This is a genomic window from Bradyrhizobium agreste (assembly GCF_016031625.1).
In the GTDB taxonomy this organism is placed as follows: domain Bacteria; phylum Pseudomonadota; class Alphaproteobacteria; order Rhizobiales; family Xanthobacteraceae; genus Bradyrhizobium; species Bradyrhizobium agreste.
The window spans coordinates 1-56,467 of record NZ_JACCHP010000035.1 but is presented as its reverse complement, the minus strand read 5'-3'; the positions used below and the strand labels follow the sequence as shown (position 1 = coordinate 56,467).

Genomic DNA, 56,467 nt, shown 5'->3' with positions numbered 1-56,467 from the left:
GATGAAGCGGTCATGACCATTCTGGGCGCCAGCACTCTCGGAACAGCCGGTCGCGCGAAGGCGCCGGCGGGAAGCGGTTCAGTTCACCATAGATAGGGCGAGGTTAAGACGCGATTAACCATCGGCCAGCCGGTCCGTCCAGAGCGGGAATAATGGGGCCGGATAACAGCGGGATGCGGGGCGACTGGCTGGTTTCGTCACCTCTCCCGCTTGCGGGGGAGGCATAGGCCGCCTTGCGGCCGTTCTCAAGCAACGCCGAGGCGAAGCCTCGGCTATGGCGAAGCGCCGGGTGAGGGCTCCCTCCTCTTGGGGATTCCCACCGCGGAGGTACCCTCTCCCCAGCCCTCCCCGCATGCGGGGGAGCGAGCGTACCGTCATCGCCCCGGCAACTTTTCGAACGTCTTCATGCCTGCGGGGATGGTGTGGAATTCCTGCATGTCGCAGGTGTAGATCGCCATCTGCGGCTGGAACTGCGCCGGTTCGTCGAGCGTGCCGACTTTCAGGATTGCGGCAGGCAGGCCCGGAACCTTGGTCACGAGATGCGTGCCGCATTCGGCGCAGAACTCGCGCGTGACGGCGCGCTCGAGGTCCTTGCGCGTGAACTGCTTGGGCTGACCGGTGATGTAGGTGAAGCCGGCTGCCGGCATCGCGATGAAGGTGTTGGGCGCGCCGCCTGAGATGTACTGGCACTCACGGCAATGACATTGCGCTTGCATCATCGCATCGCCCTCGGCCACGTAGCGCACCTCGCCGCAATAGCATCCGCCTTCCAAACGCATGACGACCTCCCGATTGTTATCGTTATGGTCGATATTTCTGCGCCGGCCGCGCGGAATGGCAATGCTTTTTCTTTCGAGCCCGGACCAAAAGAAAGGGGCTCCAGCTTGCGCTGGAGCCCCTCAACGGTCAGGGCATTGCCGGGTATGTGCCCGAACCGGAGTTGTGGACGCGGCCTCCTCGCGGAGACCGCGGCCGGGAGGAGAGGGTTACATGTTGTAGGCGCGCTCGGTGTGCTCGGTGATGTCGAGGCCTTCACGCTCGCTCTCGACATTGGCACGGAGGCCAACGATCACGTCGACGACCTTGTAGAGGATCGCCGAACCGATGCCCGACCATACCAGCGTGGTGCAGACGCCCCAGAGCTGGGCGATGATCTGCGTGGCGAAGTCGTAGTCGGCAACCTTCGGCGGGATCGCCGTGTAGTCGATGATGCCGGCGCCGCCGAGGGCGGGGTTCACCAGGATGCCAGTGCCGATGGCGCCGACAATGCCGCCGATGCAGTGCACGCCGAACACGTCGAGCGAGTCGTCATAGCCGAGCGCGTTCTTCACGACGGTGCAGAAGAACAGGCAGACCACGCCGACCACGAGGCCGAGGACGATCGCGCCCATGACGCCGGCATAGCCCGCGGCGGGCGTGACGGCCACCAGGCCCGCGACCGCGCCGGAGATGACGCCAAGCACGGAGGGATGGCCCTTGATGATCCACTCCGCGAACATCCACGACAGCGCGGCGGCCGCGGTGGCGACGAAGGAGTTGGTCATGGCGAGCGCAGCGCCGCCGTTGGCTTCGAGGTTGGAGCCGGCGTTGAAGCCGAACCAGCCGACCCAGAGCAACGAGGCGCCGATCATCGACATGGTCAGCGAGTGCGGAGCCATCAGCTCCTTGCCGTAGCCGACGCGCTTGCCGATCAGGAGAGCGCCGACGAGGCCTGCAATGCCGGCGTTGATGTGCACGACGGTGCCGCCCGCGAAGTCGATGGCGCCCTTCTTGAAGATCCAGCCGGCGTCGGCGTTGATCTCGTCGAGCTTGGCCTGCGCCGCGGTCTTCGCCGCCGCATCACCCGCCGCAGCGAGCGCCTTGGCCGCGTCCTGGATCGCGTCCGGGCCCGGCCAGTACCAGACCATGTGCGCAATCGGGAAGTAGATCAGCGTGACCCAGAGCGGAATGAAGAGCGCGACCGCCGAGAACTTCATGCGCTCGGCGAAGGCGCCAACGATGAGGGCGGGCGTGATCGCCGCGAAGGTCATCTGGAAGCACACATAGATGAGCTCCGAGATGTTGGCGTCGACCGAGAAGGTCGCGGCCTTCGAATCGGTGGTGACGCCCATCATGAAGGCCTTGGAGAAGCCGCCGATGAAGTCGGAGCCGCCGGTGAAGGCGAGGCTGTAACCATAGACGGCCCAGATCACGGTGACGACGCAGACGGTGTAGAACACCTGCATCAGGACCGAGAGCATGTTCTTGGAGCGGACCAGGCCGCCGTAGAACAGCGCGAGGCCGGGGATCGTCATCAACAGCACCAGCACTGTCGATGTCAGCATCCAGGCGTTGTCTCCCTTGTTGACCGTTGGCTCGGCGTAGGCTGCGGTCGCAGCGAACAGGCCGGCTGCGAGAGCCGCCAATCCCGCGCCATAGGGACGCTTGAACGTCATATTGTTTACTCCTGCTTGGATAAGGTTGAGCGCGAAATCAGAGGGCCGCGGCATCGGCCTCGCCGGTGCGGATGCGCACCGCGTGGTCGAGGTTGATGACGAAGATCTTGCCGTCGCCGATCTGTCCGGTTTTCGCCGCGGACGTGATGGCGTCGATGGTCTTGTCGACCTGGTCGGAGGCGACAGCGACCTCGATCTTGATCTTGGGCAGGAAGCTCACGGCATATTCGGCGCCGCGATAGATTTCCGTATGGCCCTTCTGGCGGCCATACCCCTTGACTTCCGTCACCGTGAGACCGTGAACGCCGATGGCGGTCAGGGCGTCACGGACTTCTTCAAGCTTGAATGGCTTGATGATCGCCATAACAATTTTCATGGGTCCTATCCCCGCTTGGGCCCGGTCCGGACGTGGCCGGGCGTTCTCGACTGGTTCGCCACGAGGGAGAAGTTTCACTACGCGGGCACAGCCGGCCCCCTAGAATCAAATGCCGTGCCAGATCAGGCGGATTGCCTAACGGATTATGAAGACGGGCGTTTTCGCCTTCGGCGAGTGTTGCAATGGAGTGCGCTATTACGTCGCGCTCAAAACGTGGTCACGACTGCTCAAAACGAGGGCAAGACAGGCTCCCGACACAATGTTGCTCACGTGTCGGGCAGCAAAACGGTATTTACGTAGCACCGGCGCCTATTGCAGGGCTTCACCATGCTGCGAAATATCCAGCCCCTCGAGCTCGTGCTCACGGGATACGCGCAAGGGCACGAACAGGCCGACCAGCTTCAGCAGGATGAAGCTGACGCCCGCCGACCAGACGAAGGTGACGGCGACCCCATAGAACTGGATCAGGAGCTGCTGCGGATGGCCCTCCAGCAGGCCGGCGGTGCCGCCGATGGCGCTGGTTGCGAACACGCCGCCGAGCAGGGTGCCGGTCAGGCCGCCGATGCCGTGGACGCCGAAGACGTCGAGCGAATCGTCGTAGTCGAAGCGGTGCTTCAGCCAGGTACAGGCCCAGTAGCAGATCGCACCGGCGATGATGCCGATGACGATGCCGTGCCATGGTGCGACGAAGCCCGAGGCCGGCGTGATGGTGCCGAGACCTGCGACCGCGCCGGAGATCATGCCGAGCACCGAAGGCTTGCGCCGCGTCGACCATTCGATCGCGCCCCAGGTCAGCGCGCCGGCGCAGGCGGCAAGATGGGTCGCGATGATCGCCATCACCGCGCGTGAGTTCGCCTCGAGCGCCGAGCCGCCGTTGAAGCCGAACCAGCCGATCCACAACAGGCCCGTGCCCATCACCGCGAGCGACAGATCGAATGGCGAGAGATTCTCGGTGCCGTAGCCGTGACGGCGGCCCATCACCTTGGCTGCAACGAGGCCGCCGGTGCCGGCCGACAGATGCACGACGAGACCGCCGGCGAAGTCGAGCACGCCCAGCCTGTTGAGGAAGCCGCCGCCCCACACCCAATGCGCCAGCGGAATGTAGACGAAGATGAACCAGGCGACCGAGAACAAGAGATAGGCCGAGAACCGCATGCGGTCAGCGACCGAGCCCGCGACCAGCGCCACCGTGATGATGGCAAACGTCATCTGGTACAGCATAAACAGCGATTCCGGGATCGTCTTCGCCGCAGGGTTGACGCTGTCCATGGTCATGCCGGCGAGAAACCAGCGATCGAGCGTGCCGATCCAGGGGCCGTCGCCGACGAAGCACAGCGAATAGCCGAATGCCACCCAGAGAATGGAGATCAGCGTCACCGCGGCGAGGCTCTGCGCCATGGTGGCGAGCACGTTCTTCTTGCGCACCATGCCCGAATAGAACAGTGCGAGCCCCGGGATCGTCATCATCAGCACCAGCGCTGTCGCGACGATCATCCAAGCCGTGTCGGCGGTGTTGATCCCGCTCTCCGCCGCTTGCGCCGGCGAAGCTACGACGGACACAAATCCGATTGGCGCAGCCATCACAGCTGCGCGGCGCAACAATCCCGCCATGTCATTCCCCCCGGCATAGAAATTACGTCGCACGCGGTCGCGGCGTTGCCCGGTGCGATCGAAACAGATTCGTTTGGTTCAGAGCGCGTCGCTGTCGGTTTCGCCGGTGCGGATGCGCAGCGCGTGGTCGATCGGCGTGACGAAGATCTTGCCGTCGCCGATCTGGCCGGTGCGGGCCGTCGCGGTGATCACGGCGACCGCCTTGTCGGCGACGTCGGAGGCGACCGCGATCTCGATGCGCAGCTTGGGAAGGAAGTTCACGACATATTCGGCACCGCGATAGATCTCGGTGTGGCCCTTCTGCCGGCCATAGCCCTTCACCTCGGTCACGGTCATGCCGTGCACGCCGATCGCCGTCAGGGCCTGGCGGACCTCATCCAGCTTGAAGGGTTTGATGATCGCGACGACGAGTTTCATGGTCAGGCCTATTCCCCGGAATTGCGCTGCGCCGCATGTCCACGGCGCTGCGTCAATCTGGCATCTTTCCGGGCAAATGGCACAAAAAAGTTGCAGGTTGAAGCGAGAAAACGTTTGGCCGAGGGCGGTCATGTGAACGGCCGCCTCTGTACAGGGCAGCTGTTCATCCTCCACAATGCATTTTTGGCATGGATGCGGTGAACCCAGGCGTGAACCAAAGCGTCCCGGCCGGTACATAAAGATGTTCGAGGGGGACGTTCCATGGCGAATTGGTTCTACGCATCCGAGGGCAAGCAGCAGGGGCCCTTTCCGGAAGGGCAGTTCCGCGATCTCGTCGCCCAGGGAATCGTGCGTCCGGACACGCTGGTGTGGACCGAGGGCATGACCGGCTGGCAGAAGGCTGCCGAAATCCCCGGCCTGATCGGCGGCGGTGCGCCGCCGATGGTCCCAGGCGGCGGGCCCCCGATGATGAATGCCGGTGGTTACGGCGGCGCAGCGCGCGGCGGATCACTCGCCGTCGATTTCGGCATCTGGGACTTCACCTGGCGCACGTTCGTGCTGGCGATCGGCTCGTGCTTCATCATCCCGGTGCCGTGGCTGTTCGTCTGGTACACGAAATGGATCGTGCCCTGCATCAAGGTCCCCGGGCGACCCAATCTCAGCTTCACCGGCAGCGCGATGACGCTGGTGCCCTGGTTTTTCGGTTTCATCGTTCTGGCGATCGCGCTCGGCTTCGTTGGCAGCCAGTTGCTCAGCAATTTGCTGTTCATCGTCCAGATCGTGCTCTATTGGCTGCTGATCAAATGGATGGTCGCGAACCTCGCCTCCAACGGGCAGCCGCTGGGCCTCAGCTTCACCGGTTCGGTCTGGGCCTATATCGGCTGGAATCTGCTGTTCGCGATTTCCATCATCACCATCATCGGCTGGGCCTGGGTGGCCGCGGCCCAGATGCGCTGGTTCTGCCGCAACATCGAAGGCACGCGGCGCGAGATCGTTTTCAAGGGCTCGGGTCTCGACATCCTCTGGCGCGGCATCGTGGCTGCGATCCTGTGCAGCCTGATCATCCCGATCCCGTGGGTGTATCGCTGGATCATGAACTGGTTCGCCTCGCAGACCGAGCTCGCGCCGCGCGGCTCGCTCGCAGCCTGATCTGAATGGCTCCAGGCGCAGTCCGCTGCGCTTGAAGCGATCAGGCCTTCCGCTCGCGCACCGAGCCTTCCTGCGCGACGGAGGCGACCAGCGTGCCGTCCGGCTTGAAGATCGAGCCGCGGGTCAGGCCGCGGCCCGATTGCGCGCTCGGCGAATCCTGCGCGTAGAGCAGCCATTCGTCGGCGCGGAACGGGCGATGGAACCACATCGCGTGGTCGAGGCTCGCCGGCATCATGCGCTTGTCGAACAGCGTGCGGCCATAGCGCGCCATGATCGCGTCGAGCAGAGAGAAGTCCGAGGCATAGGCAAGCGCGCACATGTGCAGCGCCGGGTCGTCGGGCAACTTGGCGGCGGTCTTGATCCAGACGTGGATGCGGCCGTCGTCGATCTTCTGGCCGAAGTAACGGCCGAGCTCGACCGGGCGCAGCTCGATCGGCCGATCGGATTCGTAGTACCGGCGGATGAAGTCCGGCATCTCCTTGAACATCGGCTGCTTCGCCACCTCCTCGGCTGTGAGCTTTTCCGGCGGCGGCACATCAGGCATCTTGTCCTGATGGTCGAACGCACTCTCCTCCTCGGCGTGGAACGAGACCATGATCGAGAAGATCGCGTTGCCGTGCTGGATCGCGGTGACGCGGCGGGTCGAGTAGCTCTTGCCGTCGCGCAGGCGCTCGACCTGATAGATGATCGGGATCTGCGGATCGCCCGGCAGGATGAAGTAGCAATGCAGCGAATGCGGCAGCCGGCCCTCCACGGTGCGGCAGGCCGCGACCATCGCCTGCCCGATCACCTGGCCGCCGAACACCCGCTGCCAGCTCGTCTTCGGGCTGTTGCCGCGGAACAGGTTCACCTCGAGCTGCTCGAGGTCGAGGATCGCGATGAGGTCGATCAGGCCTTTGGACATGATGGTGCTTTCGAAGATCTCGTCATTCCGGGCATCGCGCTAGCGATGAACCCGGAATCCCGAGCTGACAACCTCTGGATTCCGGGTTCGCGCTGGCGCGCGCCCGGAATGACGGAATTGGGCGGTTCCGCCCTCGTTTCACCGCACTGTTTCGCCCAGCTCAAGTCTGCTAGCAAGACCGAGAATTGTCCGGGAAGCTTGGTATGTCGGTACAGGGTAGCATTGTCATCGGTGGCGGCGCGTTCGCGGGGCTTGCGTTGGCCTTGGCGCTGCGCCAGGGGCTCGGGCCGGAGATCCCCGTCGTCGTCGCCGATCCCGCGCTCGGCACGCGGCCGAGCCGCGACCCTCGCGCCACCGCGATCGTCGCCGCCTGCCGCCGCCTGTTCGAGACGATCGGCGCCTGGGACGACATCCGGGGCGAGGCGCAGCCGATCCTCGACATGGTCGTCACCGATTCCAAGCTGGAGGACGCCACCCGTCCGGTGTTCCTGAATTTTGCCGGCGATGTCGCGCCGGGTGAGCCCTTTGCGCATATGATCGAGAACCGGCGCCTGATCGATGCGCTGGTGCTGCGAGCGGAGGCCGAAGGCATCGATCTGCGCGCCACCCCGGTCGCATCCTATGACGCGCGCACTGACGGCGTCGACGTGACGCTCGGCGACGGCAGCGTGATCGCGGCGAGCCTCTTGGTCGCCGCCGATGGCGCGCGGTCGAAATTGCGCGAGCGCGCCGGCATCGCCACCCATGGCTGGGAGTACGATCAGTCCGGCATCGTCGTCACCGTCGGCCATGAACGCGATCATGAGGGCCGCGCCGAAGAACACTTCCTGCCGGCCGGCCCGTTCGCGATCCTGCCGCTGACCGGCAAACGCTCCTCGCTGGTGTGGACCGAGCGCCGCACCGAGGCCGCACGCATCATCGCCCTCGGCGACGAGGAATTCCACGCGGAGCTCGAGCAGCGCTTCGGCCTGCATCTCGGTGAGGTCAAGGTGCTCGACAAGCCGCTGGCGTTTCCGCTGTCTTATTTCGTCGCGCGGTCCTTCATCGCCGAGCGCCTCGCGCTGGTCGGCGATGCCGCCCATGTCATTCACCCGATCGCGGGCCAGGGCCTCAATATGGGCCTGAAGGACGTCGCTGCGCTGGCGGAAGTGGTGGTCGATGCCGCGCGGCTCGGCATGGACATCGGCGGGGCGGACGTGCTCGAACGCTACCAGCGCTGGCGCCGCTTCGACACTATGGCGATGGGCGTCGCCACCAACTCGCTCAACTTCCTGTTCTCCAACCAGTCGACGCTGTTGCGTACCGTCCGCGACATCGGCCTCGGCCTGGTCGACCGCGCCCCGCCGCTGAAGAATCTCTTCATCCGCCAGGCCGCAGGCCTGACCGGCGAGGTGCCGCGGCTGTTGAAGGGCGAGGCGTTGTAAGTGCGAATGGTGAGTGGCGAATAGCGAGTGATGTCCATTCGCTATTCGCCACTCGCTACTCGCCACTCGCCACCTTCAATCGATCTTGCGCGCCTCTTCCGGCAGCATGATCGGGATGCCGTCGCGAATGGGATAGGCGAGCTTGGCGCTGCGCGAGATCAGTTCCTGCTTTGCAGAATCGAACTCAAGCGGTCCCTTGGTCAACGGGCAGACCAGGATCTCCAGCAGTTTGGGATCGACACTGGGTTCAGGGCGTTCCGTGGGCGCGTTCATGAATGGTCTCCGTCGGTCGGGCTGCCTCTAGCATAGAAAATCCCGCCCGCCCATCGCGCTCAAGCCGAGACCATGCGCAGGATCTCGTCGAGCAGGGCCTGAAGCCGCGTGGCCGGCACCGGGGGGCCTGACAGCGCGAAACCGAGAAATGTCCAGTACAGGATCTGCGCGCGGGCCTGCGCCGTTGCCGGGGCGAGCCCACGCTGTTGCAGCAGCTCCCCGATATAGTCGAGTCTGCGGCGGTCGATTGCACGCACCGCCCCTTGCGCGCTGGCATCGAACGCCGCCCAATTGCGCACGGCGCGCTCGAGGTCGAGCCGCGTGCCGAACGATCTCCGCAGCAGCAACCTGAGCGGCTCGTCGCCGGCGGCTTCGACATCGGCGATGATCTGCTCGGCCGCGATCTCGCGCCAGCGCTTCAGCACTGCGGCGTGAAACGCGGCGAGATCGGCGAAATGCCAATAGAAGCTGCCGCGCGACACGCCCATGGCCTTGGCGAGCGGCTCGGCCTTCAGCGCGGTGAAGCCGTTTCTGGCCAGCGCCTTGAGGCCCTGGGCAGTCCAGTCGTCGGCGGAGAGCTGCTGATTCATGTCGTTTCCCGGAAAGCGCACCATACACTAGTGTATTGACAGGCGCTTGGCCAGACGCTATCGAACCATACATAAGTGTATGGAGGCGTCGATGCGTGATTTGCTGCTCCAGTGTGCGGGCGTCGCGGCGATCGCCGTCGCCCTCGTTCACGGCTACCTCGGGGAGGCCAAGGTCTTCGCCCGCGCGCGCATCGAGCCGGAACGGCTCCGCATCTTGATCCGGCTGGTGTGGCAGGCCTCGACGGTGGCCTGGATCGGCGGTGGCGTGCTGCTGATCGCGGCGCCGTGGCTGCAATCGGAGCCGGCTCGCCACTGGATCGTCGCCACCATGGCTTGCGTGTTCGGCTGCTCGGCCCTCGCCAACGCATGGGCGACGCGCGGCCGGCATTTCGGCTGGATGGCGCTCAGTGCAGTCGTCGTGATGTCGGTTGCCGGGTACTAGCTGTGCATCCACCAGTGAGGCGTAAGGCCGCAGCGGCGCAAATCTAGCTCGTGTTAGAACGAGTCTAAACTTAACAATAGAACTTATCTAAAGCGGACCAAGCCCGTGACCGATTGACTTCATCCCGCTCTTTGCTTCCTTCGGTGGGCTCCGCGGCCCCGCGGTGCCCACGACAGAGGAGGAGAAGTTCGTGAACGTCATTCGTGTTGTTGCCATTGCGCTGACGATCGGGATTGGTGCGGGATCGACGGCCATGGCCGACGGTTTCAAGGATTGTACCAAGCTCGACAAGGCGTCGTGGAAGCCGGCCAGCGAAGCCGAAGCCAAGGCCAAGGCGCTGGGTTACGAGGTGCGGCGCTCCAAGATCGAAGGTTCGTGCTACGAGGTCTACGGCGTCAAGGAAGGCAAGCTCTACGAGCTGTTCTACAGCCCCGAAGATCTCAGCCTGAAGCACACGATCGCCAAGTAGGTTGCAGTAGGCCGGCTGCGCAGCGCGATCTGCGCAAAGCAGGGCTTTTAGGATGGTCTTTGCGTGATTGAAGAAGCGATGCCAGAAGCTCGCGGGGTATCCGGTAGGATCCCCGCCGAGCGAACTGCTCCGCGGACGATCGCGGTCTGGGACCTCCCGCTGCGCCTCTGGCACTGGGCTCTCGCGGCCGGCGTGCTGGCCGCGTGGTTCACGCCCACCGTCTATGACGGCCTTCACCGCGTGCTCGGCTATACGGTGCTCGGGCTCCTCGCGTTTCGCCTCATCTGGGGCGTCTGTGGAAGCCGCTATTCGCGCTTCCGCATGGTCGGCATTCGGCTGCGCGCCTCGCCTCGTTATCTCTGGAATTTGCGCCGCGGCATCACGGGCCGCTATATCGGGCTCAATCCCGCCGGCACGCTGATGCTGGTCGCGCTGCTGGTCTCGCTGGCCGTTTCGACCATCACGGGAGCGATGTCGGTCACCGTCACCTTCTTCGGCCTGTGGTGGGTCGAAGACGCCCACCATTATTCATCGGATGCCGTCATCGTCCTGGTCGTGCTCCACGTCGCTGGCGTGGTGCTGATGGGAATCCTGCAGCGCGAGAACCTGATCCGCGCGATGATCACCGGACGCAAGCGCATCCGTGGCCATCTCTAGGTTCGTCGCCGATCGTTGCGCGCCTTTCGCGTCGCTCCGGTTGGGCGCGAGCGCGCTGCGGCTTCACGCGCAAATGCGCGACAGGTCAGATTGTCCGGCCAGTGTTTACCTGCCGGTAAGCATGCAATCAGGAGTTGCACAAAATTAACGCGAAGCACGTTTAGCCCGCCCACCATCGGCACTTTCGACGATGGAGCGATACTGGATGTTCCGCGTTTTCTCCTGCCTTGCGTTCGAACACGATTGGCGGCTCGTCGTGCTCGCTGGCTTGGTCTGTTTCGTCGCCAGCATTGTCGCTGTCAGCATCTTTCATCGTGCGATCGCGACGCGCGCACGAACGCGGTGGATCTGGATCACGATTGCCGGCGCCGCCATCGGTTATGGAATCTGGGCGGCACATTTCGTTGCGATGCTCGCCTACGAGCCTGGCGTTACGACGGGCTATGGCATCGTGCTGACGGCGTCTTCTCTTGCCGCGGCAATGCTCCCGACCTCGATCGGTTTCGGCGTTGCGGTCGGGACCCCCGGCCGCTGGCGCGCGGCGGCTGGCGGCGTCATCATCGGCGGCGGCATTGCCAGCACGCACTATCTCGGGATGTGGGCCCTTGAAGTGCCGGGTCGAGTCTCCTGGTCCATCGATCTCGTGCTCCTCTCCATCGTTCTGGGCATGTGTCTCGGCTACGCTGCGCTGGCGGCCGCGCTCGCCCGTCAGGACTATCGGGGCACGCTCGCCGCGGCCATCCTGCTGACGCTCGCCATCGTGTCGCATCACTTCACGGCCATGGGTGCCGCGCAGATCACGCCGGATCCGGCGCTCGCGACCGGCACGCTTGCGCTGTCTCCGGCCTTCCTCGCGCTCGCCATCGCCGGCGTCGCATTGTCCGTGCTGGGGATGAGCCTGATCGGCGTGCTGGCCGATCGTCGTCTGGCGACCAGAACCGCCAAATTCGAGGAGATCATCAGCCAGCTCTCCATCGCCCGGCAGCAGCTCGAAGGGTCGCAGAACGAGCTCAAGGAACAGAAGCTGAGGCTGGACACGGCCATCAACCACATGGTCGAGGGCCTTTGCATGTTCGACGCCGAGAAGCGGCTTGTCGTCTGCAACGAGCGTTATGCCCGGCTCTATCAGCTGCCGCCCGAACTGCTGAGGACGGGGACATCGCACTCGGACATCATCAGGCACCGTATTGTGAAGGGAATTCTCAAGGGCGCGTCCAGCGAGGGTGCCGCCGAGCAATTCATCTCGAAACTGGCGGCCTTGCCGTTCGATGCGGTCTCGAGCAGGATCGACGAGTTTTCGGATGGCCGGCTGATCTGCGTGACACGGCAGCCAATGGCCGGTGGCGGATGGGTGGCCACGCATCTCGACGTGACCGAGCAACGCCGGTCCGCAGCCAAGATCACCCATATGGCGCAACACGATGCGCTGACCGATCTGCCAAATCGCGTGCTGCTCAGGGAACGGATGGAGCATGCGATTGCGGTGACGCGCAGCGGCGGCCTCGATCTGGCCGTGCTCATGCTCGACCTCGATCGCTTCAAGGAAGTCAATGACACGCTTGGACATCCGGCGGGCGATGCCCTGCTGCGCGCCGTCGCCGCGCGTCTGCGCGAATGCGTCGCGGAAACCGCGTTGATTGCGCGACTGGGCGGCGACGAGTTTGCGGTCATCGACTACGTGACCAGCCCGGCCGTGGAGGCGGCCGCCCTTGCCGAGACCATCAGAAAGGCGCTTTGCGAACCCTTCGATCTCGGCGATCACCGGGTCACGGTGGGCACCAGCATCGGCATTGCCATCGCGCCGCGCGACGGCAACGATTCCGACGTGATTCTGAAAAGCGCGGATCTCGCGCTCTACTCGGCCAAGAGCGGTGGGCGCGGTGCATTCCGCTTCTTCGAGCCGCAGCTCGACGAGCTCATGCATGCGCGACGCAACCTGGAGCGCGACATGCGGGCTGCACTCGCAGAGCGTCAATTCGCGCTTCACTATCAACCGTTCCTCAACGCCGCGACCGGCGAGACCTGCGGCTTCGAGGCCTTGCTCCGCTGGCATCACCCGCAGCGAGGCATGGTCCTGCCGGGCGAATTCATCCCGCTTGCGGAGGAGACCGGCTTCATCGTGCCCCTGGGCGAGTGGGTGTTGAGGACCGCCTGCGCGGAAGCCGCCAAATGGCCTGCACATGCCAAGATCGCCATCAACCTGTCTCCCGCCCAATTCAGGAGCGAGGAGCTCGTTCCGGTTATTGTCGGCGCGCTGGCGAGTTCAGGAATCGCGCCGCACAGGATCGAGCTCGAAGTGACGGAGACGGTGATCATGCATGACAGCGAAGCCGTCTTTGCGGTGCTCGCTCAGCTGCGCGAGCTCGGCGTGCGAATCGCCCTGGACGATTTCGGCACTGGCTATTCTTCGCTGAGCTTCCTGCAGAGATTCCCGTTCGATAAGGTCAAGATCGACCGCAGTTTCGTCGACGAACTCTCCAGCGCGCGGGCAGAGGCGCGCCATCTCGCGCGCGCAGTGGTTCGTTTCGCAGTCAGCCTCGGCAAGACCACGACGGCCGAAGGTGTCGAGACGAAGGAGCAGCTCGACATCCTCCGCGAAGAGGGGTGCGGCGAAGCGCAAGGCTATTATTTCAGCCGGCCTATGCCTGCATCCGATGTCGCCAGAATGCTGCGGCGAGATGAAGCCATCCGCGCTGCGTGAGCTTTAGACCCTCACTGCAGCGGCGGATCGCCGCTGGTGCGCTTCTTGGCGAGGTCCATCTCGGTGACGGCGATCAGGATCTCGGCGCGGGTCTTCAGGTCGGGCGCCTCCAGCATCGCCTGCTTCTCCGCGGGGCCATAAGGCGACATCATCGCGAGCGCATTGACGAGCGCCTCGTTGGGCGCGCTCTCGACGCCTTCCCAGTCGACCTTGAGGTTGTTGGCCTTCAGGAAGTCCGCCAGCACCGCCAGCAGCGCCTCGCGGTCGACCTCCTCCTCGCCCATGCGCGCGGTGAAGTCGTCGACGAAAGCGAAGAAGTCCACCTTGCACTGCCGATACGGGGTGAGCACCTCGAGCTCCTCGATCACCTTGAAGCGCGAAACGCCGGTGAGCTCGAGGATGTAGCGGCCGTCGCCGGATTCGGCGAGCTGGGTGATGCGGCCGACGCAGCCGACGCGGAACAGCGCCGGCTTGTCGGAATCCTTGGGCGAATGCGCGATGTCGGGCTGGATCATGCCGATCAGGCGATGGCCGTCGCGGAAGCAATCGTCAACCATCGCGAGGTAGCGCGGCTCGAAGATGTTGAGCGGCATCTGGCCGCGGGGCAGCAGCAGCGCGCCCGGCAGCGGGAAGACCGGAATGATCTCCGGGAGGTCGGCGGGCCCGCGATATTCGATGTTGATCGGCATCTGCCCGGTCCCATTGGCGTTGCTAGCGCATGATCCGGAAAAGTGTGAAGCGGTTTTCCGAACAGATCATGCTCAAAAGAGCCGTTACGAAAACAGGATCGTCGACAAACGTTTGCGTCCTTCGACGGTTGCATCATCCGTGCCGCCCCAGGCCTCGAAGAACTGCACCAGCTGCTTGCGGGCGCCGTCGTCGTTCCACTTGCGGTCGCGCTTGACGATCTCGAGCAGCTGCTCGGTCGCCGCCGCGCGGTTGCCTTGGGCGTTGAGCGCGGTGGCGAGGTCGAATCGGGCCTGATGATCGAGCGGGTTTGCGGCGACTTTCTGTTCCAGCTCGGCGACCGGTCCGAGGGATTTCGCCTGCTCGGCGAGATCGATCGCGGTCTGCACCGCCTTCACGGCCGGGTCGTTGCGTTTGGATTCCGGCACCATGGCCAGCGTCTGCTTGGCCTGCTCCATCGCGCCGGAGACGGCGTAGCACTTGGCAAGGCCCGCAAGCGCCGCGATGTTGGTCGAATCATGCTGCAGCGCCTCGGCATAGATCTGCGCGGCGGCCGCCGCGTCGCCCTCGGCGAGCACCGCCTCGGCCTCCTGCACGATCTCGGCGACGTTGACCTCGCCCGGCGCGGTGACGCCCTTGGTCAGCCGCTCGATGAAGGCATTGACCTGGCTCTCCGGCACCGCGCCCATGAAGCCGTCGGCCGGCTGGCCGTTGACGAAGGCGATCACGGCCGGGATCGACTGGATGCCCATCTGGCCCGGAATCGCCGGATGGTGGTCGATGTTCATCTTGACCAGCTTGACCTTGCCCTTGGCCGCCTTCACCGCCTTCTCCAGGACCGGGGTGAGCTGCTTGCAGGGGCCGCACCATTCCGCCCAGAAATCGATCAGCACGGGCTGGCGCTTCGATTCCTCGATGACGTCCTTCACGAAGGTCTGGGTGGTGGTGTCCTTGATCAGGTCGGCCGCAGCCGGGCCCACCGCTCCGTTACCCTGGTCGATGATCGTCACGGGATTCCCTCGTCATGTCTGGAATGGCGGCTGTTTAGCACGCCGCCGCGTCATATGCTTGTGGTCGGCTCCTAAATTGGGCCGAATGGGTCGAATTTCAATCCAGGCACCCCGATTCACCGGTTCCGGGGCGTTTCCGGTCGATTTGCCCCGCTTCGGGCTCCCTATGGAGCCCGAATTGCGAATTGAAGCCGCCGGTAGCTGTTGCATTCCCCTCCCGCTTTTGGCATACGACAGCCGTTGCCGGCGCGTCACGCGACCGACACAGGATGCGGGTGTAGCTCAGTGGTAGAGCACGACCTTGCCAAGGTCGGGGTCGAGGGTTCGAGCCCCTTCGCCCGCTCCAAATTTTCTCCAAAGCATCCAGCCAAACCGGAACGGGCCGCGGCTTTCCGCACCGCTGGCGGCTGTTCGGGTCTCACATGACAATTCTGGTCACAGGCAGCGCGGGTCACCTCGGGGAGGCCATCCTGCGGACGCTCCGCGCGCGCGGGTCGCCTGCTCGCGGGCTTGATCTGAAGCCCTCCCCCTTCACCGATGCCGTCGGCTCCATCGTCGATCCCGGCTTCGTGCGGCGCCAGATGGGCGGCGTCACCGCCGTGATCCACACCGCGACGCTGCACAAGCCGCATGTGGCGACCCATGCCAAGCAGGATTTTGTCGACACCAACGTCGCTGGCACGCTGAACCTGCTCGAGGCGGCCGCGGCGGCCGGCGTGAAGAGCTTCGTCTTCACCAGCACCACCAGCGCGTTCGGCTCGCAGCTGCGGCCCGAGTCGGGACAGGCGGCGGTGTGGGTCACGGAGGAGCTGCCGTCGGTGCCCAAAAACATCTACGGCACGACCAAGCTGATGGCCGAAAACCTCTGCGAGCTGTTCTTTCGCGAGCGCGCCCTGCCGGTCGTTACCTTGCGGACCTCGCGCTTTTTTCCGGAGGACGACGATAATCCGGCGATGCGGTCGGCCTACACGCTGGAGAACGCGCAGGCCAACGAGCTGCTCTATCGCCGGCTGGATATCGCGGACGCGGTGAGCGCGCATCTGCTCGCCCCGGAGTGCGCGCAGCTTTATGCGGCGCGCGGCTGGCGGCTCTTCCCCGCGATTGATCGGGTTTATGTCAACGAGCGCGCGCGGCGCGAGCTCGGCTGGCGACCCGAATTCGACTTCGCCCATGTGCTGCGCAGCCTGCGCGATAACCGCGACTTCCGCAGCACGCTGGCGCGCGAGGTCGGATCGAAAGGCTATCATGACACGCTGTTCGACGACGGACCCTACCCCGTCGCTTCCTAGCGCCGCGATTGCTATTTTGCTCGACGCTTCAAACGACTGTCCGGCATCACCGCGGGCGGGCCGACTTGCGCCGTTCTACTGTGCATGGGGTTGTTTTCGCACTTTTTGTATGTGCACCCCTCGGACCGCCTGACAACGACGCGCCCGCGCCGAAGGGACCCGAGGACGGGAATCCGGACCTAAAAGGGCGCGCAGGTTGCCGCCGGCCGCCGCTGCGCCTCATGCCATACGGACAGCTATGCCGGTACCAAGGCGGTGGCGCGGCTCGCCGGCCAGCGCGAGGAATACCTCGTCAAGGCGCTGCACGATTACAAGGCCGGCCAGCGCGTCGGCGGCGGCGTCGCCGCGATGGCCGACGTCGCCTATCACATGAGCGATGAGGAGATCACCGCCTTCTCGCACTATCTCGCGCATTTGAAATAGCGCGGAGCTGTGGCCCTAAATTCAGCTGTCGTCCCGGGGCGCGCGTAGCGCGAGCCCGGAACCCATAACCACAGGATCAAGTTTTGCGAAGACTCGGGGTTGCCGCCTCACCCGACCACCATTTTCTGAGGTTATGGGTCCCGGATCGGCGCGCGCTTGAGGCGCGCATGTCCGGGACGACAGCGGTGTGTTGCGCGCGCCCTACCCTGCCCGCTGCCTCTCATACGCCTTCAGATGCGTATACGCGATGCGCAGCTTCGGCACCGGCACCTTGGCGGCGTCGGCGCGCGCGATGAGATCACCGATGACGTGGTCGGCTTCGACGGGCAGGCCGGCCTTGATGTCGCGGAACATCGATGCCGTCAACGGCGAGCCCTCGGTGGTGAGATTGGCTTTGACGCGATCGAAGAACGGACCGCCCGGGGGGTAGCCGGACGCCGTGGCAACCGCGCTGGTCTCATCCAGCATGCCGAGCAGGAAATCCCGGCCGCCGGGCGCGGCCAGGATATTGCCGACGGACGTCCGCATCAGGCTGGTGCTTGCCGCGAGCGAGGACAGGAACACCCACTTCTCCCACATGTCCTGCATGATGTTCTGGCTGGCGCTGGCACCGTTGATGCCGCTCTTGAAGGCCTCGTCGATTGCCTTCACCCGCTCCGACATGCCGCCGTCGCGCTCGCCGTAGCTGATCGACTGCATCGGCTGGAGCTGCACCACCTCGCGCTTCTCGTTCAAGGTCGCGGCGATGGCGCAGAGACCGCCGAGCACGCGCTCCTTGCCGAACCTCGTATCCAGCGTGTCGAGATGCTTCATGCCGTTGAGCATCGGGATGATCGCGGTGTTGGGCCCGACGGCGGCGGCGAACGACTTGATGGCGTCATCGAGGTCGAACGCCTTGCAGCTCAAGAGCACGACGTCGAACTTGTCCTTGAGCGCGTCCGCCTGAACCGTCGGCGGGTTGTTCAAGGTCACATCGCCGTTCGGGCTCTTGATGACGAGGCCGGCGCTCGCGAGCTCGCCGGCGCGGCGAGGCCGGACCAGGAAGATCACGTCGCGGCCGGCCTGCAACAGCCTGCCACCAAAATAGCCGCCGATGGCGCCGGCGCCGACCACGAGGATACGCATGAGAGAACTCCGCTTTGCGAATGGCGAATAGGGAGTAGCGAATAGTGGGTGCGATTTCCACTCGCTATTCGCTACTCGCCATTCGCCCGCTTCACTTTCCCGACACCATCTCCTCGACCTCGCGCAGCTGCTCTTTGCCGAAGAACATTTCATTGCCGACGAAGAAGGTCGGCGAACCGAAGGCGCCGCGGGCGACCGCCTCCTCGGTATTCTTGATCAGTCTGGCCTTGACCTCGGGTTCCTGGCTGCGGGCAAACAACTTTTGCGCATCGAGGCCGGACGAGGCCAGCGCCTTCGCCGCAATCTCGGGATCGTCCATCTTCTTCGGCTCGCGCCACATATGGTGGAAGGCGGCCTCGACATATTTCTCGAACACGCCCTCGAGCTGCGCCGCGATCGCCGCGCGCATCAGGTTCAGCGTGTTGACGGGAAAGTGCGGATTCCACACATAGGGCTGGACATGGAAGCGCTTGATGAAGCGCTCGGTCTCGATCTGCTGGAACTCTCGCTTGTTCTTGACGCCCGCGAGCGTCTCGGCCGGCGACTTGTTGTTGGTCGCCTTGAAGATGCCGCCGAGCAGGATCGGCACATATTCGAACTTCACGCCGATCCGCTGTTCGATCGCCGGTATCGCCAGATGGCTAAGATAAGCGTTGGGGCTACCGAAATCGAATAGGAATTGCGGGGCGGTGCGGGTCACGAACATTCTCCCTGGCTTGGCTTTTTGAGTGGGCTTTTCCTCATTGTGGCGCAGGGCGCGCCACAGGTCCATCGTTTAATGACGGTCATAATACTTTGACGGTCAGATCGGGCGCCGGATCGCCCGCCTGCGCCACACCAGGTGGTAATAGCCCATCTGCAGGATCAACATGGCGCAGAACACGATGGGATAGGCAGCCCACACGCCGGTCAGGCCGACGGTATGGCTGAGGATGATTGCGGCCGGCAGCTCGATCGCGGAGATCGCGAAGATCGACAGCAGCATCGGCGTGAACGCCACGCCGGCGCCGCGCATCGCGCCCGAGAACACGGTGGCGAGCCCGAACGGCACCGAGCTCCACAAGGCAATGTTGAGCAATCCCTTCGCCAGATCCAGCACGGCGCCGTCGGTGATGAAGATACCGAGCACCGCGCGCGGCGCGAGGTAGATCAGCGCCACCAGCCCGCCGGTCAGGACGATGTTGAACGCAAGGCCCGCCCGCACGATGCCGTCGAGCCGGGCGAGGTCGCCGCCGCCGACGGCCTGGGCACCGAGGATCGAGACCGCGATCGAGATCGACATCGCCGTGAACTGGGTGTAGCCCATCACCTGATTGACGGCGCCATAGGCCGCGGTGGCATTCGAGCCGAAGCCGTTGACGAGGCCGAGCAGCACAAGCTCGGCGATGGCCATCACCACCATCCCGATCGCGCTCGGCAGGCCGATGCCGAGGACTTTGCCGAGCACGGCGCCGTTCAGCCGCAGGTGACGCAGCAGCGTCGCGTCCGGCGCGAGCGCGTGCTTTCGCCGCAGCAGATAGATAGCCAGAGCAATCAGCGTCAGCGCATTGGCGATCGTAGCCGCCCAGGCAGGACTGGTGATGCCGAGGGCCGGGAATCCGAACGTGCCGAGGATCAGCATCGGCGTCAGGATCAGGCCGATCGCCGTCGACAAGGCCAGTGCCAGCAGCGGTGTCAGTCCGTCGCCGACGCCGCGGATCATCGCCGTCATCAGCAGGAAGACGAAACCAAGCGGCATGGTGAGCAGCATGATGCGCGCATAGGCGCTGGCGTCACCGAGAATGTCCGGGGGCGTGGCGAGCATGATCATCAAAGGTCGGCTGAAGAGCCCGCCGACGAGTGCAACCGCAATCGAGAGCAGCAGGCCGACGGCGAGTGTCGTGCCGACGATGATCTTGATCCGGCCATGCTCGCCCGCGCCGAAGGCCTGGCCGATCAGCACGGTGGCGCCGGTGCTCAGGCCGATGACGAAGGCGAACAGGAAGAACATCACCGGGAAGAACGCCGAGACCGCGGCGAGCGCGTCGACGCCGATCATCTGGCCGAGATAGACGTTGCTCACGGTGCCGAACAGCGATTGCAGCGCGTTGCTCAGCATCAGGGGTGCGAGAAAGCGGAGGAATGTGGTCCAGAGCGGCTTTGCGGCAGACATGGAATTGGCCTTTCATCAGGGCGTGCGAAGCCGTTGCCGCGCAATGCGCGGCTCGGCCGTCGATGGAGTCGTGAGAAGCGATGCGCGGTTTAAGCGCGGTCGCTGTAGGCGAGCTTGACGATGTGGTCGCGGATGTCGGCCGGCCAGTCGGCGATCAGGGCGGTGAAGCGTCGACGGTCACCCGCGAACAGCGCGCGCGAGGCCTCCTCGAACTGCGGCAGGTTGCCGGCCATGGTCGACATGAAGTGGTAGGCCGCATCGCGCGCCTGCCGCTCGCGGTCCTTGTCGCCGCTGGCGCGCCTGGCCTCGTCCACGAGCTTGCGCAGCGCCACCGACGCGCCGCCGGCCTGCGCGTTGAGCCACTCCCAGTGCCGCGGCAGCAAGGTCACTTCGCGCGCGACGACGCCGAGCTTCGGCCGGCCGCGCCCGCGCGGCTCGGCGGGTGCGTCAGTCGTCTCGGCTTGAGGCATGAGCGTTGCCAGCCGCGCCAGCACCTCGCGATCGTCGCCGCGCAGGTCGAAATCGATCGACCGCCCGGTGCCGTCGTCGAAGATGATGATCGGCTGGCCCAGCGGCTCTGTCGCCCGCTTCACCGCGAGCGCGACATCGCCCGCAGTGCCTGAGGCCAGCCGGCGCTGGCCGGCGAAGGCTGTGTAGGTCCCTTGCATTGGAATCATTGCCAGATTGATCGCGTTGTCCGATTTAATACCCGGGTAAATTTCATCCGTCAATATACCCGGGTGAAAATATCTGCGGCGACGGCTCGACAATATCTTCCCGGGCTGGCACCAACGGCGCGGCCAATCGACCACGCCCAAGTCCAAGTCCAAGCCTTGAGGACCCCGCGATGCTGACCGTTCACCACCTCAACAATTCCCGCTCGCAGCGCGTGCTGTGGCTGCTCGAGGAGTTGGGCGTTGCCTACGAGATCGTGCGCTATCAGCGCCAGGCGGACATGCGCGCGCCGAAGGAGCTGCGCGCCATCCATCCGCTCGGCAAATCGCCCGTCATCACCGACAACGGCAACACCATCGCCGAGTCAGGCGCGATCATCGAATATCTCATCGCCACCTATGGCAACGGACGGCTGATCCCGCCGCCGAACACGCCGGAGCGGCTGCGCTACACTTATTGGCTGCACTATGCGGAAGGATCCGCGATGCAGCCGCTGCTCTTGAAGCTGCTGTTCACGCTGATGCCGAAGCGCGCACCCGCCCTGCTGCGCCCGCTGGTGCGCAAGGTCTGCAACCAGGCGCTGACCGCGCTGGTCAATCCGCAGATCAAGCAGCACATGGATTATTGGGAAGGCGAGCTTGCGAAGAGCGAATGGTTCGCCGGCAGCGAGTTCACCGCGGCCGATATCCAGATGAGCTTTCCGCTCGAAGCGGCCCAAGCCCGCGGCGGGCTCGAGCAGGGCCATCCCAAGGCGATGGCGTTCCTGGAGCGCATTCACGCCCGGCCTGCGTATGCGCGCGCGCTGGAGAGGGGCGGGCCGTATCAGGTCGGACGGTAAGGTCCCTTACCGGATCATCAGGTTACTGCCCCGCTGCCTCCGCGCCGCGAGTGCGCGGATCGGGCGCGCCCAGCGGTCCGTTCGGTGTCACCAGAATCGAGTTGGCAGATGTCTGCCCCATCGGCTCGACGACGAGGTGGCCCATCGCCTTCAGCTCGAGCAGCACGCCCTCGGGAAAGCCCCGCTCGACGCGCACTTCGTCCGGCAGCCATTGATGGTGCAGCCGCGGCGCCGCGACCGCGGCCGAAACATCCATCTCGTAGTCGAGCACGTTCACGATCACCTGAAGCACCGTCGAGATGATGCGGCTGCCGCCGGGCGAGCCTGTCACCAGCACCGGCTTGCCGTCCCTCAGCACAATGGTCGGTGACATCGACGACAGCGGCCGCTTACCGGGTCCGGGAAGATTCGCTTCGAAGCCGACGAGGCCATAGGCATTGGAGGCGCCGACCGCCGCGGTGAAATCGTCGAGCTCGTTGTTGAGCAGCACGCCGGTGCCGTCGGCGACGAGGCCGACGCCGTAGCTGAAGTTCAGCGTGTAAGTGTTGCTGACCGCGTTGCCGCGGGCATCGACGACCGAAAAATGCGTGGTGTTGCTGCCTTCACGCGGCGTGGCAGCAGCAGACACGAGCTCCTTCGAGGGCGTGGCGCGTTCGGGGGAAAGATTCGCGCGCAGCCTGGCGGCGTAGTCTTTGGCGACGAGCGTCTCGATGGGCGCATTGACGAAGGCGGGATCGCCGAGATAGCGGGCGCGGTCGGCATAAGCGCGCTTCATGGCTTCGATCAACAGATGCAGCGACGCCGCCGATCCCTGCTTCAGATCGGCAAGTGGAAAGCCCTCGAGGATGTTGAGCGTCTCCATCAGCACGACGCCGCCGGACGATGGCAACGGCATCGAGACGATGTCATAGCCGCGGTAGCTGCCGCGCACTGGCGCGCGGACGACCGGTTGGTAGGCCTTGAGGTCGGCCGGCGCCATGATGCCGCCGGCATCGGTCACCGCCTTCGCGAGTTTCTCGGCGACCGGTCCCTCGTAGAATCCCCGCGGCCCCAGCATGGCGACGGCCGCCAGCGTTTCGGCGAGATCGCCTTGCACCAGCCGGTCGCCTTCCCCCAGCGGCGTGCCATCCGGACGCGAGAAGATCTTGGCCGAGGACGGCCAGCGCGCCAGCCGCCGGTGCCAGCTCGGCAGCGTATCGGCCATGTCGTCGCTGACCACGAAGCCATCGCGTGCGAGCCCGATCGCGGGCGCCAGCAGTTGATCCAGCGTGAACTGGCCCGAGCCGTACTTCTCGAGCGCGAGCGCGAGTCCGGCGACGGTGCCGGGCACGCCGATGCCGAGCGCAGAATCCCGCGACTTCGTCGGGTCAGGCTTTCCGTCGGCGCCGAGGAATATCTGCGGCGTGGTCGCGGCCGGCGCTGTTTCGCGATAGTCGATCGTGATGTCTTCATTGCGATCGGTGGAATGAATCACCATGAAGCCGCCGCCACCGATATTGCCGGCACGCGGATAGGTCACCGCCATCGCAAAGCCGGTCGCGACCGCAGCGTCGATGGCATTGCCGCCGCGCCGCAGGATGTCGGCGCCGATCTGCGCGGAGATCTTCTCCTGCGCCACCACCATGCCGTGCTCGGCGGCGACGGCGCGCACCGCCTCGCGCGCCGGCGGGACATAGCCCGACCGCGCATCCTGAGCGGCCGCCGGCGTGAGCGCGAACGCCAGACTGGCAACCACCGCGAAAAACGTTCGCCGTGTTGAATATGACGACATCATCGAAATTACCGTCGCAGGTTCGAGCCGGTTCACACCTGTCACGGTAATGCTATACGGTTTGCTCAAAGAGAGGCAAAACTGTTCGTGATGAGGACCGCGTGATGACGACGATCGCCCCGGATGTGCGCATGGCCGGCACGCCGCTGTCCTATCCCCCGCGCGCCGCCGTCGTCAGCTGGATCTTCTTCGACTGGGCCGCGCAGCCCTATTTCACGCTGATCACGACATTCGTGTTCGCGCCCTATTTCGCGACCAGCGTCGCGCCAAATCCCGCCGCTGGGCAGTCGCTGTGGGGCTTTGCGATGGCTGCGGCGGGCCTTGCGATCGCGCTGCTGTCGCCGGTGCTGGGAGCGATCGCCGACTCCGCCGGCCGCAGGAAGCCATGGATCGCCGGTTTCGGCGCGGTGCTGGTGCTGGCATCCTGCGCGCTGTGGATCGGCAAGCCCGGCGATCACGCCGTCATTCCCCCGCTGCTCACGGCGGTGGCGCTCGCCAGCGTCGGCGCGGAATTCGCCACCGTCTTCAACAATGCGATGATGCCGACCCTGGTGCCGCCGGAACGGATCGGACGGCTTTCCGGCACCGGCTGGGCCACGGGCTACATTGGCGGCATCGTCAGCCTGATCATCGTGCTCGGCTTCCTCGCCGCCAATCCCGAGACCGGCCGCACGTTACTCGGCTTCGCGCCGTTGTTCGGGCTCGATCCCGTCACGCATCAGGGCGACCGTGCCGCCGGCCCGCTCACCGGGCTGTGGTTCATCATCTTCGTGACGCCGATGTTCCTGTTCACGCCGGATTATCCGGCGAAACGCCGTTTGCGCGAGGCGCTGCGCGAGGGCCTGTCGGAACTGAAGCAGTCGATCAAGAGTCTGCCCAGGCAGAAATCGCTCGCTGCGTTCCTGCTCGCCAACATGATCTACACCGATGGTCTGGTGTCGCTGTTCGCCTTCGGCGGCATCTATGCCGCCGGCACCTTCGGCTGGCATACGATCCAGATCGGGACGTTCGGCATCATGCTCGCGATCGCAGGCGCGTTGGGCGCGTGGCTCGGCGGCAAGCTGGATGATCGTATGGGGCCGAAGCGCGTCATCGCCGGCAGCCTGCTGGTCCTGCTGCTGTCGGTGGCCGCGATTCTTCTGGTCGACAAGGACAGCGTGCTGTTCGTCAAGACCGCGCCGCCGCAAGCCGGCGCTGCCCTGTTCTCGAGTGCCGCCGAGCGCGCCTATCTGGTGCTGGGCTGCCTGATCGGTGCAGCCGGCGGCCCGCTCCAGGCTGCCTCCCGCACGCTGCTGATCCATCTCGCACCGAAGGATCGCATCGCGCAATATTTCGGCCTGTTCGCGCTGACCGGAAAGGTGACGTCCTTCATCGGCCCGCTGCTGATCGGCATGATCACGGCCGCGACCGCGAGCCAGAAGGCCGGCATGGCCGTGCTGGTCGTATTCTTCGTCGCAGGGTTCGCGCTGTTAATGCGGGTGAAGGACTAGCATCCGCATCGTCATTCCGGGGCGCGCCACCTGGCGCGAGCCCGGAATCCATTTCTCCGCATGGGACGCTGCATGATGGATTCCGGGTTCGCGCTTCGCGCACCCCGGAATGACAGCAAGCTCAATGCCTGAAGTGCCGCGTTCCCGTGAACACCATGGCGATGCCGTGCTCGTCGGCAGCCTTGATCACCTCGTCGTCGCGCATGGAGCCGCCGGGCTGCACCACGGCGGTGGCGCCGGCCTCGATGCAGGCGAGCATGCCGTCGGCGAACGGGAAGAACGCATCCGAGGCCACCACCGAACCCTTGGTGAGCGGCTCGGCGAGCTTCAGCTCGGCTGCCGCATCCTGCGCCTTGCGCGCGGCGATCCGCGCTGAGTCCACCCGGCTCATCTGGCCAGCGCCGATCCCGACGGTGGCGAGATCCTTGGCATAGATGATGGTGTTGGACTTGACGTGCTTGGCCACCCGGAACGCGAACTTCAGGTCCCGCATTTCCGCATCCGTCGGCGCGCGCCTGGTCACGACCTTGAACGTCATGTCGTCGACCACCGCATTGTCGCGGCTCTGCACCAGCAGGCCGCCGGCGACCGTCTTGGCGGTCAGGCCTGGCGCCCGCGGGTCGGGCAGGCTGCCGGCGAGCAGCAGGCGCAGGTTCTTCTTGCCGCCGATGATGGCAATCGCCTCTTCGCTGGCATCGGGCGCGATGATCACCTCGGTGAAGATCTTGGTGATCTCGCGCGCGGTGTCGGCATCGAGCGGGCGGTTCATCGCGATGATGCCGCCGAACGCGGACGTTGAATCGCAGGCCAGTGCCCGGCGATAGGCCTCGACGAGGTTCGGCCCTTCGGCGACGCCGCAGGGATTGGCATGCTTGACGATGACGCAGGCCGCGGTGCGCTTGGCGTCGAACTCGCCGATGCATTCATAGGCCGCATCGGTGTCGTTGATGTTGTTGTAGGAGAGCTCCTTGCCCTGGAGCTGCCGCGCGGTAGAGACGCCCGGACGCCTGTCCGGCGTCGCATAGAACGCGGCGGTCTGGTGCGGGTTCTCGCCGTAGCGCAGCGACTGGATCAGCCGGCCGCCGAAAGCGCGGAAGTCGGGCGCGTCGATCTCCAGCTGACGATTGAACCAGTTCGAGATCGCGGCGTCATAGGCCGCGGTGCGGGCATAGGCCTTTGCGGCAAGCCTCCGGCGCAGCTTCAGCGTGGTCGCGCCCTTGTTGGCGGCGAGCTCGTCAAGCACGGCCTGATAGTCCTGGGCCTCGACCACGACGGCGACATCGTCATGGTTCTTCGCAGCGGCGCGGATCATCGCGGGGCCGCCGATGTCGATGTTCTCGATGCAATCCTCGAAGCCCGCGCCCTTGTCGACGGTCGCTTCGAACGGATAGAGATTGACGACGAGCAGGTCGATCGGCGCGATGCCATGCGCTTTCATCGCCTCCGCATGGTCCTTGTTGTCGCGGATCGCGAGCAGGCCGCCATGCACCTTCGGATGCAGCGTCTTGACACGGCCGTCCATCATCTCGGGGAAGCCGGTGAGGTCGGAGACGTCCTTCACCTTAAGGCCGGCCGCGGCGATGGCCTTGGCGGTGCCGCCGGTCGAGACCAGCTCGACATCGTGCGCGGCGAGCGCCTTGGCGAACTCGATCAGGCCGGTCTTATCGGAGACGGAAAGGAGAGCGCGGGTGACGCGGCGGGGATGGTCAGTCATGAGCAAGATCCTCTGTTCAGGGAGTGTCTATGCCCAGGCGCGCGGCTCATATGTCCCGCGCTTCCCGATGGTGCTCCATCCAAGGTCGCCAGTCGCGCGAGCGAGCGCTCGATAGCAGCTTTCGCCGCTTTTCACAACGACGAGATAGGGCCGGATCGCGCCTGTTTACAACGGAAGTTCCGGCTCGCGCCGGGCGTTGCGGCGCGCATTGGTGACGGCTGGCGAGGCCGTGGAACGGATGAAGCTCCAACGGATCGAGGGGGCCTGGCGGGCGTTCTGACGGATCACGATCTGCGCGGTGCGGCGCGGGCCGTCGTTGCCGGCCAGGAATACGCTGTCCTCGAGATCGACCTTGTCGTCCAATGCCTCGAAGGTCCAGACGTCGCGGTTCGGCAGCACCAGCATGACGCCGCGGGCATCCGACAGCCGGCTCGCCTTCACCGCCGGATGCAGATGGAAGCGCAGGGCGAAATCGGCATCGGCACCCTTGAAGCGCCCGCCCTGCGGCGGCGACAGCGTGTCCTCGCCGTCGATGCGCGCGCCGTCATTGGCGATCATCAGCACGCGGCGGTGGATCGCGCCGAACTTGGCGAGATAGCCGTCATGCGAGGTCGTGAGCAGCGTGCCGTTCTGCACGACCTCGCGATAGCTCTCGACCTCGACGGGGCCGCTGGTGACGGGCGCACCATGCAGGAGCCGCTTCATCGCCGACATCTCGACGAACTGGCACGATGAAGTCTCGTGATAGGTCAGCGTCGAATGCGCCGCCGTGCTGCGCGCGAACGGCCGCCAATTGTCGCGGCCCGTGGTTGGCATGCCGCAATTGGTGACGATGCGGCTGATGCCGGACGACAGTTCGAACGACAGACAGCCGGCATGGGCGTCGTGGCTGACGCCGGCGGGCGGCGGCGGGCCGGTGTCGATGATCACAGTGGTCTGGCCGGCATCGAGGCGCTGAAAGCCGGTATGCGGCATGTTCGCCATCGGCGCGCCGTGGGTGTCGTCATAGGCGAGCAGCGTGGCGAGCAGGTCGGACGAGGTCGCGCTCATGCCGTTGAACAGGGCGAAATTGCCGTCACCGTGCCGGAAGAAGCGCAGCATCGGCATCATGCGGTCGATCGCATTGAGCAGCGCCGGCGGCGGTGCGATGTTGCGTGCGGCAAAAGTCTGCCGCAGCGGCAAGAGATCGATCAATATCTCGATCAGCGCGCCCGGATTGCGCGAGATGTGGCCGCCATCGGGCAGGATCTGCCGCTGCAATTCGTCGGACAGCTTCTTGGAGGCGCTGCGGATGTGACGCGTCTGATTGGCGAGGCACAGGGAAGCATAGCACAGCGCGATCAGCACCTGCAGCTTCGGCACCCCGTCCGGAATGTCGACCATGGTGTAGCGCAGGAAGCGGATCTCGCGCGCGAGGGAGCGCAAGTAACGGCGGTAGAACTTGTTGTCGGTCTCGCTCAGCACCAGCGGCGCCTGCGACAGCAGCGAGATCACGCGCCGCGCCAGCACGTCGGCACGGCGCGCGACCGGGCGGCGCTTGTTGGCGGGGTTGGCGATCCAGTCCTCGATGAGCGCGCGCGCATTCGCCCGCGTCAGCGCCGTGTCGGCGGCGCGCAAGTGGCGCAGCCAGCCGAAGCCGAGCAGCGCAACCTCCCAATCCTCCGAAGGCGGCTCGAGATCGAAGATCGAGCGGCCGTGGCAATTGACGATCTTGCCGGCGAAGACGAAGCGGCCGGCATAGATCTCGGCGGCGCGGGTCGCATCCGCGGTACGCAGGTCGTGCGGCGCGATGATCAGCCGGTCGGTGCGGCCGGGCCAGACCCGCGACAGCGCAACGGAACCGCCGCTCGCGCGCGCGAGCATGTTCCGCGCGAAGCGGTTCATGACCAGCGTCGAGATACGTCTGCGTTGAGCGACCGACACGCCTTGCCTTGATGGGGGAGAGGATCAGTGACGAATCCTTATTAATCCCAAAATCGGACGCCTGACACCACCTTGAACGGCGCGAATCAGGGTCGTGGTCGCAAAATCCAGTGCAAAATCAGGATTTAACGAGCCGGGCCGCGAAAAATCCGTCGAGCCCGCCGAGCTTGGGATCCTCGTTCGGCAGGTGGCAGGGCAGGGTGCGCAGGTCGCCGTCCCGGTTGAGGATTTCGTCGAGGCCTGCAACTTCCGATGCCGCGATCGGGGCGCGGCGCAGCGCGGGCTCGGCGGCGAGCAGTGCCGCCACGGCCTGCTCGCCCTCCTCGGGTTCCAGCGAACAGGTGCAATAGACCAGCGTCCCGCCCGGCTTCAGCAACGACACCGATTTTCGCAGCAGCCGCTGCTGAAGCGCGGCCAAGGGGGCGATGTCGGATTCGTGCCGCAGCCATGCGACGTCGGGATGCCGGCGGATCGTGCCGGTGGAGGTGCAGGGCGCATCGATCAGAATACCGTCGAAGGCTTCGGCGGGGCCGGCCCATTCGACGGCGTCAGCGACGATGGTCTCGGCTTGCAGCGACAGCCGCGTCAGGTTTTCGCGCAAACGCGCCACCCGCGCGGGCGAGCGGTCGATCGCCGTCACATGCGCGCCTGAAAACGCCAGCTGCGCAGTCTTGCCGCCGGGGGCGGCGCAGAGATCGGCAATGGACTTGCCTTTGACATCGCCAAACAGTCGGGCGGGCAACGCGGCGGCGGCGTCCTGCACCCACCATTGCCCCTCGGCGAAGCCGGGCAGCATGGTCACCGAACCGTGAAGCAGCATCCGCACCGTTCCCGTCGGCAGCGTTTCGCCATGCAGGCGGCTCGCCCATTGGGCGGGATCCGATTTCACCGTGAGATCGAGCGAGGGCTCGTGGCCGAGCGCGAAAGCCATGTCCCGTGCGGTCGCCTCGCCATAATGCGCGCTCCAGCGCGCGAGCAGCCATGGCGGCAGGTCGAGCGATTGCGTCGCAACTTCCTCGACCAGGGATTTGCCCTCGCGCGCACAGCGGCGCAGCACGGCGTTGACGAGGCCGGCATAGCGTGCGGCGCGGCGGTCGGATTGCACCAGGCGAACAGAGAGATCGACCGCGGCGTGATCCGGCACGTCCATCCAAAGGATCTGCGCGGCGCCGATCAAAAGTGCGCTCTGCGCCCGCGGCGCATCGGAGGGAATGCCCTTGTCGAGCAGGCGGGACAGCACATGGCCGAGCGTGCCGAGCCGGCGCAGCACGGTGGCGACCAGGCGCCGCATCAGCGCGCGGTCGCGGTCGGCCAGCGTCTTCAGTCCGGGATGCGCACCGCCGCCGTCGAGCTGGTCGTCGAGTGTGCGGTGCTTGTGCAGCACGCCGTCGACGATGTCGGCGGCAATCCGTCGCGCCGCAAGGCCGGGCACTTCGGACGGAGGGACGAAACGTTGAGATGGCATGCGGAAGCAAGGTTCTGAACGAGCGGCAGTTCCGCCTTGATGGGCGCATGCCTGGAGAAAGCGATCTCTGACACGCGAATATGCCAAATGTAAGAATCGCTTGCGGGTTTTTCAGCGCTCCGAGCCGATTTCAGGAATGCGTTATTGGACATCGCGTTGTGCCCGGTCCTGCGCTAGAAAGCGCGGCGATGAGTGACCCCGTTCCCGATCGCAAGCCGCTGTCGCCGGCCGCCCAGCGCGCGCTGGCCGAGGCCGAGACGCGCCGGCAGGCTGCGGCCGCCAAGGCCAAGGATGCGGCCAAGGACGAGATCAAGGCGAAGGAGCTGCAGGGTCCGCAGGGTCCCGAGCCCACCCGCTATGGCGATTGGGAGCGCAAGGGCATCGCGTCCGACTTCTGAACTCGCGGTGGAGCGGTTGGATAACGCCGGGCAGAACTCGTCCCGGTCGTCACAGGTAATTGTGCTCTCGCAAGTAGCGGATGATGCGTTCGCAGGCCGCCTCGCTCGACAGTTCCGAGGTGTCGATGGTGATGTCCGGCGCCAGCGGCGCTTCGTAGGGCTGATCGATGCCGGTGAATGCCGGCAGCTGGCCCGCCCGCGCCTTGCGATAGAGTCCATTGGGATCGCGGCGCTCGCATTCGGCAAGCGGCGTCGCGACATGGATCTCGATGAACTCGCCCGCTTCGAGCCGCTGGCGCGCCAGCTCGCGCTCGCTGCGGAACGGCGAGATCAGCGCCACCAGCGCGATCAAGCCGGCATCGACGAACAGCCCCGCGATCTCCGCGACGCGCCGGACGTTCTCGGTCCTCTCCGCATTGGAAAAGCCGAGGTCGCGGTTGATGCCGTGACGGAGATTGTCGCCGTCGAGCAACGCGGCATGGCGCCCGAGCTCGGCAAGCCGGTTGTCGACGAGATTGGCGATGGTCGATTTGCCGGCGCCGCTCAACCCCGTGAACCAGAGCACGCAGGGCCGTTGCTGCTTCAGCCGGGCCCGCACGGATTTGTCGACCGCAAGCCGCTGCCAATGAACGTTGGTGGCACGGCGGAGCGACATGTCGATCATTCCCGCCGCGGCAGTGCGATGGCTGATCGGGTCGATCAGGATGAAGCTGCCCATGTCGCGGTTGTCGCGATAGGTCTCGAACACCAGCGGGCGGTCGAGATCGAGATGGACATAGCCGATCTCGTTGACGTCGAGCGTGGTGGCGCTTTCCCGCGCCATGGTGTCGATCGCGATCCGGTGCTTGAGCGTCGTGATCACCGCGCCGGTCGAGGCGGTGCCGCACCGGAGCAAATAGCGCCGGCCGTCGACCATGGCCGCGTCATCGAACCAAACGAGATGGGCCGCGAGCTGATCCGACACCGGCGCTGCAGATCCGGCGGTCAGCACGTCGCCGCGGCTGACGTCGATCTCGTCGGCGAGCGTGAGGGTGATGGACTCGCCCGCCTCAGCGTGATTGCGCTCGCCTGCAGGCGTGAGAATGCGCGCGATGCGGGTCAGGTGTCCCGACGGCTGCGCGCGAACGGCATCGCCCACCGCGATTGTTCCGCTCGCGATCCGTCCGCAGAAGCCGCGAAAATCCGCATGCGGCCGGCTCACCCATTGCACCGGCAGCCGGAACGGCTGCTGCGAGGCGTCCCCGGCCACGTCCACGGATTCCAGATACGCCGTAATGGTCGGTCCCGTGTACCAGGGCATGCGCGTGCTCGCAGCGACGATGTTGTCGCCGTCGGGCGCCACGACCGGGATGCACTGCACCTGGGAGATCCCGAGCTGGCCGGCCAGAGTCAGGTATTCGGCGGTGATGGAAGCGAAGCGACCGCCGTCGAATCCGATCAGGTCCATCTTGTTCACGGCGAGCACGACGTGGCGGATGCCCAGCAGCGACAGGATGTGGCTATGGCGCCGCGTCTGCGTGATCACGCCCTTGCGCGCGTCGACCAGCACCACGGCAAGATCGGCGTTGGAGGCGCCGGTCGCCATGTTGCGCGTATATTGCGCATGCCCCGGCGTGTCGGCGACGATAAAGCGGCGCAGCTTCGTGGCGAAGAAGCGGTAGGCCACGTCGATGGTGATGCCCTGCTCGCGCTCGGCCTGCAACCCGTCGACCAGCAGCGCGAAGTCGAGGTCCTCGCCGGTGGTGCCGGCGGTCTTGCTCTCCGAGGCGAGCGCATCGAGCTGGTCGTCGAGCAGCGCCTTCGAATCGTAGAGCAGCCGGCCGACCAGCGTGCTCTTGCCGTCGTCGACGCTGCCGCAAGTGACGAAACGCAACGTCGGGCGATCGTCCTGTGCGAGCCTGGGCGCATCGGCGGCGGCGATCGTCGGTGCCGCGTGATAGGACATCAGAAGTAGCCTTCCGCCTTCTTGCGCTCCATCGATGCCGGACTGTCCCGGTCGATCATGCGTCCCTGTCGTTCGGAGCTGCGCGATGCCATCATCTCCTGCACGATCTCGGGCAGGGTGGCCGCCATCGAGGTCGTCGCGCCGGTGAGGGGATAGCAGCCCAGGGTGCGAAACCTGACGGAGCGCCATTGCGGCGCTTCGCCAGGCTGCAGCGGCATCCGGTCGTCGTCCACCATGATCAACGCGCCGTCGCGCTCGACCACGGGACGCGAAGCTGCGAGATAGAGCGGAACGATCGGGATGTCCTCGAGCAGGATGTAGTCCCACACGTCGAGCTCGGTCCAGTTCGACAACGGAAACACCCGCATGCTCTCGCCGGGCGCGAGCATCGTGTTGTAGAGGCCCCACAGCTCCGGCCGCTGGTTCTTCGGATCCCAGCGATGCGAAGCGCTCCGATGCGAGAACACGCGCTCCTTGGCGCGCGACTTCTCCTCGTCGCGCCGCGCGCCGCCGATCGCGGCGTCGAAGCCGTGCAGCTCCAGCGCCTGCCGCAGCGCCTGCGTCTTCATGACGTCGGTGTAGCGGGCCGAGCCATGGGTGAAAGGGTCGATGCCCTGGCTCAATCCGTTGGTGTTGGTATGGACGATCAGGTCGAGGCCGAGCTCGCGCGCGCGGCGGTCCCGAAACGCGATCATCTCGCGAAACTTCCAGGTCGTATCGACATGCAGCAGCGGAAACGGCGGCTTGCCGGGATCAAAGGCCTTCATCGCCAGATGCAGCAGCACTGACGAGTCCTTCCCGATGGAATACAGCATGACCGGCTTGCGGAACTCGGCCGCGGCCTCTCGCAGGATGTGGATGCTTTCCGCCTCCAGCCGTCGAAGGTGGCTGGGGGTGATACGGCGCTGCTTGCCATCGGCCATGCCGGGGACGGCTGGCGCGTCGATCGTGGGCACTTCCAACATGGTCACGCGGCCGCAGCGAACCAATCGCCAAACAACTTCGCCGACGTCGCCCGCGTGAGGCCGAGATCGTGAACGCAGCCTGCAACCGAAGCGCGATAGACGTCATTGACGCCGCAACGCTCAAGAACGTCCAGCACCGTCTGGCTCAGCAAGGACGTCGCGCGGCGTTGGTAGCGATAGGCTGTATCGGAGGTGTGCAGATTGGGGACGTCGTAAATAATCGCCTCACTGGGCCATATAACCCGTGCGTTATCCGCTTGGTCCAGTCCTGTCTCCCGCCAGCACGTCACCGCCTTTTCGGCAAAGCTGTTCGAAAGACCGAGCCGGTCGAAGAGGATGCGCACCGATGATACGGGCTCCTTGCTCACTTCATACACGTAACGGGTGACCGGAATGCCGTGTCGCCTGGCATAATTCTCCACCCGCACGGCGTTGAGCGCGGCGGCAACGTAATTGTGGATCAGCGTTTTTTCAGAAGCGCGGTCCGACCATTTTTCGATCCACGACGCCAGTGAACTTGCCGGTTCGCGATCGAGCATGATGCAATGGAGCCGGTGTCGCGGATAGCCCGCATCAATCAATATCTGTAGCGGATTGAACAGACTTTCCGCGAGCACATAGGGCCCCATCGTCTCCTTGCTGAAGATATTCGGGCTATTGCTTGCTGAGGGCACGATCCAAGATCTCAATGAGCTGCCCACCATTGCATCGCGCAGGATGGCTTTCACCGGCTGGTAGTATGAGGGCATTCCCATCGTGCCAAACAGGTTAGTCAGCGCCGTCGACCCGACGCGGCATTTCCCCCATGCGAAATGCAGCATCGGAAAATCGTGCGCCGGCCGCTGCCGAAAGCTTGCGGACAGGCACTCAGTGACTTCCCGCATCAAGGTCTCGAGACTGACTGTTCTGGTTTGGAATTCGCCAACTGGCGAGAGCGGCATGATGTCGAGCGAGCTGTGCTGCTGACGTATCAGATCGGCCATTCGTTGCAGGGAATCGGCGAAGGCCTGGTTGTTGTTCATGTTGGGGCTCCCTGGAACAGATACCGCTGGCGATGATGATCGCGCTTTTCGGGGCTCCTCCTACCTATAGTTGTTTTCTTGTTGCCGTCAAACCCGTGATTTAACGGGGTTGCGACGGGCGAGCATCGACGCGATGCTCGCCGCTTCGCCGCAAATCAGGCCGCGCGCACCGTCTCGAGGAACTTCTCGACCTCGGCTTTCAGGAGTCCGCTCTCGCTGGAGAGCGAGCGCGCCGATGACAGCACCTGTCCGGACGCAGCGCCGGTGGCGCTGGCGCCTTGGCTGACCCGAGCGATCTTGTCCGCAACTTCGACGGTTCCCTTCGCTGCCTCGTTGACATTGCGCGCAATCTCGGCCGTCGCAGCACCCTGCTCTTCAATGGTTGCAGCGATGGTCGTCGAGATGTCCGAGATCCTGGCGATGGTGGCGCTGATCTCCTTGATCGCTCCAACGGAGTCTTGCGTCGCGCTCTGCATGCCGGCGATCTGCGCGCCGATTTCCTCCGTGGCCTTCGCGGTCTGTGCCGCGAGGGCCTTGACCTCGCTCGCGACCACGGCGAAGCCGCGGCCGGACTCGCCGGCGCGAGCCGCCTCGATCGTGGCGTTCAGCGCCAGCAGGTTGGTCTGCTCCGCAATCGCGGTGATCAACTTGACGACGTCGCCGATCCGGCCCGCAGCCTTGAGCAATTCGTTGATCTGCGCGTCGGTGCGCTCGGCCTGCCTCACCGCTTCGCCGGCGATGCGACTGGAATCGTGCACCTGCCGGCCGATCTCGACCACCGACGTGCTCATCTCTTCTGCGGCGGAAGCCACAGCGCCGACATTGGCGGAGGCCTCTTCGGAAGCTGCGGCCACCATCCCGGAGAGTTGCTGCGTCTGCTCTGCCGTCCCCGACAGCGTGCCGGCGGCGGATTCGAGTTGCTGGGAGGCTGACGATACCGAGTTGATGATGCTACCGACCGCGGCTTCGAACGCACCGGCGAGCTTCATCATCTCATCCTTGCGCCGGGCGGCGGCTGCGGCCTCCAGATCCTTCCGCTCGGCTTCCATCTGCTCGATGCGGATCAGATTGTCCTTGAAGGTACGGGCCGCACGGGCGTTGTCACCGATTTCGTCGCCACGGGTCGTGAAGGGAATCTCGATGGCCTTGTTGCCGTCGGCGAGCTGCCGCAGCACATCGCCGATATGCCGGATCGGCCGGGCGATGTTCAATACCGCGAAGACTGCGGAACCGATCAGCGTCAACATGACGGCCACGCCGATCACGAGAGCGAAATTGGCGGTAGAATCCAATTCCTCCAGCACCTGGCTCTTACGCTTGGCCGCGTACTCGTTGGCGATGTCCACTCCCTTGTCAATGGCAGCGTTGACTTGCCCAGCCGCCGGGAATGTACGCTCGTTAAGAACGCGGGCCTTCGCCGCCTCCGCCTCGGCCTTGGCCCCTCCGTCGACGCCAATGACGCGCTTTTGCGCCTCCGCAAGCTCGATGGCGCTGGTCAGATAGGCATCCACAGCTTTCCGGGCCGCCTGGTAGGCATCCTTTGTAAACTGTTGCTTGGCCCGATCGCGCGCGGCATCAATCTCCGTGTCGGCTTTGGTCACGTTGGCACGGAGAACCTGAAGGAGCTCGTCGATCCTGGCGACTGACGGCGCGGACGCGATCTCAAGAGCGGTTGTCTGCGCCCGCGCTATCGCTGTCTGCGCCGACTGCGCATTGCCCTTGTTGAGATAGTTGAGAATTAACAAGCCGTTGGATGCCACAATCGACCGATTGCCCAGCGCCTGATTGACCAGCATGCCACCGACCAGCAGAATGCTGATCGCTGAGACGATGCCGAGCTTTGTGCCGATACGTAATTTGAAGGATGCCATCGTGAACCCCCGTCCCAGCAATTACCCGAGCCAGTTGGCAACCAAAAATTGAAATTCGCGTAAACGAATTGCAGCTTTATGCAAGTAGGCACAGAAACAATTTTACACCTGGTAGTAGAATTACGGGGTCGCGCTGCTTCAGCCAATCGTGATCACCCGAAACGAGGCTGGTGACGGCGATGATAGCGTCGTTCAGCGCGTGGATGCGCGGCAAACAGCAAGCCGCGCGGCGCTGCGCTCCGTGCCGGGGGCCATTCCGACGGCGGGATGAATCTACTTAGACGGGTATATGCATCGAATGTCGTTGACACATCTTAAGATAGCAATAGCCTACGAGCAGGTGAAAGAATCTTGAGCGGAGCCGGACGACCAGTTCCAGACACCGCGCGCCCGAGCCGTCGGAACTACTCACACGATTGAAACTTATGATCTGAATCGCCGGTACTGATCTTCCCGCCGCCAACTATGAGAATTCCGGCTTAGCGTCGGTCGCCGAGAGCGACGCCAACACCCGAGCCAAGAGTGAAATCAACCATAGCAGCCGGACTTCCGCCGATGTCGAAAGCCACGAAACCTGCCCATTCCTTTCACAACCCACTGTTCTCCAGTATTACTCATGTCAGACTGCTCGCACGAGTCGACCGCACCATGGCCGTTGCACGCGCCACCGAACGGCTCATCCGACCCGGAATGCGCGTGCTCGACGCCGGCTGCGGTACCGGGCTCATGTCGTTCCTCGCGGCGAAGGCGGGCGCTTCTGAGGTCGTTGCGATCGATCGCGAGAACGTGGAACTCGCACGCGCCCTGGCAGAGGAGAATGGTCTTTCAAACAAGATCCGCTTCGTCGAAGGCGATCTCACAACCCAGTCGCGCGACACGCTCAATGGTGGCTTCGATGCCATTATTGCCTTCGTCTATACGAATCATCTCGTCGTCGACGAGGCTCGCTCAACGCTTGTTTACGCTTTGCGCGAGCAATTCGGCAGGCCGAATTGCATCATCATACCGGACCGGGTTCGCTATTCCGGTGTTGCTTGTGAATGGCCCGGCGTCGACGCCGGTACCGAACTAGACGATCTGCGCCGCACTATCTCCGATATGGAAAAGCGGTATCAGCTTAGCTTGACGACGCTGTTCGAGACGGCACGCATGGAGTTACAGCACACGATGGCGCGCCCGCGCATCAGCGCTGACTACGAATGGTCTCCATCGTGGGGAAGTGGCGGTTATCGTTATCTGCGCGGCGCATTCCGCAAACTGAGCAGAGAAAGCCAGGTTGCCGACATCAACTACGGTGCTGAGACGCAAACGGCACCTTATCCAAGCGAGTTGAGCCTGGACCTTGTCGCGCCGGGCTTATGCAATGCCATCCTTTGGACACAAGAACTCTGGTCCGACAGCCATCTGCTGTGGACGGCAGAGCATATGAGCACTCTAGCCACGGCCGTCACCCTCGAAGCTAGCGATCGGCTCGTGGTAAAGCTCGATGCAGCTTGGCGTAAAACTAACTCGATCGGAGATGCAGCGCGCGTAGAGCGGGTGAGTTAGTTGTGGCTGCCTTATCCGTCGCGCTTGGAACAGCGTTCTCTGCATAGGTGGAATTTACGACCGGCCACGATCCGGACGAGGCGCGCGTTGGCAGCAGGCCGCACGTCCGACCGTGCCTTGCCGTCATCCCCGACTCAGTCCTAGCGTCGGTTGATGCGTTTCCAGGATCGCCCCAATGCTTATCGGCCGCGGTTCGGCGGCTCGCCATTCGGCCGTCGCTTTGCCGGACTGGTGCCGTGGGTGTTCGTGATCGGGCTTGTCGTGTCGGTCGTGCTCACATTCCGGCACGGCACGAACTGGCCGGTTCCGCATCCGGGAGACGAGCGCGCGCAGGACGCCGAGATCATCCTCCAGCACTCAGGCAATCCCGACGATCGCCTACCGATCGATGTCATCCGCACCATCGATGGCGACACTTTCCTGGCGCGCGTACATCAACGCGACGGACGCGATCTCGTCGCGCGGATTCGCCTGCGCGGCATCGACGCACCCGAGCTGAAGGCGTCCTGCCAGGACGAGCTGAACAAGGCCGAAGCCGCCACCGATGCACTGCGCAACCTGCTCGGCCAAGGCGGCGTCACGATCTACAATCTCGGCTCGGAAAAATACGGGCGCGTCCTCGCCGATGTCGCGACCAGACGCACAGCCGACGTCGCGGCCGCCCTGCTCGCGGGCGGCTATGTGCGCAGCTACAATGGCGGCCATCGCGACGGCTGGTGCAGGCGCGGCTGGCGCTTCTGGTGACAAAAAAGCCGCGTCTGACGACGCGGCTCTCCAACTCGATCTCTCCGATCAGCGCGTCACGACCACCGTCGTGCCGACGGAGACGCGGCCGTAGAGATCGGTGATGTCGTCGTTGAGCATGCGGATGCAGCCATAGGACACGAAGCCGCCGATCGAGCCCGGCACGTTGGTGCCGTGGATCGCATATTCCCCGCCGGCGAGCGTCATTGCCGCAACGCCCATCGGGTTGCGCGGCGAGCCGCCCGGAATGACGTCGGGCATATTCGGCTTGTCGCGCTTCACCTCGGCGGGCGGCGCCCAGGCCGGATTGAGATATTTGCCGTCGATCTTCGTGGTGCCGGCCCATTGCTTGCCGGCCTTGCCGACGCCGACCGGATAGCGCACGGCCTGGCCGTTCCCGAGGATGAGATAGAGCCGCCGCTCGCTGGTTTTGACCACGATGGTGCCCGGCGAATAGTCGGCCAGGTGTGCCCCCACCATTTCCGGTCGCGCCTGCGCCGCCGTCGACGTCAAGACCCCAGCCGCGATGGTGGCGGCCAGCGCCGCCGCAATCCTCATCGACATCGATGCTTCCCCTTGCCCAAAACGGATCGTCCAAAATGACGCAGAACCGGCAATCGCCGCCGCGCCAAACCCTCGTCGATGCTGATTCTTAACCGCGCCCGTTAACCCAATGGTTTCGACGCGGGGCTGCCGAGGGCCGGCCAGCAGGGGGAACAAAGGAAATGTTCGAAATAAAGTAAATGACCTGAAAACAACACTCGGCGGGAAAGATGCCGGCGCGCTGCCGCGCTCGCTGACAAGAGCGTGAGGGTGTGAATGGCCGTTGGTCGAGAGGGGCGCGACGCGCAATCTCGTGTCCCGGACAAGCGGAGCGCCGATCCGGGACCCAGTTCTTTCTTTCGGTCGATCGCTGGGCCCCGGCTCAGCAGCGCACCGCTGAAGTAGCGCTGCGCTGCGTCCGGGGCACGAGCTAGCCTTACGCCGACTTCTTGTTCTGCCGGTTCTTGACGAGATCATCGACCACGGCGGGATCGGCGAGCGTCGAGGTGTCGCCGAGGCTGCCCGGCTCGTCCTCGGCGATCTTGCGCAGGATGCGGCGCATGATCTTGCCGGAGCGGGTCTTGGGCAGGCCCGGGGCGAACTGGATCTGGTCGGGCGAGGCGATCGGACCGATCTCCTTGCGCACCCAGGTCACGAGCTCCTTGCGCAGCTCGTCGGTCGGCTGCACGCCGGCCATCAGGGTGACATAGGCGTAGATGCCCTGACCCTTGATGTCGTGCGGGAAGCCGACGACCGCCGCTTCCGACACCTTCTCATGCGCGACCAGCGCGCTCTCGACTTCGGCGGTGCCCATGCGGTGGCCGGAGACGTTGATGACGTCGTCGACGCGGCCGGTGATCCAGTAATAGCCGTCGGCATCGCGGCGGCAGCCGTCGCCAGTGAAGTACTTGCCCTTGTAGGTCGAGAAATAGGTCTGCTCGAACCGGGCGTGGTCGCCATAGACCGTGCGCATCTGGCCCGGCCAGGAGCGCGTCAGGCAGAGATTGCCTGATGTCTCGCCTTCGAGCACGTTGCCGTCGGCATCGACGATTTCAGGCACCACGCCGAAGAAGGGTTGCGTCGCCGAGCCCGGCTTCAGCCTGGTGGCGCCCGGCAGCGGCGTGATCAGGATGCCGCCGGTCTCGGTCTGCCACCAGGTGTCGACGATCGGGCAGCGGTCGTCGCCGACGACGCGGTGATACCACTCCCAGGCTTCCGGGTTGATGGGCTCGCCGACCGAGCCGAGCAGGCGGAGCGAGGCGCGCGAGGTCTTCTTCACCGGCTCGTCGCCGCCCTGCATCAGCGCACGGATCGCGGTCGGCGCGGTGTAGAAGATGTTGACCTTGTGCTTGTCGATGACGTTCCAGAACCGCGAATTGTCCGGGTAATTCGGCACGCCTTCGAACATCAGCGTGGTCGCGCCGTTGGCGAGCGGCCCATAGAGAATGTAGCTGTGGCCGGTGACCCAGCCGACGTCGGCGGTGCACCAGTAGATGTCGCCGTCGTGATAGTCGAAGACGTATTGATGCGTCATCGAGGCGAACACGAGATAGCCGCCCGTGGTGTGCAGCACGCCCTTGGGCTGGCCGGTCGAGCCCGACGTGTAGAGGATGAACAGCGGGTCCTCGGCGTGCATGTGCTCGACCGGGCATTCCGTGGTCACCATCGCCGCCGCCTCGTGGTACCAGAGGTCGCGCGTCGGGTTCATGTCGATCTTGCCGCCGGTGCGCTTGACCACGACGACCCAGTCGACGCCGTCGGCCTTGGCGAGCGCCGCATCGACATTGGCCTTCAGCGGCACTTTCTTGCCGCCGCGCAGGCCTTCATCCGCGGTGATCACGACCTTGGATTTGCAGTCATTGATGCGCTGGGCGAGGCTGTCGGGCGAGAAGCCCGCGAACACCACGGAGTGGATCGCGCCGATCCGCGCGCAGGCCAGCATCGCGTAAGCCGCTTCCGGGATCATCGGCAGGTAAATGGTGACGCGGTCGCCCTTCCCGACATTGCGGGTGCGCAGGATGTTGGCCATCCGGCAGACCTCGTCGTGCAGCTCCTGATAGGTGATGCGCCTGGACTGCGAGGGATCGTCGCCTTCCCAGATGATCGCGGTCTGGTTGGCGCGTTTGGCGAGATGCCGGTCGATGCAATTGTAGGCGACGTTGAGGATGCCGTCCTCGAACCATTTGATCGAGATGTTGCCGGGCGCGAACGAGACGTTCTCGATTTTCGTCGGCGCGTGCATCCAGTCGATGCGCTTGGCCTGCTCCGCCCAGAAACCGTTCGGGTCCGAGATCGAGCGGGCGTACATCTCCTTGTACTTGGCCTGGTCGACCCAGGCGCGCTTCGCCCACTCCGCGGGGACATCGTAGATCTTCTCGGACATGCTTCCCTCCACATGCGGCAAGCTCAGGCAATGCCGACATCATCATTTGACGGATTATGCGTCGGGCTAACCGGACCCGACAAGGAGCACAAGCTGGACCTTCGACGGGCAGCCGGCCATGCGGAGGATCAAGGTCCGGAAGGCTCGCTGTCGCAAATCTGAAACAGGGCCGATCGGCGGCTTCCGGCTCGCCAGCACAGATGCCGCAAGGGCCCCATGCGCCGAGCGGAGGTATTTGGAGACCTCTTCTCACTGATTCGGGACTCGCAATCGTGTTCGGAACCCCCTAAATGGCCAACCCGGGTCCAAAGAGACCCGTCGGAACAAAGATCGCAACAGCGGCATTGATCGATAACAGACAGGGCTAAGGCGTAAGACCATGATGGATCAGCAGAATCTCGGGACGATACGGCCCGCTTCAGCCGATCCTGCAGCCGTTGCCCTGGCCAACGCCCTCGGACAATGGCCGAAACCGGGCGGTTTCAGGCGCCCCAGCCCCAAGAAGACCTACGACACGGCGCCTGCGGCGACGGTCGAGGCCCTCGCCAAGGAGCTGGGCTTGCGGCTCGGGGACCAGAACGAGCTGACCATCCGCCGTATCAAGCGCGGCAAGGGCTATTCCTTCGTCCGTCCCAACGGCGCGCATATCCGCGACGCCCGCACCATCCGGCGGCTGCACGCCATGGCGGTGCCGCCGGCCTATCGCGAGGTGCGCTACTCCGCCGATCCGAGCTCGCACCTTCAGGCGGTGGGCCGCGATGCCGCAGGCCGGCTGCAATATCGCTATCACGCCGCCTGGGAGAAGGTCCGCGAGCAGCGCAAGGCGCATCGCCTGGCCAAGCTCGTCGGCGCGCTGCCGAAAATCCGGCGCAAGGTCTCGGCGTTCCTGTCCGAGGACGAGCCGACGCGCGAGTTCGCGCTCTCGGCCGTGATCGAGCTGATCGCGCGCACCGCGATCCGTCCCGGCAATGAATCCTACGCCCGCCTCAACGGCACCCGCGGCGCGACCACGCTGCTGAAGTCCAACGTCACGCTGGAAGACGATTGCTTCGTGCTGACCTTCAAGGCCAAGGGCGGCAAGGCGGTGCGCAAAGAGTGTGACGCGGCCAAGCTGGTGCGTGCCATCGGGATTTTGCAGAGCGTACCCGGCAAACGCATGTTCCAGTATCGCGATGCCTCCGGCATCGTCCGCGCGGTCAACACCACCCAGGTGAACGCGTTTCTGCGCGAGATCGCCGGCATCAAGATCTCGCTGAAGGATTTTCGGACGCTGATGGCGTCCGCCGTCGTGGTGGAGTCGCTGTCGCGGATCACGCCGGCGAGCAGCCAGCGCGGCCGCAAGAAGCAGGTGCTTGACGCGATCCGCGCCGCCGCCGACCAGCTCTCCAACACGCCGGCGATCTGCCGCAAGAGCTACGTCCACGACACCATCGTCACCGCCTTCGAGGACGGCATCCTCGAGCGCTTCGCCGCGACCATGAAGGGCCAGCGCTCGCAGGCCAGGCGCGAGCAGCTGCTGGCGCAGGTGGTGGCGACCGCGGCAGTCTGAGCTGCCGCATCCCCTACATATCGCCTGAAACGCCGGGGTCGGGACCGGGATCTCGGCCCGCGGCTGCGAGCGTGAGCCGGCCCAGATAGTGCGCCCAGCCCTTGTCGTGGCTGGCGCACTCGACTTCGTTCGGCAGGCCGCTATGTGTCATGCGCAGCAGCGTGCCGCCGTCGCGTTCGATCAGGTCGATCTCGACAAGGCTAGAGCCCGGCGGCATTTCCTGTCTGCCGTCCCAGCCGAACGTGTAGGCCAGCCGATGCACCGGCACCACCTCGCGGAAAGCGCCTCGGGCGCTGTGGTGGCTGTCGCCGATGTCTTTCACAAGGTAGAGACCGCCCGGATGCAGCTCCGTGGTGGCGTCGGAGCCCATCCAGCTCAAGATCTTTTCGGGGTCGGTGAGATAGGCGAAGACGGTGGCGCGCGGGGCCGCGATCTGGGTCTCTCGTCGCACTATGAATGGCTCGGGCATCGGCGATCATCCCTGGTCTGACGATGGGACATGGCGGCGGCCCCGCGGTCCGTCAAGGATTGCCCGTGACAAAGACCGCCCTCCTTCGCCATCATCGGGCCATGCAGCTCTCCTCGACCCTGGCCTGGCTCGTCGATGCCGCCTCGGATTGTCCCGGGGCCGACCGCCTGCTCGCGGAGCTCGGCGCGCATCTGGTCGCCGACGGCGTGCCGCTCGCGGCAGGCGCCCTGACGCTGGCGGTGCCGCATCCGCTGATCGCGAAGCGAACCTGGTTGTGGCGTGCCGATAGCGGCCAGGTGATCGAAGCCCTCGGCTTCGCGCCGGGCGGCCTCGCGCCAGATCCGCCCAATGACGCCGGCCGTCGCTGGCTGCGCGACAGCGCGGGCGGCGAGGTGCACGAAGATGTCGTCGGACGGCCCGATGGACCGCTGCTCGGCTGGATCGGGCCGCGTCCGTTCACGGCGGATGAGATCGGGCAATTACGTCAGGCCGCGCGTTTCGCCGCGACGCCGCTTGCCGTGCTCGCCGCGCGCGCCACCTTGCGGGCAACGCTCGATGCATACCTTGGCAAGCGCAGCGCGGAGCGGGTGCTGGCGGCGCCGCTGCGCCGTGATCTCGGCGAGACCATCCGGGCCGCGTTGCTCTATGCGGACCTGCGCAATTTCACGAGCCTGTCGGAGACCACACCGCCGGCCGATGTCATTGCGGCGCTCGACGCCTGGTTCGATCGCATCGCCGGCGCGGTTCACGCCTTCGGCGGCGAGGTGCTGAAATTCATCGGCGACGGCGTGCTCGCGATCTTTCCGGTGCTCGAGGCGTCACCGCGCCGCGCCTGCGACGCTGCTCTGCGCGCGGCAAGCGCAGCCGAAGCCGGCATGGCGTACCTCAACAAGGAGCGCCGCGAGCAAGGGTTGCCGCATTTGTCGTTTGGCGCCGCGCTCCATCTCGGCGAGATGCTCTGGGGCAATATCGGCGCCGCCAACCGGCTCGACTTCACCGCGATCGGCCCCGCCGTCAATCTCGCCAGCCGCCTGGAGGGACTGTGCAAGCCGCTGGGCCGAACGGTGCTGGTGTCGGGTGCGCTCGCCGCCGAGACGGAGATGCCGCTGGTCGCGCTCGGCACGCATGAGCTGCGCGGCATTGCCGCGCCGTGCGAGGTGTTTGCGCTGCCGGACCAGTAGGATTGGCAAAGGCGCGCTCTTCGCGCGCCGTGCCCACCGTTCAACCGCTGGCTTTCATCCTGAATGGTGGGCACGCTGCGCTTTGCCCACGTACAAATCCAGGGCTAATAACTCTGCGGAGGTAAGGCTCGAGCGTAGGCGCGCGGAGGCAGGATGCTGGAATTTCCTGGTGATTCGAATTGCGACTATGCCTTAAGATCGAAAGGCCGCATTAGTTGCCGGCCGGCGCGAAGCGCGGACTCTATCGGTCTCATTCAATTCATAGCAATTCACCCCATGAGCAAGCTCCGTCGGGTCCGACGCGCGGATATCAGGTTTGCTCTCGAGCTGCCATTGGCAATTCGGAAGCGTACATCATTAGAAGCGTCCCATATTCGTCGAATGCTTGCTCCTGTGCGATTCGCCCCAAAAGTACTTTCGTTCGAAAGACATTTAGCTTCGTGTACATGAGCAAATGAAACTTCCACTTCTCTCGGAAGAGGAGACTTTTCTCCGTTCCTACAAGTACCGTAGCAACTGCAGCGAGTACGGCGGCTATTGAGGATGCGCCACTCGCTGCAAAGTAGGTAGCGCCGGCAGAACAAAGCAGTGTTCCGACCGTCGTGATAACGTAGGCACTCATAGACAAAACGCGCCAACGTTTCTGGAAAGCGAGTTGCGACGCGAGATCGGCAATTAAGCTCGAGCGGGCTTCGGAAGTATCAGAAATCGACATGGGATAGCCACCTCGAGCTGCTGCGTCGGGCTAGGGTTTTACAACGGGTTCGACCTTGTTGCCGTAAATCCACTCAGGCGTCGGGCGCTGTGGGTCGAAATCGTCAGGTGAAAAGGACAAAAGCTGAATTTGCTCTGACTTTAGGTACCTAAGGAACATAAGCGACGTTGAAAAGTCGCTTAGCCTCCAAAAGTCTGGATGCGTTCGTTGCAACCAGGCAAGTGGAATTCTGATCTCCTTTTCCCCCCTTAGCAGATGTTCTGCTTGGTCTTCGGAGGCTCCAGCCGTCTCGTCAACACGGAATAATGAGACAGCAAAACGTCCGTCTTCGTTTGAAGCCCTCGTCGAAGACGTGTGAACAATCAAGGTCTGAGCTAAGCCCTTCTGTTCAAGTTCAATAACTCCATCTTGTTCAAAGAACTGCCACGTACCGGCTCCCTCCTTGGCAGTATCGAGTGCACTGCGCATCTTGGTAGTCACATCTTTATCAAGTGCAATGGATTCTGCCTCCTCGAACAGTCGTTTCGTATCGTTGAACCAGAAGTCAATGCGGGCAGCCGACCAAGCGAGCTCACGACCGTGAATAGCGGGGTGGAATACTATCGAACGTGGTATCTCTCCATGGGTGGCGGCGTATTGTTTCTCCGCCTCTTGGGCGGTCTCCACCGCACTTTTTGCGATGTCAATTTCCTTGCGAAGTCCATTGAGCTTAGCTTCTAGCTTCTTGAACTCCGCTGAATTGAGAGAGTCAAACTGAGTGCCCTGAATAGACTTGTGAGACAGAGAGTTTTTGGCGGATGTGACTGTAGCATTATACGAAGCCACTAATCGCTCGTACTTGCGGATTGAGTTCTGTTCCTGATTTACGAGGGCCTCCAATCCTTCCGGTAGCACCCAAGGGTTCATACTCATCAACACAGTAATGTCACCTTCGACAAACTGCGCTTCAGTGCCGAACGACCCCCAGAGCAGTTGGTTCGCCGCCATGAAGCTGTCTGCGTGCAGGCGCTTCGATGTTGCGACGATCGGATCTCCGTTGCAACGGTTCAACATTTCCCAAAAGAACTTGACCCAATTATCCTTGCAAGGAGCGAATGAAATTACTAGGCGACCAAAACGTTGGTTTGTCTTGTCGGAAATCCAATATGCCTTGAGCGGTCGCCGAAACACCTCGCTTCTCATTTCAGCGCCGACCGCGATACCTCTTGCCGCTCTTGGCGACATAATCGCGACTCGATAGGCCCTTGGTACGGGTGGTGGGCGTGAACCTTGCACCCATCCCGGAAGTGGCGGCGCATTGCCCACGCTGCTTCTACGTTCGAAACTCTGCTCAACGTATCGCTGATGTTTTTGCGCCAGCTCACTACCTCCGCGTGGGCTCGGCTGTGGAAACGGAAGTCCTCCACCGCCACCTGATGACGCACCAGGAGGCGATTCGATTGCTTTCGAGAGCGCGAGGGCGGCCTTTGCGTCGGATGCCCCGTCAACCGACGGCCTTATTGACTGCTTCGCGTCATGAGCCTCGAGGAAAGCCCCGTCGGTTTGAACAAGCCTCTGCTCCGATGCGGTGAGTTCGTTCGAGAGGCCGGCCATTACCTTGGCTACGGCTGGGTCGACGGCAAAAGCGCCGCTCGAGCGAGCAAAGTCTTCGATTACCCGCTGAACAGCTATCTGAAGCTTAGGCGGCGGTGTGTGCGCAATAAATGCCGCCGCTATAACGCCCCGTCTGCTTGCGGACTGGCGCACGAGATCGTCGAATTTGCGAATAGAATCTTTGCCCCCACGGTTGTCCAGGTTCAGATTCCGCAGGAGAACGCCCCGTACATGTCCCAACCCTCGGGCACTCGTGTGCTCGCTGAGAACGGTCAGAGCCTCCTCGATTGCTGGCGAAAGTTCCTTCGCGACCGCGTCGCCAGTTAATGTGGCGATCTCTGCGAAAACTATGGGGCCCGATCGCCTCGGAACGGCATCGAGAAACTTAAGCCTTGGATCTTCAGCAAGAGCGGCCGAGTTAAGCGCCAAATTGTCTTTGAGGCGCGCGAGGAACAGTTCGCCTTGTCCGGCACCTCCGGCTTCGGCTCGCTGGTAAAGCATCTCGATCTGGGATCGCGCTGAAAAATTATAGTATCGAAAGTCGGTTTTTTCCTGAGCGTCCCGCAAAGCCTGCTGGACATCGGGCCCAAGCCGGTTGAGCACCTGGCTAGTTGACTGGACGCCCTGGACGAGTGCTTGCTCGAGCGCGCTAGTGAATATCTGAGCGTCAACAAAGCTAGGTTTTACATCAGCGGAGGCAACGCTGAGATACGCAAAGAAGACCAGAAAGGCGGAAAAGGCTTGGCGAATAAATCGTTTTGCAATCATCAAAGTCACTCCAACGATTCGAGAGTTCTCCTCAATTCATTAAACGCATGCGTTGCTTCTGGCCCATACAGAGCCGGATTCGGAGCATTTGGTGCAACCGTGAACGTAGCAAGGGTTCTCCTTGATTTGTGTCCGGCGAGCGTCAGAACCTCTGTCCAAAAATCGATGAAATTCCCAGGCGACATGCCGAGGTCGTGAGGCTCGACGAGTATTTGTTGCTCAGTGTTGTTTTCTGGATTTAGTTTGATTCGTAAGGCATTCACGCCGTTGATGAAGTTCTTTGCAGCAGGCAGCGTTGGATATGCGCGAGCGAACGCCTTGATCGCTTCGAAAGGTATCTCATACGGCTTTACGGCGGGGTAGTTCTTGATCCCCAATAGCCACTTCTCGCTCGTACTTTCACTATGCAGCGCCGGCGATACGCGGCTTAAACCCGTGCTGTCCGCTTGGCCATTAGGAAGCAGCTCCTGTTCACTTAGCTCAGCTCGGAAACAGCTGCGAACGAAACGCTCAACAGTTACGTACAGAAAATCCTCGCGCGACTCGGGCTTGCACATCGTGAGATGTGTGCCGTCCAAAGGTATTGCTGCAACCGACTCAATCGTGGGGTCGGCGGCAGTTTCGTCGACAACGAGAATTCCGTGGGTCGGTTGCTTTTCGTAGAACGGAAGCGTCTTGATGTTTAATGGTCTGGCAGAGTTTCGATACCACTCGTTAATATCCCGAAGGTGTGGGCTGTTTTTAGCTAGTTCTGTCATCGAAACTGAAGTGCCCAGGATTGCACCGAGTCGATCCAAAGTCCCCGCGATGTCAGCGCCTGTATGAGGCGTTCCCAAAAAGACGACACCTCTGGTTTGATTAGCAAGAGCCCGCCAGTTGGCGAAACCTCCTGTACTGGCTAGGCGAATCATCTGCTTGACCAACAGTCCCCCTAGGCTGTGACAAATGAAGACGATCGGCCTTTCCGAAAGAGGTTCAAGCCAAGTAAGAATTTGCTTAGCTCGATCGAAGATAGGCATTGTGGTACCCAGCCAGGCGACTGGCGAGGCCTCGTAAGACAACGAATAAACATCAAGCTGCTCTAAATCCTCTGCGAGCCATTGCGGCCAGAAAGAACTCGATTCTTTTCCCTTGCGCCATGTGGCGAATGCATCGCCGCCGAGTCCATGGACGAAAATTACAGCGCCGAGTCCAGGCTGCGTTCGTTTGCTCGATATCTTGTGAAGCTTGCTCAATGAGTGGGCCTCGCCCGAAAGTAAAAACCCTTGAAGTTCAATGATATGGATTTTCGGTTGCAATATCGACGTGCGTGACGCACAGATAGTGCCACATCTTGCGGGCGGTTGGCCAGAGGCTCGTGCTCTAGTCGCGGGATTTTGTCAGCGCCTCTGCCGCATTGCGGCGGTACGCACCCAGGCGCTTCAAACATCGCGTCGGCTATTTATTTCATGCTGCCAGCACCGCCATTCTCCACATAGCTAGACTAGGCTAGATGCGGCTAAACCCCACCCATCTTGCAGACGAGCTTCCATTCCTCTGCCGTCACCGGCTGCACCGACAGGCGAGAATATTTCACCAGGGCCATATCCGCTAGCTTCTTCTCCGCCTTGATCGCGGCCATGGTCACCGGTGTCTTCAGGGGCTTGTCGGCCTTGATGTCGACGCAGACGAATTTGCCGGTCTTGTCGGTCGGATCGGGATAGGCCTCCTTGATGATCTCGGCGATGCCGACGATCTCCTTGCCCTCGTTGGAATGATAGAAGAACGCCTTGTCGCCCTTCTTCATGTTCACGAGGTTCTGACGCGCGGTGAAATTGCGCACGCCGGTCCAGGCCTCGCCCTTGGCGCCCTTCGCGACCTGCTGGTCCCAGGACCACACCGACGGTTCGGATTTCACGAGCCAGTACGCCATGCTTATTCCTCTGCCTTGAAGGGGCGCGTCATCAGCGCCGAGATCGCGGCATCGATCGTGCTTCGGCCGCTCAGGATCGATGCGACCGCCTCCGATACCGGCAACTCGATGTTTTGCGAAGCGGCGAGTTCGATCAGCACGGGGGCGGTGAACTCGCCCTCGGCGAGCTTGCCGGCGGGAGGCTGCTCGCCCCGCCCGAGCGCGAGGCCGAGCGCGAAGTTGCGCGATTGCGGGCTCGAGCAGGTCAGAATGAGATCACCGAGGCCCGACAGGCCGGTGAGCGTCTCGCGGCGTGCGCCGAGCGCGCGGCCGAGGCGCGTGAGCTCGGCAAAGCCGCGGGTCGTGAGCGCCGCCTGCGCGGAGGCGCCGAGCTTGCGCCCGACCGCAATGCCGACCGCGATCGCCAGCACGTTCTTGGCGGCGCCGCCGATCTCGACGCCGCGGATATCGGTGGAGTGATAGGGGCGGAATGTCGGCGAGCCCAGCGCCTGCACCAGGCTGCTGGCGAGCGCCTCATCGCTTGCCGCCAGGGTCACTGCCGTCGGCAGGCCACATGCGACGTCGTCGGCAAAGCTAGGTCCCGACAGCATCGCCGGCTGCGCGTGCGGCGCGGCCTCGGCGATCACGTCAGTCATGAACTTGTGGGTGCCGTGCTCGATGCCCTTGGCGCAGGCGACGATCGGCACCGCTTTCGTGATGTGCGAGGCCAGCATGTTGACCGCGCCGCGCAAATGTTGCGCCGGCGTTGCGATCAGCAGCATGTCCGCGCGCGCGGCGAGCGCCAGGTCGCTCGTCACGATGATCTCAGGCACGATCCGCACCCCGGGCAGCCGCGGATTGTCGCGCGTCGATGCGATCCGCGCGGCATGCTCGGCATTGCGTGCCCACAGCGTCACATTTCGCCCGGCTCGCGCCGCCACCGTCGCCAGCGCCGTGCCCCAGGCGCCTGCGCCGATCACTGCGACGGATTGGAGAGCGGTCATTCCTAATATCCCGCTCGCGTGTTGCCGTAGCCTGCCGGCGCCGTCGCCTTGGCGTCGAGCAACCAGCGTGCGCGCGGCTGCGCGTCCATCGTGTCGGTCAGGCCGAGCGCGAGGCGCTCGGCGCCGGCCCAGGCGATCATGGCGCCGTTGTCGGTGCAAAGCGCGGGCGGCGGCATGATCAGCTGCGTCCCGGCCTGCCGCGCGACATCATCAAGCGCGCCGCGGATCGCCTGATTGGCGGCGACGCCGCCGGCAGCCACGAGCGCAAGCGGCGCGCCGAACTTTTCGCGGAACAGCCTGAGGCCGACGCTCAGCCGGTCGGCCGTCGAATCCAGCACGGCGGCCTGGAAGCTTGCGCAGAGATCGCTGATGTCCTGCGGCGTGAGCTCGGCCAGCCGGCTCGCTTCAGTGCGCACCGCCGTCTTCAATCCTGATAGCGAGAAATTGGCATCGGGGCGCCCCTGCATCGGCCGCGGAAACGCAAAGCGCGTGGCATCGCCACCGGCAGCGGCGCGCTCGACCTGCGGGCCGCCGGGATAGGGCAGGCCCAGCATCTTCGCGACCTTGTCGAAGGCCTCGCCGATGGCGTCGTCGACCGTGGTGCCGAGCCGCACATATTGGCCAACGCCGGTGACCGCGACGATCTGGGTATGGCCGCCGGAGGCAAGGAAGAGGCAATAGGGAAATTCGACGCCGTCGGTGAGACGCGGCGTCAGCGCATGCGCTTCGAGATGGTTCACCGCGACCAGCGGCGTGTCGTGCACCATCGCGATCGCCTTCGCGGTGGTGAGCCCGACGATGACGCCGCCGATCAGCCCGGGCCCCGCGGCTGCCGCGACACCGTCGAGTTGGGCATAGTCGATGCCGGCCTCGGCCATGGCACGGTCGATGATCCCGTCGAGCACGTCGACATGCGCGCGCGCGGCGATCTCCGGCACCACGCCGCCGAAGCGGGCATGCTCCTCGATCTGCGACCGCACGATGTTGGACAGGATCTTGCCGCTGCCGTCGGCCGCGCGTTCGATCACGGCCGCGGCGGTCTCGTCGCAGGTGGTTTCGATGCCCAGCACCAGCATTGGCGAATTGTTATCCAATTTGCGCCCTTGCGCTCATCCGTAAAGCAGAGTTCTGGTACGTCCGGTAGCATCCCGGGGTCGGCTTGCGCAATCGTCACGCGCAGCCGTTCTGGTCGATGCATCACCGCCAAATGGTCCGGGAACACCAGCGATGTCCATTCTTGTCACACGGCCGCATCCCGACAATGTGGCGACGGCGGACAATCTGCGCACGCGCGGGCATGCGGTGCTGTTGGCGCCGGCGCTCAAGCTCGAGCCGGTCGCCTTCCATGGCGAGATTGAAGTTTCCTTTGACGCCGTTCTCGTCACCTCGGCCAACGCGATCCGCGCCGTGGCGCCGCAATTGGCGGACCTCGGTCTGTTGCCGCTGCCCTTGTTCGCGGTCGGCGAGCATACGGCTGCTGTAGCGCGCGAGGCCGGTTTTGCCGAGGTGATCGTCGCCGGCGGCGATGCCGCGTCCCTGCGCCACAAGGTGATGCAGAGCGCGCGCGACAAGGTGCTGAAGAAAAACAGCACGCTATTGTATCTCGCGGGCGCGGATCTGTCGCGCGACCTCGGCGGTGAGCTCGGTGCGGAAGGTTTCCGCGTGGTGACGCAGACGACCTATCGCATGGCGCCCGTGAAGCATCTGCCGCGCGAGGTCTGTGAAGGCTTTGCCGCCCATGGGATCGAGGCGGTGCTGCACTACTCCCGGCGCAGCGCACGCGCGTTCCTCGACGCGGCGCGGGACGAAGGTGTCGAAATTTCGGCGCTGGCGATCCCGCATTGCTGCCTGTCCGAGACCGTTGCGGGCGTGCTGCGCGATGCCGGCGCGTCGCAGGTTCTGGTGGCCGCAACGCCGGACGAAACTGCCTTGTTCGACACCTTGGAGCGTGCGTTGCGCACCCGTTTGGCGTAAAGGTCGGGCCGAATCCGACGCAATCTAGTCCCTGGTATGGAAGTGTGAGGAACCGTCACGATGGCCGACGACAAGCCTGAAGACGCTGGATTGGCGCCCGATCCGGGTCGTGCAAAGCGCACCCCGCCCACCATCGACCTCGAGGCGACGGAAGTCTCGACCCAGCCGCAGCAGGTCGCGGGCGAGCCCGAGGCGTCCGAGCATCTCGCGCAGGAGCAGGCCAGGGTGGAAGAGCCCGGATCGGATGAAGTCAAGGCCGAGCCTCAGTCCGAATCGGCAGAGCAGCAGACGTCCGCGGCGGCGCCTTTATCGGCGCCGATTTCCCCCTGGATCGTTGCGCCCTTCTCCGGCGCTGCCGCTGCTGCGGCCGTGATCGCAGTCGGCTGGATGCTGGGTTGGCCCGCGGTGCAGGCCCCGCCGGCCGCGCCGCAGGTCACCAATGCGACGGTCGATGCGCTGAGCGGACGCGTTGCCGCGGTCGAAGCCAAGGCCGCGAGGCCCGCGGCCGATCCGGCCCAAGTCGCGCGAATCGACGCGTTGGAGAAAGCGGCGAGTGCGCTGCGTGGCGAGATCGCCAATTTGCGCGCACAATTCGACAACACCGCGAGCGCGCTGAACGATGCGAAATCCGCAGCCCCGGGTGCCGCGCCCGATCTTGCCGCGCTCACCGACCGCATCGCTCAGCTCGAGCGCGCCAGCAAGACCGAGCGGGCCGAGCTCGCGCAGCAGGGCGAGAAGATCGCCGAGGCCAAGACGCTGGACGACAAGCCGCTCCGCTATGTGGTGGCGGCGTCCCTGCTCGACGTTGCCGTTCGCCACGGCGATCCCTATCAATCGCAATTGGCGGTGGCGCGGTCATTGACGGCCAAGCCCGACATGCTCAAACCGCTCGAGGCGTTTGCATCGTCCGGCATCCCGACGGCAGCGGCGCTCAGCCGCGAGCTCCTCAACATCGTGCCGAAGCTGTCGCCGCCGGCTGAAGCTCCGTCGAGCGAGGCCGGCATTGTCGAGCGTCTCCAAGCCGGCGCGTCGAAGCTCGTGCGCATCGAGCGTACCGACGGCATCGGCAACGATCGCGGCGCCGTCGTGACGCGCGTGACGGCGGCGGCGCTCCGCAGCGATTTCGCAGAAGCGCGGCGCGAGCTGAAGACGCTGCCCGAGGCTGATCGCGCCCCGGCGCAGGCCTGGCTCGACAAGGTCGATGCGCGCGACGCCGCGCTCGCCGCATCCCGCAAATTCGCCGACGAGGCCATGGCGGATCTCGCCAAATCCACTCAATAAGATTCGCGCAACAATCGGCGCGTATAGGGATCGCCATGCTTCGCATCGTCCTCTTTCTCGTCTTGATCGCACTGGCGGCGGCCGGCGCGGCCTGGATTGCCGACCAGCCCGGCGATCTCGTCCTGACCGCGGGCAGTTTCCGCATCTCGACGACGCTGCCCAGGTTCGTGTTCTTGCTCGGCCTCTTTGCCGCTTCCGTCGTGCTGGTCTGGAGCATCCTGACGACGATCTGGCGCATGCCGGGGCGCTTGCGCCGCCGCCGTCATGACAAGCGCCATGCCCGCGGCCGTCACGCCATTACCCATGGCCTGCTCGCGATCGGCCACGGCGATTCCGCGCTCGCGCGCCGGCACGCCGAGGCGGCCCGGCGGCATGCACCAGACGATCCGCTTGCGCTGCTGCTGCACGCGCAGTCGGCGCAGCTCGAAGGCAATCGCGACGAGGCGCAGCGCGTCTTCCGCGCCATGGCCGAGCGCGAGGACACGCGGCTGCTTGGACTGCGCGGTCTCTTCATCGAGGCGCAGCGCGCCGATGATGCGGTCGGCGCCGTGATGATCGCGGAGGAAGCGATCAAGCTGTCGCCGTCCGCGACCTGGGCCTCGCACGCGGTGCTCGGCTTCCGCTGCGCGCGCGGCGACTGGAGCGGCGCGCTCGCGATCCTCGATTCGAATCTGTCCGCGGGCCTGATCGACAAGCAGACCTATCGCCGCCAGCGCGGCGTGCTACTCGCCGCGCGTGCGCTGGAACTGGAAACGATGGACCGCGACGTCGCGCGCGAGAGCGTGATGGAGGCGGTCAAGCTCGCGCCGACCCTGGTGCCGGCGGCCGTGCTGGCGGCAAAATTCGAGAGCGAAGCGCATCAGGTGCGCCGCGCCATGAAGCTGGTGGAAGCCGCCTGGCTCGCCAATCCGCATCCCGATCTTGCGGAAGCCTATGCGCATGTGAAGCTCGGCGATTCCGCGCGGCAGCGCCTGCAGCGGGTGGAGACCCTCGCGGCCAAGACACCTGCCGACAAGCCGGGCCATATCGAGGGCCAGCTCGCGATCGCGCGGGCCGCGATCGACGCCTCCGAATTCGGCCGTGCCCGCGAGGTGCTTGCGCCGCACGTCAACGATCCGACCCAGCGCGTCGCGCTGCTGATGGCTGAGATCGAGCGCGCCGAGCATGGCGATAGCGGCCGTGCCCGCGCCTGGACCTTGCGCGCGGTGCGCGCCCGTCTCGATCCCGCCTGGACCGCGGACGGCTATGTCAGCAACCGCTGGCGTCCGGTCTCCCCGGTCACCGGACGCCTCGATGCGTTCCAATGGCAGACGCCGGTTGCGAGCCTGCCCTCGGACAAGGGCACCACGATCGAATCCTCGGCCTTCGAGGAAGCCATGCTAGCCGCGCCGCCGCCGAGGCGGGTGACCGCGGCTCCCAGCGAAGTCGCGATGGAACCGCCGGAGGCGGCCCCGGTGCCGGCCCCGGCCGCGCAAGACAATTCACCCCCTCCGGCCAAGGACGCCGCGAAGGAGGCTGCCAAGGAAGCTGGCAAGGAGACGGGGGAGCAGACTGCGGAGGCCGACGAGCCGGCCGTGACGTCCGCCGAGCCGGCGAATCCGGCTCCGGCGCCCGCCGAATCATCGCCGCCGGCGCCGACACCGGTCTTCCGGACCCGGGCCGACCTCGGTAAGCCCGCCTCGGCGCCGATCCAGACCGTCATCCCGATCGTCCGTGCACCCGATGATCCCGGCATCGACGACGACGGCCCAAGCGATGAATTTACGGAACAAATCGGCACGCCCAAAGCCCAGGCGGGCGGCTGGCGCGGATTCTGGTCCCGCTGGGGCGCGTGAGCCGCATTTCGCCTCCCGCTTGTCCTTGCCAATTCGGGCCATGCCCGATATCAGGAGCGCGCGTATCGGGGCCGGCATCGCTTCGGTCCCGGCAGGTTCGCCGCAATAGCTCAGTCGGTAGAGCACGTCATTCGTAATGACGGGGTCGGGGGTTCGAATCCCTCTTGCGGCACCAGCGCCCGGTTTGTCCAGCCCGGACACATAGGTAACGAATCGTACCTGAGACATGGGTGACAACCTCGTGCCGAACGGGTTGTCGAAGGTTGCAGGTCACTCCACGCCTTCATGGCACGGCCTATTCTTGCTCGGCCCGCGCTATCGCCGTCAACCCCGCGCGCCAAGGGGCGCGCCCCTGCGGGCTTCGGGGGTTGACCGCTCAGCGCGGCCAAGCAGGGGAGCTGCCATGCCGAGAATGAGCAAGAGTGGCGTCAGAGCGACGATGTCGGACCGGAGACATCGGTAACGGGCTTCGGGCCGAATGGGTTGTCGAGGGGCTGCAAGGTCTTTTGCTCCAGGTCGAAGTATCCCAGATCGTAGTGCATGAAGCTGACGAGCCAGATGCCCTCGTCGACTTCCTTGATGCCGAGCTTCTGGCCGGCCAGCACGGTCGAGATGTTGATTCGCTTGCGATGCAGGCAGAGCCGTCCGCAGGCCGTGACGAGGACGTCGCGGTCATGGAATGGATAGGACAGTTCGGGCAAGCCGTCATAGCGGCGCGGTGACGCCGCATACAATTCCGCCGGACACTTCATGCCGAGCGCCTCGTGCGGTCTTTCCG

At 64.4% G+C, this 56,467-nt stretch carries 49 protein-coding genes, 2 tRNA genes, 2 pseudogenes and 1 riboswitch (1 of these 54 cut by a window edge); of the genes and pseudogenes, 20 read left to right on the top strand and 33 right to left on the bottom strand.

Annotation, left to right across the window (positions count from 1 at the left end; all coding sequences use genetic code 11):
* From HZZ13_RS34200 to HZZ13_RS34175, 6 genes are all read right to left on the bottom strand, one after another.
* Positions 1–20, bottom strand: partial view of an aminotransferase class I/II-fold pyridoxal phosphate-dependent enzyme gene (locus HZZ13_RS34200; RefSeq protein WP_197963843.1) — the 5' portion only. The gene continues 1,195 nt to the left of window position 1, outside the view; 20 of the gene's 1,215 nt are visible here — the first part of the coding sequence; it begins with the start codon at positions 18–20; the stop codon falls past the left edge of the window.
* A 354-nt stretch (positions 21–374) separates the two neighbouring features.
* Complete coding sequence (locus HZZ13_RS34195; protein ID WP_197963842.1) at positions 375–779, bottom strand: GFA family protein; 405 nt, start codon at positions 777–779, stop codon at positions 375–377.
* A gap of 207 nt (positions 780–986) precedes the next feature.
* The gene (locus tag HZZ13_RS34190) at positions 987–2,435 is read right to left on the bottom strand and encodes an ammonium transporter (protein ID WP_197963841.1); all 1,449 of its coding nucleotides are present in this window, start codon (positions 2,433–2,435) and stop codon (positions 987–989) included.
* Between the two features lie 37 nt (positions 2,436–2,472).
* Positions 2,473–2,811, bottom strand: coding sequence for a P-II family nitrogen regulator (locus tag HZZ13_RS34185; protein ID WP_008142813.1), 339 nt, complete (start codon positions 2,809–2,811; stop codon positions 2,473–2,475).
* A gap of 309 nt (positions 2,812–3,120) precedes the next feature.
* Positions 3,121–4,422, bottom strand: coding sequence for an ammonium transporter (locus HZZ13_RS34180; protein WP_197963840.1), 1,302 nt, complete (start codon positions 4,420–4,422; stop codon positions 3,121–3,123).
* Between the two features lie 78 nt (positions 4,423–4,500).
* Complete coding sequence (locus HZZ13_RS34175; protein WP_008142802.1) at positions 4,501–4,839, bottom strand: P-II family nitrogen regulator; 339 nt, start codon at positions 4,837–4,839, stop codon at positions 4,501–4,503.
* A gap of 261 nt (positions 4,840–5,100) precedes the next feature.
* Between HZZ13_RS34175 and HZZ13_RS34170 the strand changes: the two genes are divergently transcribed.
* Positions 5,101–5,988, top strand: coding sequence for a GYF domain-containing protein (locus HZZ13_RS34170; protein ID WP_197963839.1), 888 nt, complete (start codon positions 5,101–5,103; stop codon positions 5,986–5,988).
* Between the two features lie 40 nt (positions 5,989–6,028).
* On the opposite strand, the gene tesB is transcribed toward HZZ13_RS34170, so the two are convergent.
* Positions 6,029–6,892, bottom strand: a complete 864-nt coding sequence (gene tesB, locus HZZ13_RS34165; RefSeq protein ID WP_197963838.1) for an acyl-CoA thioesterase II — start codon at positions 6,890–6,892, stop codon at positions 6,029–6,031.
* A 203-nt stretch (positions 6,893–7,095) separates the two neighbouring features.
* Here tesB and HZZ13_RS34160 point away from each other — a divergent pair, with 203 nt between their 5' ends.
* Positions 7,096–8,316 carry a ubiquinone biosynthesis hydroxylase gene (locus HZZ13_RS34160; protein ID WP_197963837.1) on the top strand — a complete coding sequence of 407 codons (1,221 nt, stop codon included), beginning with the start codon at positions 7,096–7,098 and terminating at the stop codon, positions 8,314–8,316.
* A gap of 75 nt (positions 8,317–8,391) precedes the next feature.
* On the opposite strand, the gene HZZ13_RS34155 is transcribed toward HZZ13_RS34160, so the two are convergent.
* Together HZZ13_RS34155 and HZZ13_RS34150 are read right to left on the bottom strand one after the other, a co-directional pair.
* Positions 8,392–8,589 (bottom strand): Trm112 family protein, encoded by a 198-nt coding sequence (locus HZZ13_RS34155; RefSeq protein ID WP_027535355.1) that lies wholly within the window; start codon positions 8,587–8,589, stop codon positions 8,392–8,394.
* Between the two features lie 59 nt (positions 8,590–8,648).
* Positions 8,649–9,179 carry a TetR/AcrR family transcriptional regulator gene (locus HZZ13_RS34150; protein WP_197963836.1) on the bottom strand — a complete coding sequence of 177 codons (531 nt, stop codon included), beginning with the start codon at positions 9,177–9,179 and terminating at the stop codon, positions 8,649–8,651.
* A 91-nt stretch (positions 9,180–9,270) separates the two neighbouring features.
* Between HZZ13_RS34150 and HZZ13_RS34145 the strand changes: the two genes are divergently transcribed.
* The 4 genes from HZZ13_RS34145 (at position 9,271) to HZZ13_RS34130 (ending at position 13,448) form a co-directional block, all read left to right on the top strand.
* Positions 9,271–9,621, top strand: coding sequence for a hypothetical protein (locus tag HZZ13_RS34145; RefSeq protein ID WP_197963835.1), 351 nt, complete (start codon positions 9,271–9,273; stop codon positions 9,619–9,621).
* Positions 9,622–9,811: 190 nt separating this feature from the next.
* Positions 9,812–10,090, top strand: coding sequence for a PepSY domain-containing protein (locus HZZ13_RS34140; protein ID WP_197963834.1), 279 nt, complete (start codon positions 9,812–9,814; stop codon positions 10,088–10,090).
* A 78-nt stretch (positions 10,091–10,168) separates the two neighbouring features.
* On the top strand, positions 10,169–10,747 hold the full coding sequence (locus HZZ13_RS34135) for a cytochrome b/b6 domain-containing protein (RefSeq protein WP_210349594.1): 579 nt from the start codon (positions 10,169–10,171) through the stop codon (positions 10,745–10,747).
* Between the two features lie 205 nt (positions 10,748–10,952).
* On the top strand, positions 10,953–13,448 hold the full coding sequence (locus tag HZZ13_RS34130) for an EAL domain-containing protein (RefSeq protein ID WP_197963832.1): 2,496 nt from the start codon (positions 10,953–10,955) through the stop codon (positions 13,446–13,448).
* 11 nt (positions 13,449–13,459) lie between these two features.
* On the opposite strand, the gene HZZ13_RS34125 is transcribed toward HZZ13_RS34130, so the two are convergent.
* Both HZZ13_RS34125 and trxA read right to left on the bottom strand, forming a co-directional pair.
* On the bottom strand, positions 13,460–14,137 hold the full coding sequence (locus HZZ13_RS34125; protein WP_197963831.1) for an LON peptidase substrate-binding domain-containing protein: 678 nt from the start codon (positions 14,135–14,137) through the stop codon (positions 13,460–13,462).
* A gap of 84 nt (positions 14,138–14,221) precedes the next feature.
* A complete protein-coding gene (gene trxA, locus HZZ13_RS34120; RefSeq protein WP_197963830.1) occupies positions 14,222–15,145 on the bottom strand; it encodes a thioredoxin in 924 nt (307 codons plus the stop codon).
* Between the two features lie 271 nt (positions 15,146–15,416).
* Between trxA and HZZ13_RS34115 the strand changes: the two genes are divergently transcribed.
* From HZZ13_RS34115 to HZZ13_RS34105, 3 genes and pseudogenes are all read left to right on the top strand, one after another.
* Positions 15,417–15,491, top strand: a tRNA-Gly gene (locus HZZ13_RS34115).
* 76 nt (positions 15,492–15,567) lie between these two features.
* Entirely contained in the window at positions 15,568–16,434 is an 867-nt protein-coding gene (locus HZZ13_RS34110) for an NAD-dependent epimerase/dehydratase family protein (RefSeq protein ID WP_197963829.1), read from the top strand.
* Positions 16,435–16,586: 152 nt separating this feature from the next.
* Positions 16,587–16,857, top strand: a pseudogene (locus tag HZZ13_RS34105) (c-type cytochrome); the annotation flags it as partial.
* 201 nt (positions 16,858–17,058) lie between these two features.
* Here HZZ13_RS34105 and panE read toward each other — a convergent pair.
* The 4 genes from panE to HZZ13_RS34085 all read right to left on the bottom strand — a co-directional run bounded on the left by panE (position 17,059) and on the right by HZZ13_RS34085 (position 20,802).
* Positions 17,059–17,982 carry a 2-dehydropantoate 2-reductase gene (gene panE / locus HZZ13_RS34100; protein WP_197963828.1) on the bottom strand — a complete coding sequence of 308 codons (924 nt, stop codon included), beginning with the start codon at positions 17,980–17,982 and terminating at the stop codon, positions 17,059–17,061.
* A gap of 91 nt (positions 17,983–18,073) precedes the next feature.
* Complete coding sequence (locus HZZ13_RS34095; protein ID WP_197963827.1) at positions 18,074–18,682, bottom strand: 2-hydroxychromene-2-carboxylate isomerase; 609 nt, start codon at positions 18,680–18,682, stop codon at positions 18,074–18,076.
* A gap of 102 nt (positions 18,683–18,784) precedes the next feature.
* Positions 18,785–20,134 (bottom strand): MATE family efflux transporter, encoded by a 1,350-nt coding sequence (locus tag HZZ13_RS34090; RefSeq protein WP_197963826.1) that lies wholly within the window; start codon positions 20,132–20,134, stop codon positions 18,785–18,787.
* 89 nt (positions 20,135–20,223) lie between these two features.
* Entirely contained in the window at positions 20,224–20,802 is a 579-nt protein-coding gene (locus HZZ13_RS34085) for a DUF2239 family protein (RefSeq protein ID WP_197963825.1), read from the bottom strand.
* 179 nt (positions 20,803–20,981) lie between these two features.
* Here HZZ13_RS34085 and HZZ13_RS34080 point away from each other — a divergent pair, with 179 nt between their 5' ends.
* Positions 20,982–21,647, top strand: a complete 666-nt coding sequence (locus HZZ13_RS34080) for a glutathione S-transferase family protein (protein WP_197963824.1) — start codon at positions 20,982–20,984, stop codon at positions 21,645–21,647.
* A gap of 22 nt (positions 21,648–21,669) precedes the next feature.
* Here the strand turns inward: HZZ13_RS34080 and ggt are convergent, their stop codons facing one another.
* Positions 21,670–23,421, bottom strand: coding sequence for a gamma-glutamyltransferase (gene ggt, locus HZZ13_RS34075; RefSeq protein WP_197963823.1), 1,752 nt, complete (start codon positions 23,419–23,421; stop codon positions 21,670–21,672).
* Positions 23,422–23,522: 101 nt separating this feature from the next.
* On the opposite strand from ggt, the gene HZZ13_RS34070 reads away from it, so the two are divergent.
* Positions 23,523–24,908: an MFS transporter gene (locus tag HZZ13_RS34070; protein ID WP_197963822.1), complete on the top strand. Its 1,386-nt coding sequence runs from the start codon at positions 23,523–23,525 to the stop codon at positions 24,906–24,908.
* 121 nt (positions 24,909–25,029) lie between these two features.
* Here HZZ13_RS34070 and purH read toward each other — a convergent pair whose 3' ends face one another.
* The 3 genes from purH to HZZ13_RS34055 all read right to left on the bottom strand — a co-directional run bounded on the left by purH (position 25,030) and on the right by HZZ13_RS34055 (position 30,010).
* Positions 25,030–26,622: a bifunctional phosphoribosylaminoimidazolecarboxamide formyltransferase/IMP cyclohydrolase gene (gene purH / locus HZZ13_RS34065; protein ID WP_197963821.1), complete on the bottom strand. Its 1,593-nt coding sequence runs from the start codon at positions 26,620–26,622 to the stop codon at positions 25,030–25,032.
* 24 nt (positions 26,623–26,646) lie between these two features.
* A riboswitch (ZMP/ZTP riboswitch) is annotated at positions 26,647–26,728 on the bottom strand.
* 59 nt (positions 26,729–26,787) lie between these two features.
* Positions 26,788–28,506, bottom strand: coding sequence for a heparinase II/III family protein (locus HZZ13_RS34060; RefSeq protein WP_197963820.1), 1,719 nt, complete (start codon positions 28,504–28,506; stop codon positions 26,788–26,790).
* A 157-nt stretch (positions 28,507–28,663) separates the two neighbouring features.
* The gene (locus HZZ13_RS34055; RefSeq protein ID WP_197963819.1) at positions 28,664–30,010 is read right to left on the bottom strand and encodes an RsmB/NOP family class I SAM-dependent RNA methyltransferase; all 1,347 of its coding nucleotides are present in this window, start codon (positions 30,008–30,010) and stop codon (positions 28,664–28,666) included.
* 188 nt (positions 30,011–30,198) lie between these two features.
* Here HZZ13_RS34055 and HZZ13_RS34050 point away from each other — a divergent pair, with 188 nt between their 5' ends.
* Positions 30,199–30,408 carry a DUF1674 domain-containing protein gene (locus HZZ13_RS34050; protein ID WP_197963818.1) on the top strand — a complete coding sequence of 70 codons (210 nt, stop codon included), beginning with the start codon at positions 30,199–30,201 and terminating at the stop codon, positions 30,406–30,408.
* A 49-nt stretch (positions 30,409–30,457) separates the two neighbouring features.
* Here HZZ13_RS34050 and cysN read toward each other — a convergent pair whose 3' ends face one another.
* The 4 genes from cysN to HZZ13_RS34030 form a co-directional block, all read right to left on the bottom strand.
* Complete coding sequence (gene cysN / locus HZZ13_RS34045; protein ID WP_197963817.1) at positions 30,458–32,353, bottom strand: sulfate adenylyltransferase subunit CysN; 1,896 nt, start codon at positions 32,351–32,353, stop codon at positions 30,458–30,460.
* A complete protein-coding gene (gene cysD / locus HZZ13_RS34040; RefSeq protein ID WP_246504680.1) occupies positions 32,353–33,276 on the bottom strand; it encodes a sulfate adenylyltransferase subunit CysD in 924 nt (307 codons plus the stop codon). The genes cysN and cysD overlap by 1 nt, the downstream gene beginning before the upstream one ends.
* A 44-nt stretch (positions 33,277–33,320) precedes the next feature.
* Positions 33,321–34,340 (bottom strand): sulfotransferase family protein, encoded by a 1,020-nt coding sequence (locus HZZ13_RS34035; RefSeq protein WP_197963815.1) that lies wholly within the window; start codon positions 34,338–34,340, stop codon positions 33,321–33,323.
* A gap of 155 nt (positions 34,341–34,495) precedes the next feature.
* On the bottom strand, positions 34,496–36,211 hold the full coding sequence (locus HZZ13_RS34030) for a methyl-accepting chemotaxis protein (RefSeq protein ID WP_197963814.1): 1,716 nt from the start codon (positions 36,209–36,211) through the stop codon (positions 34,496–34,498).
* Between the two features lie 555 nt (positions 36,212–36,766).
* Here HZZ13_RS34030 and HZZ13_RS34025 point away from each other — a divergent pair.
* On the top strand, positions 36,767–37,759 hold the full coding sequence (locus HZZ13_RS34025; RefSeq protein ID WP_197963813.1) for a methyltransferase domain-containing protein: 993 nt from the start codon (positions 36,767–36,769) through the stop codon (positions 37,757–37,759).
* Between the two features lie 153 nt (positions 37,760–37,912).
* Positions 37,913–38,503 carry a thermonuclease family protein gene (locus tag HZZ13_RS34020; protein ID WP_197963812.1) on the top strand — a complete coding sequence of 197 codons (591 nt, stop codon included), beginning with the start codon at positions 37,913–37,915 and terminating at the stop codon, positions 38,501–38,503.
* Between the two features lie 48 nt (positions 38,504–38,551).
* Here HZZ13_RS34020 and HZZ13_RS34015 read toward each other — a convergent pair whose 3' ends face one another.
* Together HZZ13_RS34015 and acs are read right to left on the bottom strand one after the other, a co-directional pair.
* Entirely contained in the window at positions 38,552–39,067 is a 516-nt protein-coding gene (locus tag HZZ13_RS34015; RefSeq protein ID WP_197963811.1) for a L,D-transpeptidase, read from the bottom strand.
* A 415-nt stretch (positions 39,068–39,482) separates the two neighbouring features.
* Positions 39,483–41,429 (bottom strand): acetate--CoA ligase, encoded by a 1,947-nt coding sequence (gene acs, locus HZZ13_RS34010; RefSeq protein ID WP_197963810.1) that lies wholly within the window; start codon positions 41,427–41,429, stop codon positions 39,483–39,485.
* A gap of 379 nt (positions 41,430–41,808) precedes the next feature.
* Here acs and HZZ13_RS34005 point away from each other — a divergent pair, with 379 nt between their 5' ends.
* Positions 41,809–42,978: a DNA topoisomerase IB gene (locus HZZ13_RS34005; protein WP_197963809.1), complete on the top strand. Its 1,170-nt coding sequence runs from the start codon at positions 41,809–41,811 to the stop codon at positions 42,976–42,978.
* A gap of 13 nt (positions 42,979–42,991) precedes the next feature.
* On the opposite strand, the gene HZZ13_RS34000 is transcribed toward HZZ13_RS34005, so the two are convergent.
* Positions 42,992–43,447: an SRPBCC family protein gene (locus HZZ13_RS34000; protein ID WP_197963808.1), complete on the bottom strand. Its 456-nt coding sequence runs from the start codon at positions 43,445–43,447 to the stop codon at positions 42,992–42,994.
* Between the two features lie 101 nt (positions 43,448–43,548).
* Between HZZ13_RS34000 and HZZ13_RS33995 the strand changes: the two genes are divergently transcribed.
* Positions 43,549–44,628 carry an adenylate/guanylate cyclase domain-containing protein gene (locus tag HZZ13_RS33995; protein ID WP_197963864.1) on the top strand — a complete coding sequence of 360 codons (1,080 nt, stop codon included), beginning with the start codon at positions 43,549–43,551 and terminating at the stop codon, positions 44,626–44,628.
* Between the two features lie 310 nt (positions 44,629–44,938).
* On the opposite strand, the gene HZZ13_RS33990 is transcribed toward HZZ13_RS33995, so the two are convergent.
* From HZZ13_RS33990 to tsaD, 6 genes are all read right to left on the bottom strand, one after another.
* Complete coding sequence (locus HZZ13_RS33990) at positions 44,939–45,343, bottom strand: hypothetical protein (protein ID WP_197963807.1); 405 nt, start codon at positions 45,341–45,343, stop codon at positions 44,939–44,941.
* Between the two features lie 30 nt (positions 45,344–45,373).
* Positions 45,374–47,704 carry a hypothetical protein gene (locus HZZ13_RS33985; protein ID WP_197963806.1) on the bottom strand — a complete coding sequence of 777 codons (2,331 nt, stop codon included), beginning with the start codon at positions 47,702–47,704 and terminating at the stop codon, positions 45,374–45,376.
* 5 nt (positions 47,705–47,709) lie between these two features.
* Entirely contained in the window at positions 47,710–48,939 is a 1,230-nt protein-coding gene (locus HZZ13_RS33980) for an esterase/lipase family protein (RefSeq protein WP_197963805.1), read from the bottom strand.
* A 263-nt stretch (positions 48,940–49,202) separates the two neighbouring features.
* Positions 49,203–49,616, bottom strand: a complete 414-nt coding sequence (locus HZZ13_RS33975) for an EVE domain-containing protein (RefSeq protein ID WP_197953562.1) — start codon at positions 49,614–49,616, stop codon at positions 49,203–49,205.
* Between the two features lie 2 nt (positions 49,617–49,618).
* A complete protein-coding gene (locus HZZ13_RS33970) occupies positions 49,619–50,599 on the bottom strand; it encodes an NAD(P)H-dependent glycerol-3-phosphate dehydrogenase (protein WP_197963804.1) in 981 nt (326 codons plus the stop codon).
* A gap of 2 nt (positions 50,600–50,601) precedes the next feature.
* A complete protein-coding gene (gene tsaD / locus HZZ13_RS33965) occupies positions 50,602–51,669 on the bottom strand; it encodes a tRNA (adenosine(37)-N6)-threonylcarbamoyltransferase complex transferase subunit TsaD (protein WP_197963863.1) in 1,068 nt (355 codons plus the stop codon).
* Positions 51,670–51,826: 157 nt separating this feature from the next.
* Between tsaD and HZZ13_RS33960 the strand changes: the two genes are divergently transcribed.
* The 4 genes from HZZ13_RS33960 (at position 51,827) to HZZ13_RS33945 (ending at position 55,864) form a co-directional block, all read left to right on the top strand.
* A complete protein-coding gene (locus HZZ13_RS33960; protein WP_197963803.1) occupies positions 51,827–52,573 on the top strand; it encodes a uroporphyrinogen-III synthase in 747 nt (248 codons plus the stop codon).
* Positions 52,574–52,633: 60 nt separating this feature from the next.
* Positions 52,634–53,854, top strand: coding sequence for a COG4223 family protein (locus HZZ13_RS33955; protein ID WP_197963802.1), 1,221 nt, complete (start codon positions 52,634–52,636; stop codon positions 53,852–53,854).
* Positions 53,855–53,889: 35 nt separating this feature from the next.
* The gene (locus tag HZZ13_RS33950) at positions 53,890–55,689 is read left to right on the top strand and encodes a heme biosynthesis protein HemY (protein WP_197963801.1); all 1,800 of its coding nucleotides are present in this window, start codon (positions 53,890–53,892) and stop codon (positions 55,687–55,689) included.
* Positions 55,690–55,788: 99 nt separating this feature from the next.
* Positions 55,789–55,864, top strand: a tRNA-Thr gene (locus tag HZZ13_RS33945).
* 253 nt (positions 55,865–56,117) lie between these two features.
* Here the strand turns inward: HZZ13_RS33945 and HZZ13_RS33940 are convergent.
* Positions 56,118–56,467: pseudogene (locus tag HZZ13_RS33940) on the bottom strand (IS481 family transposase); the annotation flags it as partial.

Bases quoted from the DNA above. Each gene is read 5' to 3' on its own strand.
- HZZ13_RS34195 (WP_197963842.1), bottom strand. From the start codon at position 779: ATGCGTTTGGAAGGCGGATGCTATTGCGGCGAGGTGCGCTACGTGGCC.
- HZZ13_RS34190 (WP_197963841.1), bottom strand. From the start codon at position 2,435: ATGACGTTCAAGCGTCCCTATGGCGCGGGATTGGCGGCTCTCGCAGCC.
- HZZ13_RS34185 (WP_008142813.1), bottom strand. From the start codon at position 2,811: ATGAAAATTGTTATGGCGATCATCAAGCCATTCAAGCTTGAAGAAGTC.
- HZZ13_RS34180 (WP_197963840.1), bottom strand. From the start codon at position 4,422: ATGGCGGGATTGTTGCGCCGCGCAGCTGTGATGGCTGCGCCAATCGGA.
- HZZ13_RS34175 (WP_008142802.1), bottom strand. From the start codon at position 4,839: ATGAAACTCGTCGTCGCGATCATCAAACCCTTCAAGCTGGATGAGGTC.
- HZZ13_RS34170 (WP_197963839.1), top strand. From the start codon at position 5,101: ATGGCGAATTGGTTCTACGCATCCGAGGGCAAGCAGCAGGGGCCCTTT.
- tesB (WP_197963838.1), bottom strand. From the start codon at position 6,892: ATGTCCAAAGGCCTGATCGACCTCATCGCGATCCTCGACCTCGAGCAG.
- HZZ13_RS34160 (WP_197963837.1), top strand. From the start codon at position 7,096: ATGTCGGTACAGGGTAGCATTGTCATCGGTGGCGGCGCGTTCGCGGGG.
- HZZ13_RS34155 (WP_027535355.1), bottom strand. From the start codon at position 8,589: ATGAACGCGCCCACGGAACGCCCTGAACCCAGTGTCGATCCCAAACTG.
- HZZ13_RS34150 (WP_197963836.1), bottom strand. From the start codon at position 9,179: ATGAATCAGCAGCTCTCCGCCGACGACTGGACTGCCCAGGGCCTCAAG.
- HZZ13_RS34145 (WP_197963835.1), top strand. From the start codon at position 9,271: ATGCGTGATTTGCTGCTCCAGTGTGCGGGCGTCGCGGCGATCGCCGTC.
- HZZ13_RS34135 (WP_210349594.1), top strand. From the start codon at position 10,169: ATGCCAGAAGCTCGCGGGGTATCCGGTAGGATCCCCGCCGAGCGAACT.
- HZZ13_RS34130 (WP_197963832.1), top strand. From the start codon at position 10,953: ATGTTCCGCGTTTTCTCCTGCCTTGCGTTCGAACACGATTGGCGGCTC.
- HZZ13_RS34125 (WP_197963831.1), bottom strand. From the start codon at position 14,137: ATGCCGATCAACATCGAATATCGCGGGCCCGCCGACCTCCCGGAGATC.
- HZZ13_RS34110 (WP_197963829.1), top strand. From the start codon at position 15,568: ATGACAATTCTGGTCACAGGCAGCGCGGGTCACCTCGGGGAGGCCATC.
- panE (WP_197963828.1), bottom strand. From the start codon at position 17,982: ATGCGTATCCTCGTGGTCGGCGCCGGCGCCATCGGCGGCTATTTTGGT.
- HZZ13_RS34090 (WP_197963826.1), bottom strand. From the start codon at position 20,134: ATGTCTGCCGCAAAGCCGCTCTGGACCACATTCCTCCGCTTTCTCGCA.
- HZZ13_RS34085 (WP_197963825.1), bottom strand. From the start codon at position 20,802: ATGCAAGGGACCTACACAGCCTTCGCCGGCCAGCGCCGGCTGGCCTCA.
- HZZ13_RS34080 (WP_197963824.1), top strand. From the start codon at position 20,982: ATGCTGACCGTTCACCACCTCAACAATTCCCGCTCGCAGCGCGTGCTG.
- ggt (WP_197963823.1), bottom strand. From the start codon at position 23,421: ATGATGTCGTCATATTCAACACGGCGAACGTTTTTCGCGGTGGTTGCC.
- HZZ13_RS34070 (WP_197963822.1), top strand. From the start codon at position 23,523: ATGACGACGATCGCCCCGGATGTGCGCATGGCCGGCACGCCGCTGTCC.
- purH (WP_197963821.1), bottom strand. From the start codon at position 26,622: ATGACTGACCATCCCCGCCGCGTCACCCGCGCTCTCCTTTCCGTCTCC.
- HZZ13_RS34060 (WP_197963820.1), bottom strand. From the start codon at position 28,506: ATGAACCGCTTCGCGCGGAACATGCTCGCGCGCGCGAGCGGCGGTTCC.
- HZZ13_RS34055 (WP_197963819.1), bottom strand. From the start codon at position 30,010: ATGCCATCTCAACGTTTCGTCCCTCCGTCCGAAGTGCCCGGCCTTGCG.
- HZZ13_RS34050 (WP_197963818.1), top strand. From the start codon at position 30,199: ATGAGTGACCCCGTTCCCGATCGCAAGCCGCTGTCGCCGGCCGCCCAG.
- cysN (WP_197963817.1), bottom strand. From the start codon at position 32,353: ATGTCCTATCACGCGGCACCGACGATCGCCGCCGCCGATGCGCCCAGG.
- cysD (WP_246504680.1), bottom strand. From the start codon at position 33,276: ATGGCCGATGGCAAGCAGCGCCGTATCACCCCCAGCCACCTTCGACGG.
- HZZ13_RS34035 (WP_197963815.1), bottom strand. From the start codon at position 34,340: ATGAACAACAACCAGGCCTTCGCCGATTCCCTGCAACGAATGGCCGAT.
- HZZ13_RS34030 (WP_197963814.1), bottom strand. From the start codon at position 36,211: ATGGCATCCTTCAAATTACGTATCGGCACAAAGCTCGGCATCGTCTCA.
- HZZ13_RS34025 (WP_197963813.1), top strand. From the start codon at position 36,767: ATGTCGAAAGCCACGAAACCTGCCCATTCCTTTCACAACCCACTGTTC.
- HZZ13_RS34020 (WP_197963812.1), top strand. From the start codon at position 37,913: ATGCGTTTCCAGGATCGCCCCAATGCTTATCGGCCGCGGTTCGGCGGC.
- HZZ13_RS34015 (WP_197963811.1), bottom strand. From the start codon at position 39,067: ATGTCGATGAGGATTGCGGCGGCGCTGGCCGCCACCATCGCGGCTGGG.
- acs (WP_197963810.1), bottom strand. From the start codon at position 41,429: ATGTCCGAGAAGATCTACGATGTCCCCGCGGAGTGGGCGAAGCGCGCC.
- HZZ13_RS34005 (WP_197963809.1), top strand. From the start codon at position 41,809: ATGATGGATCAGCAGAATCTCGGGACGATACGGCCCGCTTCAGCCGAT.
- HZZ13_RS34000 (WP_197963808.1), bottom strand. From the start codon at position 43,447: ATGCCCGAGCCATTCATAGTGCGACGAGAGACCCAGATCGCGGCCCCG.
- HZZ13_RS33995 (WP_197963864.1), top strand. From the start codon at position 43,549: ATGCAGCTCTCCTCGACCCTGGCCTGGCTCGTCGATGCCGCCTCGGAT.
- HZZ13_RS33990 (WP_197963807.1), bottom strand. From the start codon at position 45,343: ATGTCGATTTCTGATACTTCCGAAGCCCGCTCGAGCTTAATTGCCGAT.
- HZZ13_RS33985 (WP_197963806.1), bottom strand. From the start codon at position 47,704: ATGATTGCAAAACGATTTATTCGCCAAGCCTTTTCCGCCTTTCTGGTC.
- HZZ13_RS33975 (WP_197953562.1), bottom strand. From the start codon at position 49,616: ATGGCGTACTGGCTCGTGAAATCCGAACCGTCGGTGTGGTCCTGGGAC.
- HZZ13_RS33970 (WP_197963804.1), bottom strand. From the start codon at position 50,599: ATGACCGCTCTCCAATCCGTCGCAGTGATCGGCGCAGGCGCCTGGGGC.
- HZZ13_RS33960 (WP_197963803.1), top strand. From the start codon at position 51,827: ATGTCCATTCTTGTCACACGGCCGCATCCCGACAATGTGGCGACGGCG.
- HZZ13_RS33955 (WP_197963802.1), top strand. From the start codon at position 52,634: ATGGCCGACGACAAGCCTGAAGACGCTGGATTGGCGCCCGATCCGGGT.
- HZZ13_RS33950 (WP_197963801.1), top strand. From the start codon at position 53,890: ATGCTTCGCATCGTCCTCTTTCTCGTCTTGATCGCACTGGCGGCGGCC.